Genomic DNA, 57,671 nt, shown 5'->3' on the forward strand with positions numbered 1-57,671 from the left:
ACTCTAAATCACTGACCCAGCGCGATATTGTTTCTTTCTTTACGTTGTATAAATCTGCAAAGTAATCATTACTTGCCCAGCAATAACCTTTTTCATTGCACAAAGCAGTTATCTCACCGTAGAGCAATTTGGCATTAGGCATAAGACGTGTATCATACCTAACAGTTGCGGGTATTATTGCGTAATAACTTCTTTTAATACTGTCCATTTTTATCCTCCAATCCTTAATTTTTTGATTTCTTCTTGACTTAGCTTAATGCCAATTACGTGATGTTTATTTTTAAATGCTGCAATTCCGATTTGATGCTTTTCTTGATGGTGGGTTCTACAAAGTGCTGCAAAATTAAATTCTGTGTGGTCTACCTCACTTCGCTTTCTTCTTCCCAAAGCTTTATCAAAATGGTCAATATCAGCATTCTTTTTACCGCAAATACAACAGGTTCTTGTCGTTACGCATTTATAAAAATAGTATTGTGTGTTTTGTGGTGGTATCTCATACCCTTCACGAAATGGAATATCGTTTTCAAAGATGAAATCTAGTATCAATTCAGATAGTGTAGATACTTCATCAACTGAACTCTCAGACTCATTCGATAAACTAATATTCTTGCCTGTGAAGTAGCGAAATTGCCAATAAAACACGTCTTTAAGGCTCTCTAACGGCTCGCCAGTGTGAATATATATATCTTGCATTAAAGCGAACACAAAGCGTCTCTGTTGCGGTGTAAACCCACGTGGATCTTTGATGAATATTTCAGCCTGACGTTCGCCGTTGAAACCGTTGAAAATCGTCTTCAATCTTTCGATATTCAGTTCTTCTTTGAGTTCTAAAACAATTTTCCTTCCAGAAATTTTTGTTATTTTTGTCAGATAAGAAAGGTTGTTCATGCTGATCACTTCTTCGAATAGGCTTTTTCAAGTTCGTTCATGTATCTGTTCAAAGTTGCCATTTGAGCGGTATCCATTTTCTTCAAATCCAAACTTTTCCCAAATTTATTCGTCGTAATACGATTCCAAAAAGCTTTAGGCTCTTCATTAAGTTTGTTAGCCAGCTTCATGGCATGTTCGCTGACCGCCTTCATTTGAACTTCGCTGGCTTGTTTTGGTTTCGGTAAACCTTCATTGCTGTTATCTAGCGAATCAGGATCTACGTCATCAGAAATCATCAGCAAGTTTTGTAAAGCGTATTTTCTACCATAAGTAGAAGCCGAACCACTTACTTGAGATTCGTCCATTTTAGGCTTGCTTTCAGGCTCTCGTGCGCTAAATGTTGACGTGTATTTATTTATTCCGTCAGTAATAGTTGCGGTCACACGTTTGTAAAACCGTCCTTCTTTAAACTCGACTTCTTCAGTAGTTATGACGACAATATTTTTAAGTTTAAGCTCGATACATACTAATTTAACTGCCTTTAAAATTCCTTCTGCTGTCCGATAATCAAAACCTGCAAAGTTATTCTTAACGTCTTTTGGCGTATTCAGTTTCATTACGAGCTGACAATATTTCTCGTGGAAACTCATTTCTTTTTCTTCACTCACCGTATAGTTCCTCCATTTCTTTTTTGAAGTCCTTACCGTTTTTATATCTCACAAGCTCCGCTCTCTTAATTTCTTCTTCAAAAAGATCAAGTGTCTCTTGCACATTTTCAAAGAGTAGATAGAACTCTTTAGTTTTTATTTCAGTTTCAATTTTCAAGTGCCAGATTGTATCTGTATTAAAAACAGGTGATTCACTATCATCTTGATTACATTCAACATTCTGTTTTAACTCAGTATTTCTGAACCCATTTTTGACTGGCTTCATTTCTTCATCAGGAGCTTTTGTGATGTAGTCGTCTAGCTGTACTTTTTCTTTTGAGCTAAGCATGTTATACTCCTTTCATAATTATCATTTTTGTGCTCACTAATTGCTTGCCGGCGTAGTGAGCTTTTAATTATCTCAAACGATTTTCAAATTTTTTATTACTGTTGTATAATTCAAGTAAGGCTGAAACAGTTGCTTCTTCAAGTGTTTGGTTGTATTGTTTCTTGTTTCGAGTAGCTAAATTTAGCAATACTTGTAATCCGTTGTTTACCAATCTTTTTTCTAGGAAGCGTTGGTCAAATTTCGGATTTTTTTCATATCTAACAAAGAATTCTGTCATTCCGATCATCATTGAACGTTGAAATGCTTTTCTTGGTAGTCCAAATACTTGTTTGATGAAACGTAAAGTTTTTTGTAGTCTGTCCCGACAATATTCTTTATATATTTTTTCTAATGCAATATATGCTGATATATAACCGTCACGACCTGTTTGTTGGTAATCAATTGATAACCCGGTTTCTTCTACTGTTTTATTTAAGGCAATAGCGAATGTATCCCCTCGTTTAATTTCAGCGTTTGCCTGATCCAAACGAGTCGCCCGACTCGACTTAAGGTTAAAATAATCCCACGCTTTCGCTTCATCGAGATATGTCATGCCTTCATAAACAATGCACTCTGCTGTTTTGGCACCTAATGCTTGCAAAGCTCTTAATCTATGTTGACCATCAAAGACCCAATATTTACCATCACGTTTGCTTACTAACAGACTTCCTAATCCACGCGGATCAAAATTATTGATAATTTTTCTTACTGTCGATTCACGTACAACTCGTTGATAATCAGCAACATTAATTTGTGTCAGTGGAATACGTGAAATACTTTTTGGGTAACTATTTGGATTAAATTGTTTTGTCATTGTGTTTTCCTCCTTTGTATGCATCCATTAAATTTAATAATTGATGTAATGCCGTGTGCGCTTTTTCCATAAATTCTGGTCTTTCTTCATATGTTTGACAGATTGCGTCATACAACTTTTCGCCGTTATTATCCACGTAATGAATAATCTGGTTGAAGTTCAAGTCCAAATTTTCAACTGCCATCAACATTTTTGTTTCATCTGGTGTCATTGGTTTAGGAATGTTGATTGGTACCACATTTGATTTCTTCTTTTCTACGATAATTCTTTCTGACTTTTTTGGGCTAACCTCTCCAGATACGACTTTCTTATAAAGTTCTTCATCTTCTTTTTTAGCTCTCATAACTCGTTTCATAGTGGACTCACTTATCCCTGCAATATCAGCTAATTTTTTTCTAGTACTATATTGTTTAACTTTTGGGTCCGAGGACCTAGAAGTTAAATCATTGCGTGCGCCTTGATTTTCTTTCGCTTGATTGCGAATTTTGCCAATCAAATCATCACTTCTTAAAACGATGTCCGCTCTTTGAACTGGCGTCAAATTTCTCCGTTCAATCGCTGTATCCCTTACAAATTCAATTGATTCTGATTTATCGAAGTTATGAACCAAGCATTCAATTTCCATGATTCCAAGTTGTTTGCACGCTCTCACTCGATGCCTACCATCTAAGATTGTCATGTCATTTCTAATATGAATCGGTGTTTGAACACCTGATTTTTTAACGCTGTCTACAAAATGTTCGTACTCATCAGTTGTCATTTCAGGAACTAATTTGGATAATGTTTTGTCTTCTTTCAATTCGTTAATATTTACCGTTGAAAACTCCACACCTTCACCGCCTTTCAATTTGATATAATGGTTTAAAAAATGGTGGTGCTTTTAAATGGATTTTCCTGAATCTCCTTACTCCAAAGAATTAATTGCTACTTCTGAAATGATCAAAAATGCAATTAGCCCTACTTTAGCTATTGTTAACGGAATGAACCCTGTATCTGAAAACATTAGAAGATACATGGAACAAAACTCACTTCTTACTTCTAGACATATTTTTGATTCTCCTTTAATGAAAACTGTTGAAGAAAGAAATAGAACAATTGCTAAAATGGTTCCATCTTCTTTTTTAGCAATTCAAAACGGTCTAAATTTGCCAGGTTCAAATATTGCAAAACAAATTGCTGCTAGCGTTCCTAAATGGGATTTTTCGGGCATTACTAAATCATATAGATTACCAACTATGGATATTCCTAAATACGATTTTAGAATCGATGTTCTTCAACAAGGCGTGTCTAAGAATTTATCTTTCCTGCTTGAAAATTCCTCTCAAACTATCAATGTAGAGGAAGATTATGTGTTCACTGATTTTGATAAACCTAGTCCGAAATCTACCGTTTATGCAAAAGATAATAATCAATATGCTAATGACATTAACGAAATAAAAGGCCTCTTGCGGCAAGTTTACAAACGGCAAGAGGAGCAAATGAACTATTCCTCTGAAAAAAATATTCAAGAAAGTAAACAAAGTGACAATTCGAACGAATCTTCTCAATTTAATACCCTCGCTTTTATTAGTGGTGTAATGACTCTTTTAAGCCTAATGACAGCTCCAAAAGAGATTTACGAATTTCTAGTCTGGGTTGATCAAATAGTTTCTTTCCTAATAAACAAATGATCCATCACCTAGCCTAGTCAGCCCTCTCGGCCGGCTTTTTCTTTTCCCAGCCAATCACTAAAAAGAAAAGTAGAATGTAACCGTAGGCCAGCCAAATATTGACTAACGTAAAAACTGGTATTGTGATTATCGAAAGCAGGATCGTTTGAAGGTTGATTTTTTTCATGTTGTTACCTCCTTCTTTGGTATACTCACTATAGAAAGTGAGGTGATAATTGTATGGACATTACACTTAATATTTGTATTAATGATGGTTCGGAAATTCTTGTTGATGGTTTCGATAAAATATCTTTTTCAAATAACGTCTTGGAAAAAACATGCACTAATACTGGGTATTCTTGGCAAAAGTCTTATCCAGAAATTTTAAATGCAGTGGTTGAAAATAAATTTCTTATTTTTGATCGTCACGATGAAAAAGATAGTCTAGAATATAGAGATCATTCTTTTGCTTTTCGTAACGAGATTACTGAAAAAAACCAACCGTTGATACTAACTACACAATCAATTACTACAATAATTGATATGTATAACTAATCTTTAATGGCATGTTGTTTCTCTGAAGCAATATGCCAGCTTCTTTCTAAAAATACCTTCTTTGTTTCTTCTAACGCTTCTAGAGCTTCTAAAGCAGATAAATTATTTTTGACTAAGATTCCAGTTAATTCAGAAATAATTTTCACTTCATTCATACTGTTGCCTCCTCTATTTAAATTTATTTTTGTCCTTCCAATCCAAAAATTGATCAAACAGATTGATGTTTATCAGCACAATTTTGTATGTCGGTGCTCGATAACCTTTTTTGTAATCAGGATGTACTTTGAATTCTGCTAACAATCTTTGAAATGTAGACTCATGTCCTTCGAATCCGAAATATTTTATCGCTTCATCCTTTGGCATTGATAATTGAGGCAATTTGATGGTTTCTGCTATGGCGATTTTTTCAGTCATTATTTATCCTCCTATCTAATTTTGTAATACGAAATAATATCGGATCTATTCAAAAAGCGTTTCAATTGATGGTAAAACGTCATGTTTCTTCAAAAAGTCATAGATAAACAAATGACCTTTTTGCGTCCACTTCATAATCGGTTTTAGATTGTCTGTTCCTTGCACTGGCACCATTTCGATATGTGTGTATCCTTCGTTTTGATACTTCGCATACAACAGCCACGCTTTGCCTTGTCGGTATTGGATGCCAAAATCATGCAGAATTTTGTTCATTTGCCTTGCACTCATACCATAGTTTTTAGCGATAAAACTGATTGGCGTAACACTTTTATTTGCTAGGATAATGTCGTGATAATTTACCTTTGGCTGCATTTCAGCTACCTTTTGTTCGGCAACCAATCGCAACGTACGTTCTTCTTTGAGTTTGGTTGCTACTTCGATTAGTAAGTCTGGATTGTTTAGTAGTTCATCTGTTGCGTACATGCCGTGCTTTCTGATTTGAGGTAAGACTTCACTCGTTACCCAACGCTTGAATTTTTTTGCGCTTGGGAGGTGACTGCTAAAAATCAAACTATAAAGACCCGATTCATTAATTAATGTCATTCTTTGAACGCCTCCAGGTGTCTGTATTTCACCGACCCCTTTATCTTCGTCATCAACATGTTGTTTAATTGCATCTGCTGTTCTTTTATATCCCAAAATTACCGCTGAATCTTTAGCGACAAAATATGGTTCATCATTTACTAAAACAGTTCGAACTTCGTTTTGTTCAAAGTTAAAAATTTGTGGTGTATTCATTTTGTCTCCTCCTTCTTATGTTGTTTGTTTGTTTTGTAGCGTAAATGCGACTTTTCCACCAAAAAAAATTTCGATTGCCTCTTGATCAGTTAGCGGGATTTCTTGCTTCATTTTTTTTGCTTCTTCAATCGAGAAATCTCCACCTTTTTTCATTTTTCGATAAAAAGTACTTCGATCGATTCCGATTGAATCTGCTACTGCTTGTTGAGTAGTGCCCCGTTCTACGATAAGACCTTTTAACTTGTTTGTGTTGATCATGAACCTCACTCCTTTCTTTTGTCGCATTATCGCGACTTGTTGAACTAAATATACCACCCAGAAATATATTAGTCAACACGAAAGTTGCATTATTGCGATTTTAATTTGTTGCGTTTTTGCAACATATAATTTATAATATATTCAAGAGGTGAAAGAAATGGATATAGGTGAGAGAATAAAACTAAGGCGGAAGGAATTAAAATTAAGCGCTGATGTCGTTGCGGAAAAGCTTGGAGTTTCTAGATCCACTATCTTTAGATATGAAAAAGGCGATATCGAAAAATTGCCTACTAATATTCTTGGTGATATTGCAGAAATTTTGAAAACAACTCCAGCTTTTTTAATGGGTTGGGAAGACGATAATGTTCCTTCCATCGAAACAATCTACAATCAATTAGAAAAACCAAGGCAAGCCAAAGTCTACAACTTCGCCGAACAGCAACTTGAAGAACAAAATAGCAATGTGGTTCAATTCCCTATTCAAAATAACCGTGAAGAGGTGCAGGCGTACTTATCAGCTGGTACTGGGATTTTAAACTACTATGAAGCAGATAAAGATGTAGTAGAAGTTCCAGCAGATGCGCCAGAACATGATTGGATATTTAAAATAGCGGGGATTTCTATGAAGCCGTTGTTCGATGATGGGGATATTGTGTATGTGGACGAATTTAAACAAGGTACAGACACTATACAAAATGGTCGAATTTATGTGGTCGAGGTAGATGGTGAAGCTTATATAAAGAAAGTCTATGTATACGAAGAAACAAAAATACTTAGATTAGTATCTCTGAACAAAGATTATACGGATTTACTATTTAACTTTGAAAATTCGGATATTAATTTTATCGGTCGTGTGATTATTTAAATAATACCCCAGTCGGAGTTGCCGCTCCGGCTAGGGTGAATGAACTATCACGAAATTATTATATCAGAAATGAGGAAAAGAAATGGAAACTTTGTTAGGATTGCTATTTATTCTAGGCTGTGTTGGTATCTGGTATTTTGCTAGAAAAAAACCGAACAAACGAAACAGAAACATTTCAATAGCTATAGTTGTGTTTTCAGTATTGATAATGGGATTTTTGCCAACAGGACAAACTCAAACAAATTCTGATTCTAAAGAAAAAACCGAGTCTAAGAAAACCGAGTCGTCAGAAAAACCATTATCATCTTCCGAAATTCAGCAATCAAAAGAAGCTAGCGAATCAAAAGAAAAAGAAAAGATAGCACAATCAGAATCAAAAGAAAAAGAACGCATTGCTGCGGAAGAAGCAAGAAAAATAAATGAAGAGAAAACTAAGGCTAGCAAAGAGGCAGAAGAACAAAAGAAATCTGATATAACAATTTTATCAGACAAGCCAACTACTGAACAAGCAACAACTTTAGAAGATTTAGCTTCTCAACAATTTAAACAACAATTCCCCTATAAAGGAAGCAAGATGCACTCAGTTCTAGGGGTCATTCAACCTTGGACACAATCAGATGGCAGATGGTATAAAAAAGTTCAAGCAACAATTGTAAATGGATTTGGTGCTGAGCAGGATACTACAATAGAAATTCACATCACGCCTGCTAGTGCTACTAGCGGAACAGTTGAAATTATAAATTATTAATTATTTATCAGCCCCTCACGCAGGGGCTTCTTTAATAACGCCAAAAAAAGAACGCACGTTCCATTTAAGGAGTTGAATAAACATGTGGATTGAAGAATTACCGAACGGTAAATACAAATATTCTGAACGATACATTGATCCATACACAGAAAAAAATAGAAAAGTTTCAATCACACTTAACAGCAAATCTAATCAAGCAAAAAAACAAGCAATCAGTGAACTTCAAGATAAAATCGATAAGAAGATCGAAGAGAAAAATCAAATCAAGATCACGCTTGGAGAATTATTGGATATATGGTGGAATCAGCACAAAGTTTCTATTCGTCAGTCATCGCGAGTTAATTATGAAAAGCTTTTAAAATACATACGAAAGAACATTAACACTGAAGCAGTGGTACGTAATACAGATACAAAGTTTTATCAAGATTTCCTAAACGAGTTACCTCAATCTTACGAATATAAGAAGAAGTTTCGAAGTGTGCTAAAAATGGCGCTTGATTATGCAGTGGATATGGAAATGATCAAAATTAATCCTATTAACAGGGCGAAAGTTCCTAAACCAGCTTTAACAAAAGAAACTTATGAAAGAGTGGAAGATAAGTATTTAGAAGAAGAAGAAATCAACAAGCTATTGAACGTCTATTACAGCACGTTTCAGAGCGTCCATCACGGAAGGTTAGCTGAGTTCATGTATTTAACTGGACTGCGTGCAGGCGAAGCTATAAGCCTCACAATTGATGATTACGATCCGAATAGCCAAACTATAAAGGTGATTGGTACTTTAGATTATTCGGAAGGCTATAAAAATGCAAAAAAAGAGATGCCAAAGACATTAGCATCATATCGTGAAATTGATTTATCGAATCGAGCGATAGAAATAATTGACGAATTGATTTTAGAAAATAAGTTAAAATTTAAGTGTAGAACACCTTACCTCTTTATTGGTAAGACTGGCAAGCCGATTCAAATCAACGCATTCAATAACTCACTAAAGACTATGAATGACAAGCTTGGTAAAGATGCTATCAAAAAGAAAATGTCTAGCCATATTTTTAGACATTCTCACATCTCCCTACTTGCTGAATTGAACATACCTGCAAAAGCAATCATGGAACGTGTAGGACACTCCGACATGGAAACAACAATGAAGATATACACCCACGTAACCAAGAAGACAAAGGCTAGTATTGTTGAAAAGCTCAATGCTAAAGGTAAATAGCTCTTGCCCCTTTTCTGCCCCTTTTGTTTTTTGACAAATAAAAAAGCAAGCTCTCAAGCTTGCTGTTACGCGGTTTATATCAGACACATGCCGGATCCCACTTAGTGCTGCTTCCTTCCAGACCTGACACAATTCACAGGCCCGGCATTGTCCTGCCTTTCGGCAAAAAATAGTATAACAAACTCTAGTCAATTTGGCTAGTCTTTTTTTTACGGGCTCGCAATTGTCGGAAAAAATCGGTTAGCAATTGACCACACTCCGCTTCCAAAATGCCGCCTTCAACATACGCCCGATGATTAAAACGCTCATCTGTCAATAAATTCATCAAGGTTCCAGCAGTTCCGCCTTTAGGATCGTACGCCCCAAAATAAACTTCTTCTATCCGCGACAGAATCATCCCACCACTGCACATGGGACAAGGTTCCAACGTGACAAACAGCTGACATTCCTCGAGGCGCCAATTCTCCAAATATTTACAGGCTTCACGAATCGCAAACATTTCTGCATGGCTAGTAGCATCTTGACTATGCTCCCGCAAATTATGGCCTCGACCGATAATCTCGCCGTGATAGACCACAATTGCACCAATTGGAACTTCCGCGATAGCTTCGGCTTTTCGTGCTTCATTGATCGCTTCTTGCATAAAATAATTTTTTTCTTCTTGCGTTAGCTGACTTGCGCGCTCCATCATCTTCTCCACTCGTTCATTTGATTACTGCATTACTTTAGCACAAATTTTATAGCAAAAAAAGATGCGCCATCACTGGCACACCCTCTACATCATTTTATCTACGAGATCCATCAGTTTGTCTTTTAAATCTTCGGTCGTATCCTTGATGGATTCACCATAGACCGAAACACGTTTTTTTCCACTTTTGATCTTAGTTAAAATATTCATAATATTATCTAAATCATCATCAGAAAGCTTATCAACGATTGCTAATAACGATTCACTGCCATCGAACTTATCATTGACAAAGCGTTTCACCTTACACCGATTTGAGACATGACGGGCCTTTTCAATCAGTTTTCCAGAGGCAATCACTGCTGTCGCGGTACTAGCTGCTACAACGACCCCCACTCCGATTTTGACTTTGGTTGATCTTTTCATGGTATCAGCTCCTTATTCATATAGGGCATAGATTTAGTAAAAAAATCATATTAGACCCTATCCTTTCTTCCATCATACCACATTCTCAATATTATCAATAATAAGAACTACCATAATAGGAAGCGGATTCAAATCGCTTGATTCACTTTTCTCCCTAGTTTAAACAAACAAAAAACCGACATCCGTCGGTTTTTTAGTCGCGACTGCGATTGCCAAACAGCAATACTAATCGCAATAGTTGTAAGAAAGTAGCGAGCGCGGCAGCTACATACGTTAATGCCGCTGCAAGCAGGACTTTCCGAGCCGCGGCTAATTCATCAGCAGCTAATAGATTGCCCTCTTGTAAAATACTCAAGGCCCGCCGTGAAGCATCAAATTCCACCGGTAAAGTAACCAGTTGAAAAACGAGTGCTAACGAAAAAGCGAGAATCCCGATGTTAATCAATGTTTGGTTCCAGCTCATAAACACCCCTAGCATGATTAACGGAAACGACAGTGTCGAACCAATATTTGCAACTGGGACGATAGCCGCCCTCAAGCGCAACGGAATATAATTCTTAGCATCTTGGACTGCATGACCGCATTCATGCGCCGCCACTCCGATTGCCGCTACCGAAGTTGATTGAGCGGTAGCTTCAGATAGACTCAGCATTTTATTTCCACTGTTGTAGTTGTCTGTCAAGTTTCCGGCGATTTGCTGCACGCCGACATCATTGATTCCTTGGCTGCGCAAAATATATTCAGCTGCCTCAGTCCCAGTCACACTCTTACTGCTACGAAATTCATCGTATTTACGAAATGTTGAATTCACGTAAGCCGAAGCTAGCCCAGAAATAACTAGACCGGCAATCACTAATAAGAACGTGGGATCGAAAAAATTGTAATATCCGTACATAGACATCTCTCCTAGCTACTTTAGTCTTTCTTTCTGAGAAAATACGTTACACTATATGATATGAAATCTTAGTTCTAGTGTAGCATGAAAAACATGATTTTTTTATGAAATCTACGCTAAGAATCTCTCTAGCTTACAGTTTCTTAACAAATTCAGATTTTAATTTCATCGGCCCAAATCCATCAACCTTGCAGTCAATATTATGGTCGCCTTCCACCAAACGAATATTTTTGACTTTTGTTCCCTGTTTAATCACTCCTGAGGCCCCTTTGACCTTCAGATCTTTGATCACAGTCACACTGTCCCCATCTTGTAATTGATTTCCATTACTATCTTTGACAACTAATCCTTCTTCTGCTATATCGCTTTCAGACCATTCATGCCCGCATTCGGGACAAACAAACAGACCGCGATCCTCATAAGTATATTCTGACTGACACATAGGACAATTTGGCATAATCTTCCTCCAATAATTTATTTTACTAAACACTTAGTTTAGCCGAAACTTGCGGACTTGAAAAGCTTTTCTCCTAAAAAAGTAACAATTAGTCTTCTATCAGTTGCGAAGATAACTTCCGGTGCTTAACTTTTACCAATTGGATTCTATCTAGCTTTTCGGTACCTCGATTAACAAAAAAGAGCTGCGCTCGCTTGCACAGCTCTTAAATACTTATTTACTTGTTACATCACCAACGATGTCATTTACTTGAACCTCTTTGACTGCGGTTAAGTTAAACGTTTCAACCTTATCCATATTCGTCAAAGCTACGATCATATCGGTTTTCTTCCCTGCTGATAAGATAGCTGTTAGGTCAACTTTCGCAATCATTTGACCACGACCAACCTGTTGTCCTGTAGTCACATAAATAGTAAATGGTTCGCCACCTAAGTCAACCGTATCTAAGCCCATATGCAACAGAACTTCGATACCTGATGGAGTCGTGATGCCTACTGCATGTTTTGTAGGAAAGACATTCGTGATCGTCCCAGCTACTGGTGAGAAGATTTCTCCTGAAGTCGGCAAGACCGCATAACCTTCCCCCATCATTTTCTCTGAGAAAACATCGTCTGAAACTTCAGTGATCGGCACTAAACGCCCAGTTGCCACAGCGAACAACTCTTGAGTCTTAGTCATTTCTTTAATGCTTGGTACTTCAGCAGAACTTGACATACCACCGCCAGTTCCCTGTAAATGATTCATTTCGTCTGCCACAAATTGAACTTCTGTCCCAACAATCACTTGAATGTTCTTATCATCGATTACTTTTAACCCCGGAACACCAGTAGCCTTGATTTTATTTTGATCAACAGCTCCAGTGTCATTGACTTGTAGGCGCAGACGCGTCGTACAATTATCAATCGCAGTGACATTCGCTGCGCCCCCCAAAGCATCGTAAATTTTTTGAGCCATTACGGCATGCTTGCTGTCACCAGTCATATCAACATCCGGTGTTTCTTCGCCATCGCCTTCTTCGCGACCGGGAGTCATCAAATTGAACTTCGTAATCACAAAACGGAAAGTTACATAATAAACGACTGCCATGACTAGACCCAAGACAATCAGCATATACGGCTTATTGGCAATTGGTACGCGCAAACTTAGGAAAAAGTCAATAAAGCCGGCACTGAAATTAAATCCTGCCGTCCATTGAAAAGTCGCCGCAATAAACATTGAGAGCCCTGTTAAAAGCGCATGAACAACATACAACGGCCAAGCCACGAACATGAATGAGAATTCAAGCGGTTCCGTTACGCCCGTAAAGAAAGAAGCGAAAGCAGCAGCTACCATTAAAGAAGCAGTTACTTTTTTCTTTTCAGGACGAGCACATTGATAGATTGCTAACGCTCCGGCTGGCAAACCAAACATCATCACTGGGAAGAAACCGGCTTGATAACGACCAGTGATTCCCTTGATCCCTTCACTCGCCCAGAATTTACCAATGTCATCGATACCTGCTAAATTGAACCAAAATACATTATTTAATGCATGGTGCAATCCAGTTGGAATCAACAAACGATTAAAGAACCCATACAAACCTGCCCCTAGCGGCCCCATTCCAGAAATAATCTCACCAAAACTTACCAACGCATTATAGACCGGCGGCCAAACAAAGATCAATCCTGCAGAAATAGCAGCCATCAACCCCACCGTGACGATCGGAACTAAGCGTTTTCCGCTAAAGAAAGATAATGCCATCGGCAACTTGACTCCACTGAAGCGATTGTACATCGCTGCTGCCACTAACCCTGCTAAAATACCAATAAATACATTTTTAAAATTGATTGCTCCAAAAGCGATATTTACATCTTCAACCGCTACTTTAGTAAACATTGCAACAGCATCGCTGTTTACTAAAGTCATTGGAGTAAGAAAAGCAACCAGACCTGATAAGGCCGCTGCCCCATCTTTATCTTTTGACATTCCTAATGCTAACCCAACAGCAAACAAGACTCCCAGGTTGTCTAAGATCGTTCCTCCTGCTTTAATCAAGAAGGCAGCTAGCAAGTTATTACCACCCCAACCACTTGGGTCAATCCAGTAACCGATCCCCATGAACAAGGCTGCTACTGGTAACGTAGCTACCGGTAACATCAATGAGCGTCCCATTCTTTGCATGTATGCTTTCATCTTTATACTTCTCCTTTTTTATGATGTTCTTTAACTTTGCGCAACCGCTCTACATGAATCGCTATATATCCTAACTCTTCAGTAGTGATTGCCACTTGATGATTTTTCATCAAAAATACTCGAATCTTCTTAGCAACTTGATAACTCTCTGGATATTTGTTCCGAACCATCTCAAAAATTTCCTCATCCAAAACAGCATAGCGCTGCTTCTGATAGCGTTGTAATAATAAGCGCAAATGGTTTGCCAAGCGAGAATAATCTAGCGCCATATCCTGTGAACGAATATCTATCTCAAGCTCTTTCTCAATTAAATGAATGATATCTGAAACGATTGAGACTTCTCTGATACTGTCATGATTGCTATTTTTTCCAGTTCGTGCACTGTGGATATGAATCGCAATATACCCCGCTTCATCATAGCCATACGGAATCTCTAAGGTTTGATTCAAATAGTCTACCGCCCACTGCGCAATACCGAATTCTTCACCATACAAGACTTCAATTTCACTGAGCAATTTATTCCGGATAACAATCCCATTTTCGATATTTTGGGCCGCAAAGGCGATATGATCCGTCAATGATATAAAAATGTGTTCATTCAATTTCTCCATCAAAACCGTCTCAGCACGATCAATAATCGCTTCAGTCGCAAAAAAATAACGTTCATCAATTTGATTTAGAAGTGTTTGTAACTTCCGCTGTCCTTCAGGCTCCATTACAAATAAACGCTCAATGTCACGAGCAAAGAGCAGGTCATTTTTTTGCTTACTAAAACCGATCCCTTTACCGATAGCGATCTTATCTTCTCCTTGATCATCTACTAACACTGCATTTTGATTTAATATCTTTTTGATCTTCATTACTCATCCTCATTCTGCAGAACAAATTCACTGTTGCAACTAGTTTATCGGCCAAATAAAAAGGCACGGAAAGAGGCACAAGGGACTCCCTTGTGTATCTTTCCATGCCTAGTATGATCTAGTCACATGAAACAGTATTGTTAACACTTTTGATTGTATAGACCACTTAAAGCTTTGTCAACTTCTTTTTTTATATTTTTTAAAAAGGCTTACTTCTCTTGGTAGTCGGCACACAGGGCTTGAATCTCATGATAGATTTCTTGGCACATCGCTTGATCTTTTGCATTCGCGCCACTGGCCAATGGATGCCCGCCACCATGGTATCGTTTAGCTAATTCATTGATGACCGGACCTTTGGAACGCAGCCGTACTCGATAGTATCCTTCGGGTTGTTCGACAAAGACAGCCCAAGCTAAGACTGTTTCAATCGTGCCTGGTAGCGGTACGAGTGCCGCTGTATCAGAATCTTTAATCCCATATTTTTTAAGAATTGTTTGATCCAAGATCACATAACCGGCACCATTGCCGTCAATTTGTAGATTTTGATACAGGTAACCGGAAAGTTTGGCTACCTCCAGCGAGATTTGATCGATCTGTCGATTTAGTTTTGCTGCATCAAAACCATATTCCAATAATTTTGCAGCTACTTGTAACGTATGGGACGTCGTGGCTGGATACAAAAAGCGGCCTGTATCACCAACGATCCCGCCATATAGAAGTCGAGCGGCATTTTCAGTCACTGTTAGCTTTTCAGCAAATGCAAAGTCAGCAATAATTTCACTGCAGCTGCTAGCCTTGGGATTGACCCACAACAAATCGCCATAAGGATCATCGTTGGGATGATGGTCGATTTTGATTAATTTAGCTCCCAATTCATAACGTTTATCACTGATTCGCGGAGCATTCGCAGTATCTGTCACGATCACTAAGGCACCCGTATACAGATCGTCAGAAATCTCATCCATCGTAGCTAGATAGTCGAGCCCTTCAACCGGTCCTCCGACTTGGTAGATTTCTTTTTCAGGAAAATTCGCTCGTAAAATCTCTGCTAAACCACATTGCGACCCAATCGCATCGGGATCAGGACGTTGATGACGATGGATAATGATCCGCTCATATTTTTTAATCATTGCTAAAATTTCTGTTGTAATTGTCATACTCTTCCTCTTTCTAAGAACGTTCCATCACTTGGCAGACCACGATTGCCTTTGCCACAATGACGTTATCGATATAGACTTCTAAATCAACTTTTGCCGAGCGCCGGCCTAATTCTAATGTTTTCGAATGAATCTCGATTTCACTTTCTAATTGAATCAAACGTAAATAATGTAGATTCATCTGTTCAATCAACGTATTGCGGCGCTGATCTAGCAAAATACTCCTTTGCGCTACATTTGCGACGATCTCACTAAGCACACCGAAGGAAATAGTCCCCACGCTGTTGACCATTTGCGGAGTAACTTCAAATTTAAAATAAGGATTTTCCAGCTGATTATCCTCACGATCTGTGTCGACAGTCACGATGTCTCCCACAATCTGATCGGAGATAGTATTAGACATCTGCGGCTGGCGCTGAACTAGTTGCATCGCTTTCATAACATCTTGTCGGCTAACCATTCCAACTAAAGAAAGATCATCCTTCACCACCGGCATCATTTCCAAGCCATCCCAAATCATCTGATGACTGACCGAAGCCACACTCATACTTTTTTTAACGACATTAGGATCACGAGTCATCACACGGTCAATCACTTGATTTTCTGCCTTACCTAATACATCTTTGGCTGTCACGACCCCCAAGACTCGCATACTTTTATTGACTACTGGAAAACGTGAATGTCCCGTTTTTTCTGCTAAACGATGGTAGTTAGCGATCGTGTCCCCCGCTTGTAAATAAACCGTCTTTTCCAGCGGCATATAGATATCACTGACTTGCATAATATCTTTTTTGATTAATTGATCGCTCAAGGCCCGATTGATCATTGTAGCGACAGTAAAGGAGTCATACGTCGTGCTTAAGACCGGCAAAGCTAAATCATCAGCCAATTTTGCAATTTCAGGAGTCGTGTCGAAACCACCAGTGATTAAGACCGCTGCGCCATCTTGTAATGCTAACTTTTGTGCCCCTTCACGATTTCCGATGATCAAAAGTGAGCCCGGTGTGATGTAGCGGCGCATCGCCTCTTCCGTCATCGCTCCAATCACAAATTTGTTCAAATCTTTATCTAGTCCATTTGAACCACCTAATACTTCACCCTCAATGATCCGAACAACTTCGCCAAAAGTTAGTCGTTCAATATTCTTTTTCAGTTTACGTTCAATTCGAATCGTCCCTACCCGTTGGATCGTCGAAACTAGGCCGATATTTTCTGCATCTTTGATGGCACGGTAAGCCGTTCCTTCACTGACATTCAAATTTTTAGCAATACTACGGACAGAGATACGTTCTCCTACCGGCAAATTCTCAATATGTTCTAAAATCAGATCATGTTTTGTCGCCATAATTTCCTCCCGCCATAAAATTTATCTATTATAGTAGTACAGCTTAGCAAAACTAGTATAACAGAGTAGCCAAAAAAAAAGAAGTCAACCGCTACCATTCACGTAACAATCAACTTCTTATGAATTAGCATACTCATTTCACCGTTGTTTTTTCGAAGCGGTTCGATAAAACAATTGATCCGCAAGTACAAACCAACAATACAGTAACCAAGGTCCTTTACATATAAAGCTATTCGACTAACGCTAGAAATCAGTGCTCACTGGGCCAAAAACGACACACAGACCACTGTACAGAATCAGCGCTGTCCCAATCCTCTTGAACCCCTGCTAGCCAAGGTAATTTTCCATTCAAAACAGCCCTCTTCAACCAAAATAGATTCGCGCTATTTTAAGTAAGATCTACCTACGAAAAAAGAGTGGACAAAATAAAGTCACACTCTCTTTGCTCAAAACTATGCTTTTCAACAGTCTTTAGGCTGAATATCGCCGTTACTCTTAGTATTTTCCAGCTTCACGATCTTCGAAAGTCACAAAATAGCCATTCGTAATTCTTGTTTCATACACGTGATGACAATTAGGACATTCGACCGGCATCGCTTCTTTCGGATGCTCCTGAACATTTAACACTTCATCTACAAAAAAATGCGTACCACAGTTTGGACATTTCAATGGTTTCTCCAACATTTGACCAACCTTCTCTCCATTTTCTTCTAACTTAATAATACTCCTTTTTTTCGAAAAAGCAGAGTGGTAAGTATAAAAAAACTTCTCTCCAAGTAAAAAAGAGAGAAGTTCTGCTATTAAAGATTATTTACGACGTCCACGACGTTGATTGGCTTCCATAATAACAGGTAAAATCACTGGGCGACGCTTCGTTTGTTCAAATAAATAACGGCTCAAACGATCACGAATGTCTTGTTTCAATTTGCTCCACTCAAAATCATCCGAATGCAAATGTTTTTCAACTATTTCACTCGTCATTTCAGCACTTTCTTTCATCAAATCGCGACTGGCTTTGATGTAAACAAACCCTCTTGATGTAATCTGAGGAGCCGAGACGATTTTCTTCAATTTACGGTCAATCGTCACAACTACCACAAAAATCCCATCATCTGATAATACTTTACGATCACGTAAAACAATATTACCGATATCACCGACTCCGATTCCATCAATCATAATATTGTCCGCTGGTACACTACCCGCTGCGCTCATATGTTTGTTTTTATACTCCAACACATCGCCGCGTCCAGTAATAAAGATATGTTTAAAAGGCATCCCTAGTTCGTGAGCCAAACTAGCATGAGCCGCTAATTGACGGTACTCCCCTTGAACCGGAATAAAATATTTTGGTGACATAAAATCGATCATCAACTGTAAGTCCCGTGGATTGGCGTGGCCTGAAACCCGTAAATTTTCAGAAATGCTCTTAACGACCCCACCGGCACGATAGACCATGTCTTCCGTTTTAGCAACCGTTGTTTCCATCGCAATCGTCGGTGTAGTAGTAATGTAAACTAAGTCACCCTCTTCGATCTTGATGTTACGGTGCGAACGATTGGCCATTTTTTGTAAGGACTTGATTGGTTCACCCATCCGACCGGTTTCTAAAATAATCAATTCTTCTGGTTGATATTTTTTCATCTCTTTAAGAGTGACCAAGATATCTTCTGGGACAGTCAATTTTTTTAAACGCATTGCAGTTTTAATGATTCGGTCCAAATCTTGACCTGTTAAAACCACTTTTCGACCAGCTTTTTCTGCTGCATTTAAAATTTGTTGAATCCGCTGTAAGTTGCTCGCAACACTGGCGACGATAATGCGGCCGTTCCATTCATTAATAGTATCGTAAACTTCACTGGCAATTTCTCGTTCAGAAGCCACTTGAATCGGATTTTCAGCATTAGAAGATGAACTCAATAGAGCCAAGACTCCTTCACCGCCGATTTCTGCTAAACGACCATAGTTTGTAGCATACATAGGAATAGCTGTTGGATCAAATTTGAAATCACCCGTATACACAATGCTGCCTTCGTCAGTTTTCAAGCTAATTCCGACTGAATCTGGAATCGTATGGGTCGTTCGGAAGAAACTGATGACTGCTGTACCAAAATCAATCTCCGTATGCTCATCAATCACATGAAAATCTTTGAAGCCCTTGCTCTCTTCATTTTGATTCACATTTAATTTAGCTAATTCAACGGTCAATTCAGTTCCAAAAACCGGTACGGCCACTTCTGAAACTAAATAAGGCAGCGCCCCAATCGCATCTGCATGGCCATGAGTCAAGAAGACTCCGGCAACACGCTCCGCATTTTCAATTAAATAGGTAAAATCAGGAATCACGACATCGATCCCCAATAATTCGTTTTCTGGATATTTCAGTCCACAATCTAGAACAAAAATATCATTATCCACTTCAACAGCGTACATGTTTTTACCATTTTCACGTACTCCACCGAAAGGAATTATTTTGACTGTACTCAAAAAATTCACCTCTCCAAAAATTTATAATAGATTTATCTATTGTTTCAGCTTCCTCAGACCCCGTAATCAGTACGGTCTGTGCCTATTCTCATTAGCTATTATACATGATTTTCCCTGAAAAACCATCGATTGGAATGAGGAGCCTTTTAGTCTTATTATTTAGTTACCGGGTTTGTCTGCCAAAATTCAACGGCTACAGCGGTTAAGCAGTTCCTTATTTTCGGATCACGTAAAAAAAGACTTGCGATAGCAGATCCATCACAAGCCATTAATAAAATTTTTTTATAGTAACTCCATCTCATACATTGTTTCAGCAATTTGTAAGGAATTCCAAGCAGCACCCTTTAATAAGTTATCAGAAACAACCCAAAGATGAATACCTTTTTCTTCGTCAGGGTCTTTACGAATCCGACCAACAAAGGTTTCTTTTTTTCCGACACTATTTAATGCTTGGGGATAAATCTGTTGACTTGGATCATCTTCTAAAACTGCACCCGGGGCCTCGGCAATCAATGCTTGGATTTCTGGAACAGTCGCTGTTTTCTCTGTCTCGATATAGACTGATTCAGAATGACCACTCATCACAGGAATCCGAACACATGTTGCAGAAACCTTAATGGTATCATCTTCCATGATTTTTTTTGTTTCATTAATCATTTTCCACTCTTCATACGTATAGCCGCCCTCAGCAAAAACATCGATTTGCGGCAGTGCGTTGAACGCCAACGGATAATGTTTTTTATCGCCGCCACAAGGCAGGATATTTGCTTGCCATTGATCGACCGGTTTGTCTTCTAAAAAATCCTGGGTCTGCTGTTTCAGTTCCTCCATTGCTTGATTCCCTGCGCCGGAAACAGCCTGATACGTCGAGACGATGACTCTTTTCAAGCCCAACGCTTGACGAAGTGGCTCTAACGCCACCATCATTTGGATCGTTGAGCAATTCGGATTAGCGATGATTCCTTTATGTTTCCGTAAAGCTTCTGGATTGACTTCAGGTACGACTAAAGGCACCTCTGGATCCATTCGGAAATGGCTCGTATTATCCACTACCACTGCGCCACGTTTTACCGCTTCCGGTGCAAATTTAGCAGAAATCCCTCCACCAGCTGAGAATAAAGCCAGATTAACCCCATCAAACGACTCCGGTACTAACTCTTCAATCGTTTGAGTTTCCCCTCTAAATGAAAGTTGCTTGCCTGCAGAACGCTTTGAAGCCAAAAATTTCACCGAACCCAACGGCAAAGAACTATCTTCTAATAGTTTAATCATTTGTGTTCCTACAGCGCCCGTTGCGCCAACAATTGCAACATTCATTTTTCTCATCGTAATCACTCTTCCGTTTCATAGTTTTTTAACATTCTATCATATTTGTTTTGAAACGCAAGCTAGTTTCTCACATTCATTTTAACTTTAGTTATAGAGCCTTGATTTGTCGTTTATTCTATAGACTATATAACTGATATAACTAAGATAAAATAAACTTTATCGGCAAAAGATTGTAAAAATAAATAAAAAAACATACTTTTTTGAATAAATTCATTGTGATTTTCTAATAAAAGCTTTAGAATTAAGACAGAAGCGTTATTCACAGGAGGTCAATCATGAAGGTTAATGGGAATCTCATTAAACAAGTACGCGAAAGCGCAAACATCTCACCGGAATCCTTAAGTGAAATTTGCTTCCCAGCAGACTTAGAATTGATTGAATCAGAAAATGAAGGTATTTTGGAAGTTATTTTAGATCTTTGTATGAGATTGAAGATTCCTTACCATCAAGTTTTTTCAGACCAAACTCTTTTGACAGAAGTTTCTTTACTGAACATTATTGGCTGTTTACATTTACGACAAGAATTTTCTAGCATTTTATTTTTGTTGGATACTTATGGGAAAAAAATTTCTTATGAAAACACTCGGATCGTGGGCTATTTAATGTATTTTCGTGCTTATGCTAATCTATTCGGCAAACAAGATACTCACAAAGCCGTACATTATTTTCAACGAGCATATACTTTTTTTCACGACGAAAAACGATACGAGCTGCTAGTACTCAAAGGTTTAGCCACTTGTTATCGAGCAAACGAAGAAAATAAGCGCGCTCAGGTTTTTCTTGAACGTGCTGAACAATTGGAGGTAAAAATGGAAATGTAAACACAGTTAGGACCATCCTATTATCAAGCTGCTTGCTTCTACGCAGATCGTGGAAACCAAGTAAAAGCGAATGCTTTATGTGATGAAGGCATTCAAACCTTATTAGAGGTAAATGTAACCGCCGGCTTAGAAGAATTATTTTTTGAAAAAGCCATTATTCAAGAAAACCTTAGTGAACAACTGGAACTTTTGAAACAAGCAGATTACTATGCCAAACTCAACGAAAATTTGAATTTAACAGAAATGATCCAAGAAAGATTGGCTCATATCTAACAAAAAAACCAGAAATAGGCTCATCAGCCATTTCTGGTTTTTCTGTTCATTCACTTAATCAGCAATACTTGTATCTTGTTTTCTATTTTTCAATGCTTGTTCTTTTTCCGGTTTCTCAAGGCGATAGAAGAACAGATAAAGAACTGCAACAACTAGCGGGATAATAGCACAGAAAATATAAATATGCTGATAAGAACCTAAAATTCCTTTTATTGCGCCTAATAAGTACGGTCCCACCCCTAAACCTAGATCAAGCCCGATAAAGTAAGTCGATAGTGCTACACCGATTCGTGTTTTTTCGACTAATTTTAATGTCACCGCTTGACCGTTAGCCATAAAGGTTCCATAGCCTAAACCAACAAACGCGCCAGCAACCAATAATATCGGTGCATTTTTCGTAAAAGCTAACAACATCAAGCCAGCAGTCAAACAAATAAAGCTAGGATACATCACAGAATTTTCGCCATACTTATCAAAAATCTTGCCGGACATCGGTCTAGTGATGGTCACCACTAAGGCGTAGACTACAAAGAAAAAGGCTCCTGCCGTTACTAAATGTAACTGGTCAGCATAAATTGATAAAAAGCCCAATACACTTGAATAGGCAATTCCGATTAGAAACGCTATTCCTGCAATAAATAGAACCTTAAATTCAATAAAACTTTCTAAACTAAAAGTGTTGATTCTTGCACGGTGTTCTTCCGTCAACACAATATTCTCAACTTTAAATTTAAAGCAAGCTAACATTGTAATAAAAGCTAGAATGACCGCTAAAATAATAATGGCTCTAAAACCAACTAATGGCAACAGTAGCAAGCCGATAAACGGACCAATAGCTGCTGCCAAACTAGTACTTAAACCATAATAATTGATTCCTTCCCCATACTTTGCTTCAGGAATATAGGCAGTAACAATCGCATTAGCAGCTGTCGAAACCGCACCGTAGCCAAAACCGTTCAAAAATCGGACACCGTCTAAAATAAAAATATTACTGCTGGTTAAATAGGCCGCTGTCGTAATTAAATAAAAGAGTGCGCCATATCTTAAGACCTCTCGGCGACCAAATAATTCCAATTTCTTTCCAACATATAATCGCGCTAGCAAAGTCCCAATGATATAAATTCCAACGGCAAAACCTGCTTGAGCAGTAGATGCACCTAAACTTTGAGTCGCGTATTTCGCAGTGATTACGACAAAACAATAATAAACTAAAAAAACTACAAAATTGATAATCGTAATAGTGATGAATCCTCGATTGAATAACTTCTCTTTTTTAATCTTTATTCCCTACTTTCATTTAATTATGCAATGCTTTCATTTAATTTTTTTAGCGCTGAGATTTTTTCGGCTACTTTATTGTAATTTGAAGGATAGCGATCGATTGCTTGGCTGATAAATAAATCTCTGGTGTGATCAAACTCTGTCAAAAAATCGGCTAATCCTTCATCTGTTTCCAATGTGAAATCTCTTCTCAGCATCAACGCATTTTGATACGCATCATTTAAGAACACTAAAACAGCCTCCTTTTCAAAGCGCACCCGATAAGCTGACTCCAAACGTTCAATTATTGCATAGGTCCATTTTTTCATAACTAACCACTCCTCATATTTTCCAACTTTCTAACTGCTAGATAGTTGGGCTTTTGTTTACTTGATTGATTATACGGATTACTAAAATAGCCGAAATCAGTTTTGCTAACAAAAAAGGACGAACAAAATCTTAAATCAAAAAAGACATTAACATTTGTTTGTATCTTTTTTATGTGTACTTTTGATCAAAATGAGCCGCTACTTATGTTAAAATAGCAATGAAAATTTCAGCAATTTGCGGAAGGAACAAAGAAAAATTGGACAATGCGGCTTTAACAAACTACTTAGAACAAAAAAAATTTCCTGTAATCACGAAAGAATACAAAAAATATTTGCTCTATGAAGGCATCCAAGATCACCATGTCTATATTTTGAAAAACGGAGTCATTAAGACTAGTGTTATTTCTCGAGATGGTAGAGAATTCAATTTGGAGTACATCAATGAGCTTGAGATCGTATCATTATTAAAGGACGAATACTCTCAATTTATCGATGCACCTTTTAACATTCGCATAGAGTCAGAAAAGGCTGAACTTTATCAAATTGATCGAATCGAATTTTGGAAAGATATCAATCAAAATTTTGAATTACAAATCTACGTTAAAAATTATTACCGGGAACGATTACTAAAGTCGATGAAACGAACACAACAAATGCTGATGAACGGTAAATTTGGGGCTGTCTGCACCCAAATCTATGATCTCTATGATAAATTCGGGATCGAGTTCCAAGACGGGGTCCTGATTGATTTTGTAGTAACCAATGAAGAGATTGCACATTTTTGCGGTATCAATGCAGCTAGCAGTGTCAGTCGAATCATGCAACAGTTAAAAAGCAGTGGAGCCATTAAGATGCACGACCGAAAACTATTTGTTAAAAATATTGAATTAATCAAAGACAATATCATCTTTTAGCTCCGTTACAAAAAAGCCAAAGCATAAAACGAAACTGATGACAGTATAATAAGAAATAAAAAGAGCACCTCAAATTTAGTAAGATAAATTTGAGGTGCTTTTGTCCTGGCAAAAACATAATATTCCTTAGAATAAAAGATTTAAATTACGGTTCCATGTTCTACTGGTTTATCAAATTCACCTGGCGCATCATCATAAATATGCCCATAAATAAAAACCGGCATTCCAATAAAACTATACTCATAAATTTGAGCAATCTGCGCTTTCGGTGTGTTCACACAACCATAACTTCCCAATTCTGTCCGATAGACCTCTGGTTGTCCAAAGTATTGCAGTTTATGATCCGTATCATGCAACCCGATTTCCGTAATCGTTTGTCCATGACTTAATAGCGGCATCCAATAATCCACCGGTACACTATACGTGCCATCTCCAGTCGTCAAAACACCACTTAAATCGACATTTCGTCGCTTGTCCATAATGGTATGGAAACCCGGAACCGTAGCGGTCCCCTTAGTGTATTGTCCGGTGATCACATCCGTCTCAACGACTAATTTCCCTTTATTAAAGCAATACATTTTTTGATTGTCTAAATCAACTTCTATGTAATTTTTAGTTACGTGGAGCGGCTGTTTTTTAGTCTCGCCTTGCAACACAAGTTGGATTACTTTTGTATTTTTTGTGCGCAACTTTTGTGCAATTTTCTCAGCGGATTGTTCAATATCAATAAACCAACCATAATTTCCAACATTTTTGAATCGCAAGTGTTGACCATGAATATTCGTGAAGTCCACCGGTTGATAGATTGTGGAATAATTTCGTTCTAATTCTGCGACCCATTCTGCGATCAGCGCCTGATCAAAGTCCCCTTGCTCATTCACCGAAGTAGCCAGCCTTTTTTCTGATAGAGGTATGGTTTGCTTATTCAGTTTCAATTTGACTCCTCGTTTTCTGACAGCTTCCAACTTCTGTAGAATCTTTTTATTTTCCAAATCTTTTTTAGTAATCTCTGGCTCATGATAAAAATCTGCTAATGGGTATTCCGTCCGTAAATCATTCGCATCAATTGCTTTAAAAATTACTCGGCGAATCTTAGTTGAATCAATCATCGTTCCGGCTTCTTCTGACTCAATGGCAAATTTTTTATTTCTGTAAACAACTTTAGCATTTTGGGCTTCTTTTCCCGCAAGAAAAGAAGCTTGATTAAGTGCTTCAGCAAACTTTTCTTTGGTATTTTTTTTTAAGGGTAAATTGAATTCCCCTCTACGAATATTCTGCTTCAAATAGTCCCGTTGAACCTCATAGGGTGCTGCTACTTGCAGCGTGATAGTCTGCTCTTCTCCTTTCAATTTGACTTCGACTAGCCGGGTTTCCTGGCGAATTTTTTGCTCTGCCGCAGCTAGCGATAGGCCACCAACTTCAATCTTCGCTACCCTCGAGCCAAAGAAAAAATGAGTGCCAAAATAAAGATAGATCAGTACAAATAAAATCATTGCCCCCGCAACAACACCAACAATTCGTAACACTAAATTTCCCTCTTCATTCAACTCCTATCACCCACTTACCTAATTATTAGTGATAGTATAAGGCATATAACTAATATTTTTATCGAAAATCACAATTATTAATATTTTCAATAAAAAAAGATTCTGAAGCTCTCCTTAGAGCCTCAGAATCTTTCCATCATTCCATTTTGTAAAAAATCACTTTGTTTTACATTTTAGTATGGTCAGTCCGTGAAATCACATCACGACGTTGTTCTGGAGTTAAATCACGGAATTTCACAGCATAACCAGATACTCGGATCGTAAAGTTCGCATATTTTGGATTATCAATATCTTTATCCATTTCTTCTAATAATTCACGTCCAAAGACGTTAACGTTCAAATGGTACCCACCTTTATCAAAGTAACCGTCTAAGACTTGACGTAGATTATCGATTTGCATCGCTTCGTCATCCGTCCGGCCTAATGCGCCTGGATTGATCGTTTGGGTATCAGAGATTCCATCTTGCGCACAAGAATAGTTTAATTTCGCCGTTGAGTTCAATGAAGCTAGTAAGCCATTTTTCTCACCTAAAAATTTGCCATCTTGGTAACTTGGGTTTGCTCCTGGCGCTAGTGGTTTCCCTGCACGACGGCCATCTGGGGTATTCCCAGTATTTTTCCCGTAAACGACATTTGAAGTGATTGTCAATAATGACAAGGTTGGCGTTGAATCACGGTAAGTGTGCTGACGTTTGATTTGAGTCATGAAGTATTCAAGAATCCAGTTCGCCATTTCGTCTGCTTCATCGTTGTCGTTTCCGTAAGTCGGAAATTCATTTTGTGGAATATAGTCAATCGCTAAACCATCTTCATCACGAATGACTTTCACATTGCCGTGTTTGATTGCCATCAATGAATCCGTTGCGTGAGAAATCCCAGCGATCCCCGTTGCGAAAGTCCGTTTCAAATCAGTATCCATCAAAGCCAATTGTGGTGCTTCATACGCATATTTATCATGCATGTAATGAATTACGTTCAATGTATTGACATAAAGTTCAGCTAACCAATCTAAAACATCTTTATAGCTGTCCATAAATTGATCGAAGTCAATGCTATCGCCTTCTAGCGGACGGAAACGCGGTGCAACTTGCATCTTAGTCATTTCATCAACCCCACCGTTGATTGCATACAGAACTGCTTTCGCTAAGTTCGCACGAGCACCGAAGAATTGCATATCTTTACCGATAACTGTCGCAGATACACAGCAAGCAATCGCTGCATCATCTGAACCCCAGTATTGACGCAATAAATCATCATTTTCCAATTGAATTGAAGAGCTTTCTTTAGCCACTTTAGCAGCATAAGTCCGGAACCCTTCTGGCAAATGAGAAGAATATAAAACGGTCAAGTTTGGTTCTGGTGAAGGTCCCATGTTGGTCAATGTGTGTAAAATACGGAAATCATTCTTCGTTACTAATGAAGAACCATCCATATTCATCCCAGCTAAAGATAAAGTCGCCCAAATTGGATAACCAGAGAATAATTGATTGTATTCAGGTGTCCGAGCAAATTTCACCATCCGTAATTTCATGATTAGGTGATCGATCATTTCTTGTGCTTCAAACTCAGTGATTAAGCCACGGTCTAAGTCACGTTGAATATAGATATCTAAGAAAGCAGAAATTCGACCGATTGACATCGCTGCCCCATTTTGCGATTTAATCGCTGCTAGGTATCCGAAGTATAACCATTGAATAGCTTCTTGCGCGTTTGCTGCCGGTTTTGAAATATCGTAGCCATAGCTAGCCGCCATTTCTTTCATATCTGCTAATGCTCGGTATTGTTCAGAAACTTCTTCCCGCAATTGGATGACATCATTGGTCATCACTTTGCTACCAACATTTTTCCAGTCTTTTTTCTTTTCTTTCATTAAGAAATCAATTCCGTATAATGCAACGCGGCGATAGTCCCCAATGATTCGTCCGCGGCCGTAAGCATCTGGCAGACCAGTAATAATTTTATTTTTACGGGCTAAACGCATTTCATCAGTATAGGCATCAAATACCCCTTGATTATGCGTCTTACGCCATTTATTAAAGATAAATGACATTTCATCATCGACATCGTAACCATTAGATTCCAACGCCTTGTTTGCCATATTAATTCCGCCAAAAGGCATGAACGCTTGTTTCAATGGTACATCTGTTTGCAAACCAACGATTTTTTCTTCTTCTTTAATCAAATAGCCTGGTTCATGAGAGGTGATCGTTGCCGGAACATCATTATCCATATCATAGACGCCGTTCTTTTTGTGTTGTACTTCAAAAAGTTCTTGCAATTTATCCCATAATTTTTCCGTACTTGGGGCTGCTGCTTCTAAAAAGCTATCGTCTCCAGTATACTCTGTGTAGTTGCGTTTGATAAAATCTAACGTGTTGACTTCATGCTGCCAACGACCTTCGTTAAAACCTTCCCAAGGCTTTTTTGTTTGTTCAACAGTTTTTTCCATTGTAGTAGTTTTCATTTGAGCGCTCCTTTGTTAAATAGTTTCAAACTAATTTGAAATGATTATAACAAAAGAATCCGTTTTAAGAAAGGGCTTTTTTGCCTTCTGTCAATAATAAATCATTTTAAAACAATGATAGTTTCTTTAAAATGAATTCTCATCTGTTGCATTACCGATTATAACAGATGGTGTAATTGATAATGACAGTTTCTAGCTGATAACAGCATTTGCTTGGTATCAGCTGTTTTCTATTCCCTCATGCGTTGAAAAACAGCGGACTGATACAGAATTATGAGCGGAATAATCCTCACTTCAAACTCTCATAGTTTTAAAAAACAAGAAAAAAAATGACTTCAATTTTCAATTAGAAAAATCGAAATCATCTCTTTTTTATTATAAGATTTTTTTGCTGCTTTAAGAGCTATAACAAATAATTTATTCTTTAAAACTTCTTTTGTCCAGACTTGCTCCTAGCTAAAAAAGCTCTGTCATAGTTACTTCATTATTCATTGAATCACGCATTGTATTCTTTTATATGTTCATTCATCAATCCGCTCGGAACATCGTGTAAACGATACCCATTTCCCCAATAGGTAATGATTCGAACATTATCGATATGAGCATGAGCAATTTTCTTACGAATGTTTCCAACCGCAGTAGACATCTGAACTAAACGCGATTTACTGACCTCATTGTTCCAAACCTTGTTACATAGCTCATCACGAGAAATGATTTTCCCGTTGCCTTCAGCCAGGGCACAAATTATTTTTTTCTCAATATTGTTTAATGAACTATAGAAAAGCACCAGATCCTGCTTTTTCATTTCAGACTGTCTCACTAATCCTGTTGAAATCGTTTCATTTTGTCCTTTGCGTTTATCACTCAACAGTAAAAATTCTCTTAATTCTGTCAATGTACAATCAATCGATAAACAATGATTCTCATCAATATTCGGGACCGGTTCATCCGTCCGGCGCAAATAATGCAGATCTTTTTCCAAAACAATCGGTAAAATTTCATTGAATTCTTGATTTGTTAATGTCTCGCTAAAAATAATTACATCGAATAGAGACAAAATATCCTCAAAATAATTCGGTTTATCTTCATCAAAAAACTCTTTTAAAACAAATACTTCATAATCTAATCGCTGTAGTTCATTTTGAAACTCTTGCTCGATAATAATATTTCTCGTCAAAATAAGTACTTTTTTCATCTTCCCTCACTCCACTTCTCTACTTTTCCATTCACCCTTTAACTCTGTCTATCCTTACTAACTTTTCCACTTTTTTTATTATAGAAAGCCTGTTTTCTCTGCTTTCGAAAAACAGCTGCCTCTTCCTGTAACCTTCCGTTTATGCTGATTCATCGAATTACTTCCAATTGATACAAACACTATTTTCCAAACTTTTCTCAGCTCTTTTCTTTATAATTAAATCCAAAAGTTATTTACTTATCTATGTATGATTTTTGCGTATTATGTAATTCATTCATCCAAATTTCAGTCATATTACCGTCTCTGAAGAAAGCCTGAATAGCTTATCTTCTATTTACTATCTGCCGATTTTTCTGCTATTTTCTTTTAAAATCGCTTTCCTTTAATGCATTGATAAATTAGCTAAAAAAACGATTATCCCTGTCCTATTTCAAATTCAAAATCTTTTATTTGCATTTTGAATTTTATCGTACTTGAGAAAAACAAAAAATCAACAGGAACCGACTAGCGATAACCTCAGTTATAAAATCAGCAAAAAAATAAAAGTACGCCCTAATTCAAAAAATATAAAAATTATTTTTATTGTAAATAAATAATTTTTATGTTTTATTATGCATCGGTTTTAAAAAATTATAAAATATTTTTTGTAACAAATCAACTGTATGTTAATAAAGAAATAAACCTTTTTTTAAAAATGTTTATTTGCATCGATTTTTTCATCATTTGCACATTTAACAAAAACATTCCAGGACTTAGATTATATTTTATAAAAAAATCCAATAAAAAAGATTACATAATAATTATTATCTAAAAACAATAATAGATTTGAAGCTATAAACAGAAATTTTACAGCACTATTTTTTTCCATCAAAAAACGGGGCAGCCGTTTCTCTCCACTTACCTTTAGATCCAATAACCAGGTTAAAATCATAGGCGAACATAAAATATGAATGTAGTCAGAATGAATATTTATGCTTGAATAGTTTATGTTTATTAATTTAGCTCATTTTATTTCTTCCCTACCGTGAGTTATTTTTTTATTCAACAAATTGTTTTACCTTTCTTTAGTTATTCTAATCTACCCACTCTATTCTTACTTAAGAAATACATAATTAATATTTCCAAACAAATAGATAGCTATAACACAGACTTTTTTCAGTACATCGTTTTGAAATTACTTTATAACAATCATTCTTATATTATTATAGGAAGTAATAGATTAACTATTTTTTTATTAAACAGTAAAAACAAAGTCATTTTATGACTCAAAACAATCTTTTTTTTCTTACCAAATCTTTTATTATTGCATTAATATAATAGCTACTTTTACTATCCTTGCTTTGAGAAGACTTCAGACAGAAGTCCCCTCTAGAATTTCTCCAAATCCTTTTGAGCAAACTAAATTTAGCTAACTGTTTTTCGCATTCTCCTGTTCGTTTACTTTTGATAGCAAAGCTTCGTCCTTTTTATCACAAAAAAACCATCCCCATTTCTAACACTAGAAACAAGAATAGTTTTAAAATTATCTTTTGTTGGGATTTTATCGATTTAGCCTGATTTGACTCCTCAAAAAGCGAGTTGCCTATGAATTTACCAATTGTTGATTTTCCACAAAATCATTTTCTAAATACTCGAAAATCTTTTTATTCAAACGGTAACCTTGTCCCCAAACGGTCTGAATCACTTCATCACCAAATTCGTAGGCTAATTTTTCATTCACTTTAGATACAACTTTTGATAAGCTAGCTAAAACTGATTTTGTAGGATCTTTCCCCCAAATTTTCCGACTAATTTCTTCTCTAGAAACTGTTCGATCGCCAGACTGAATCAAATAATAAACAATTTCTTTTTGCTTCAATTTCAAATTTAAGTCAGATAGTTTTTGCTTAACTGAAATTTGCTGAACACGATCCGCGTTCTTCGCTGAAAGATGCGCTAATTCTGCAATAAGCAATAGTTCTCTTAGCCTCTCCAAGGTAGCATCCAAAGGCAGCCAGGCATCAAAAACGGGCAGTTCTTCATCGCAGCGAGTTTCAGTTGTCCGCCGAAAACTTTTTAGTTGCTCCTGTGGCAACAATTGCATTAATTCAGTGGCCTCTTTATCGTAGAGTGTTTCACTAAAGATGACTCCTTCAAATTGGGAAAGAAATTGTCGGTTCATAGTTTTTTTCTTTATTGATTGAATCAAACTATTAGAACAATAAACCTCGTTCCCTAATTGTTTTAATTGACGCTCAAAATTATCTTCATATAATGGAACCTTGGTCAACAATAATAATCGCATCTTACTCTCACCTTCCCTATAAACATCCAACGTTCTTTTTTCATTATTTTATCGACACGTTTAAATAATATGAATAATTAATAAATAATTATATTTATATATAAACACATTATATTATACAGTTAACATAAGGTCAATTTATATTTCAATTAATAAAAATACTTACTTTACATACGAGACTGCTTATATCAGCTGGAATATAACAATTATAAAAGGATTATTTAATCAGTAATAAAAAACTGTCCATCTTCTGCATTACGCAAAAAATGAACAGTTTTCAATTTAAAATTTATTTTACATTTAAAATCCACATAAAACCGATAAAGACAAAGAATAATCCATACATAATTGGTGATACTTCTTTACCACGTTTCGCAGCAATCATCGTGATTGGATAAAAGATAAAACCTAAGGCAATACCATCTGAGATACTATAGGTCAATGGCATTCCAATCAAAATCAAAAAGGAAGGGATTGCCATTTCCAATTGATCCCAATTTATTTGACGTAAAGATTGTGCCATCAGTACGCCGACAATAATCAACGCTGGCGCCGTAACTTGTGAGGTCACCACTGATAGTAACGGCGAAAAGAATAGACCAAAGATAAAGAAAATTCCGGTCGTAATTGCAGTTAGACCCGAACGACCACCAACCGCGATTCCAGCAGATGATTCTACATAAGCCCCCACCGGTGACGTTCCTAATAATGATCCAGCTAACATTGCGGTAGAGTCAGAAGCTAGTGCTTTCCCGACTCGCGGCATTTTGTTGTCTTTCATAAAACCAGCTTGATTGGCTAAACCGACTAAAGTCCCGGCAGTGTCAAAGAAGGTCACTAATAGGAAAGTTAACACAACGACCCATAGTTGCAAGGTATTAATATCTTTAACATGTTTCAAGGCCACTAAAAAAGTCGGTTTTAAACTAGGCGCCGTTGAAATAATTTGACTTGGTGCTTGGATCAAGCCAGTCGCTAAACCTAGTAACGTGGTTGCCATCATTCCGATAAAAATTCCACCAGGAACACGTTTAACCATTAAAATTGAGGTCACCACCAGACCAAAAATAGTTAGCCAAGTTGTCCCCACGCTCATAGAGCCTAACCCAACCAATGTCGATTTATTCGCAACAATAATGCCACCTTCACTCAATCCTAAAAAGGCAATAAATAAACCAATTCCGCCAGAAATCGCATATTTTAAATCAGCTGGAATAGCGTCGATAATCATTTCCCGCAATTTGAAAATCGTAATTAAAATAAAAATCAATGAAGCCACAAATACTCCCGCTAAAGCCGTTTCCCAACGAATCCCCATTCCGACACAGACCGAATAAGCAAAAAAGGCATTGATTCCAAGTGCAGGTGCTGTTGCAATTGGATAGCGCGCAAGTACTCCCATCAAAATACAACCCAAAGCACTGGCTAATGCAGTCGCAGTAAAGACGGCTCCTTCATCCATGCCCGAAGCGCCTAAAACACTCGGATTAACAAAAAGAATATAAGCCATCGAAATAAAGGTGGTAAAGCCCGCCAAAATTTCTCTTCTTACTGTTGTATTTAATGTTTCAAGTTCAAAATAAGAACTTAACTTTGTTTTCATGATACTCCTCCTATATTCTTAATAATGTTCGTAAAATAATAGCTTTGTTTTTCAAACAACGAGGACAATCATATAATAAACAAGATAATAAGTAAATAGCTTCGTACATTTTCAACAAAATCCGAACATTATTAAAAATCAAAATGGAAACCCTTTACTAACTTAAAAATAAACCCACCTCAAAACACGAGAGCCACAGTTAAAAAGCCAATTTAACTTCCCAATGGAAATTAAATCGGCCTACTTACTAAAACTGCCTAAAAATCATCGAGTCAATCTTCCTGGCCAAGTTGCTGTTCCCCCTAAAACGTTAGTAACTTTATAGCCTTGACTGGCTAAAAAAGCACAGGCGTTTTCTGAGCGAGCCCCTGATTGACAAATCAAATAATATTCTTCATTCGGGTTCAAAACTTCCTTTGCAGTCCCTAAACTGCTTAAGGGTAGATTTTGAGCCTTTGGAACATGTCCTCTTTCATATTCATAGGCTTCGCGAACGTCGACTATTTGCAAATCCTTTTTCGTTGCTAAATGATAAAAATCGACCATCGCAATTGCATCACTCATAGATTAAATCCTCCGGTCTAACTGTTTTATACAAGGCAAAGGCGCCATCTAAATTTTGCACATTGAAGCCTTTTTGTTTCAATAATCGTTCAGCCACGTAACTTCGTAATCCACTATGACAGCTGACAATATAATTTTTAGTTGGATCCAGTTCGGCAACTCTAGCCCGTAATTGATTTAATGGAATATTAATCGCATTAGGAAAACGCCCATTTGCTAACTCTTCAGGATTACGCACGTCCAATAATTGAGCACCGGCTTGCTGCGCTTGCTTCAACTGGTACCATTGAAGCGAATTACTGATTCCTTCTGACAGATTGATTGCAGCGTATCCCAGCATATTAACAGGATCTTTGGCTGATCCAAAAGGCGGTGCATAAGTGAATTCTAATTCTGGTAAATCAAAAATCGTCAACTCACCTTTAATCGCAGTGGCTAAAATATCGATCCGCTTGTCCACGCCATTACCGCCAACGCCTTGCGCTCCGTAAATTTTACCGGTCTTTGGATCAAATATTAATTTCAAGGTTAAGTCACTCGCACCAGGATAATAACTTGCATGATCTTTACCAGAAACATGCACGACTTGATAGGCTACACCTAATTCTTTTACCGCTCGTTCACTCAAGCCGGTCGCTGCTGCTGCAAGATCAAAAACTCGCACGATCGCCGTTCCAATACTCCCCCGGTTTGTTCGTTTTAATCCCGCAATAATATCTGCCACTTGTCGGCCTTGGCGATTGGCAGGAGAGGCTAAGGAAATCAAGGCTTCTTCACCACTAATTTGTTGCTTTACTACAATCGCATCACCGACAGCGAATATATCAGGCACACTGGTCTGATAATCTTCATCAACCAAAATACCACCACCTAATCCAGTCGCTAATCCAGCTTGTTTAGCCAAGCTGCTCGCTGGCCGAACTCCTACTGATAAAATCGTTAGGTCAGAAATAATTTCTTCGCCATTTGTTAACTTGATTTTTTGACCGCCTGCGCTGAAGCTCTCTGCCGATTCGCCAGTAATTACGTGAACACCCTTGCTGACTAATTCATTTTGAACGAAGGCCGCCATTTCTTCATCTAATGGCGGTAAAACATGCGGAGCCTTTTCAACTACGGTCACTTCTAATCCGCGCGCTTTTAGATTTTCGGCCATTTCAAGTCCAATAAATCCGGCTCCAATCACCGTTGCTCGGGTCGGCTTCGTTTCCAACGCTTGCATGATACGGTCTAAATCAGGAACATTCCGTAAGCTATATACATTGCTGGCTTCAGATAACCCAGCCATTTCAGGAACCAATGGTTTTGCCCCTGGCGATAAAATCAGTTTATCGTAACTTTCTTCAAAAATTCCGGCTTTATTTTCAACGGTTATAGTTTTTTTATCCGGCGCAATTTTTAGTACTTGATGAAAAGGACGTACATCTAAATTGAAACGACCTTTTAATGATTCTGGTGTCTGAACCAACAAAGAATCACGTTCTGCGATTTCTCCTGAAATATAATAAGGCAATCCGCAATTCGCAAAGGAAACAAACGGCCCTTGCTCCATAATAATAATTTCTGCGTCTTCCATTAGGCGACGTAAACGAGTAGCGGCTGACATTCCACCGGCAACGCCACCAACAATAATAATTTTCATTTTATTTCCCTCCTTTTATCGGACCTTGCCAGCGATTCATTCCGCCTTCAACATTTATAACACTATACCCTTTTTGTTTTAAAATTCGGGCGGCGCGTTTACTGCGAACTCCCGCTTGGCAAATCAAATATACTTCCTCATGGCCTTGATAGTTCTTAATTTCTCCAAATGGATAATTGATTGCTTGACTAATATGCCCCATCCGGTATTCATCCGGATTACGAACATCGAGTAATACAATGGATTGATTAAGTTTATTCGCTAATTCAGCCGTTGTAATAGATGGAATTTTTTGAAATAGATTAAACATCATTTAGTTTCCTCATACCTTCTTTAAAATACCTTGCAGGGTATTTTTACCATATCTTTTTAAGCTTTGTCAATCATTCTGATTACTCGGAAAAAACATCGGTTGCATGCGACTTGACTAAATATACCCTATCCCGGTATATTGTTTGTAAGCAGCTTTACTAAAGGAGAGAATTACAGATGGACATTGAAGAAAAGAAGATTCTTAACCGCTTGAAACGAACAGAAGGTCAAATTCGCGGTATTCAGAAAATGATTGAAGATGACAAGGAATGTATCGATGTTATCACCCAATTAAGCGCCGTGCGCTCTAGTATCGATCGAGTAATGGGCATGATTATGGCTGAAAATCTAAAACATTGTTTTGAACACCCTGATCAGAATCCCGAAGAACAGGCTCAAAAACTAGAACAGGCAATTAACATGATTATTAAAAAATAAGAGGAACTTGGATATTGGCATCCATCATTAACTTGATCACTGGGAGCTTCTTCCCTGATAACTAGTGCAAAAATTTTTCACGAAAATCAAGAGCTACGTTTAACTTCCATAGTAATTAGCCTTTGCTTTAACCGATTTAATCTAAATTAAAAAAATGTCCTTCCCTGATTTAAGGAGAATCAGGGAAGGACATTTCTTATGCACTTATTTTACGATATACATCGATAAGCTCTTTCGCTAAATCAGTGAAAGCAATCGATGTCATCAAATGATCTTGGCTATGAACGGTTAGTAGTGTTAGCTCAAGCTGTTCACCCTGAGCTTCTTTTGTTAAAAGTCCCGTTTGGGAATGATGGGCTTCAACTAACGATTCTTCTGCTGCTTTGATTTTTTCATCGGCTGATTCAAACTCGCCATTTTTGGCCGCTTGGATGGCTTCCATCGCATCGCTCTTGGCATTTCCACTATGGATGATCAACCCCATCACTGCTGCTAAATTTTCTTCTTCCATCGCGCCACTCCTTATTTATCTACTTAGTTTTGGATCATCGTGATTGCTTGACCAAGGACCTTTTCTCCGTTCATCATGCCATAATCTGTCATATTGATAACATCGACTGGGATACCTAAAGGCGTTAATTTTTCTTCGAATTGTTTCTGCATGAAACGAACTTGGGGTCCTAATAAGACCGTATCAATTTGACGTTCTTGCAATTTATTGGTGGCATCGGCGGCCGCAGTAGCAAAAATATCGATATCTAACCCTTCTGCTTCAGCTGCTTTTTGCATTTTGGTCACTAACATGCTAGTACTCATCCCAGCATTGCAAATTAACATGATTGTTTTTTTACTCATAATAATATCCTTTCTCAATTTAGAAGCTCAATTGAAATTATTCAGCCGTACTTATAGTTGCTCCCCATTGGTTTCAATGACTTTTTGGAACCAATCGAAAGAATCCTTTTTACTGCGATCCAAACTCCCAACACCATCATTGTCCTTATCGACATAAATAAAGCCGTAGCGTTTTTTCATTTCACCTGTTCCGGCCGAAACTAAGTCAATAAAGCCCCATGGTGTATAACCCATCAGATCGATTCCATCATAGATTACCGCTTCTTGCATCGCTTCAATATGTTTCCGTAAATAGTCGATCCGATATTCATCGTGAATTTTGCCATCTTCAGCGATTTCGTCAAAAGCGCCGAAACCATTTTCTACGATAAACAACGGCAGTTCATAGCGTTCATTGAACCAATTCATGGCGTAACGTAAGCCTGTTGGATCAATTTGCCAGCCCCAATCTGAAGCTTCAACATAAGGATTTTTTACTAAGTCATGTGCTTCATCATAATCATAAGCAGGTGCTTTGTCATGATCTTTAATAGCAAATGACATATAGTAACTAAAGCCAATATAATCAACGGTTCCTTTAGTTAATTGAACTTCATCTTCAGGCGTAATATCTAGATGAAAAGCTTTCCGTTCAAAATAGGTTTTCATATAACTTGGGTAACGACCTTTACAATGGACATCGGTAAACCAATAACGACGTTGCATCGCGACTGTCGCCGCCATCATATCTGCTGGTTTACATGAATAAGGATAAATCGGACACATGGCAATCATACAACCAATCTCAAAATCGGGATTGATGGAACGGCCAATCTCCACGGCTTTCGCACTAGCAACTAATTCATAGTGAGCCGCTTGGTACATGATTTTTTCGCGATCTTCACCTACTTCAAATTTCAATCCCGAATTGGTAAATGGTGCCCAATCCTCTTGATAGTTGGCTTGATTGTTGATTTCGTTAAACGTCATCCAATATTTCACTTTGTCTTTGTAGCGCTTGAAACAAACTTCGGCAAAATGAGCAAAGAAATCAATCATTTTACGATTACGCCAACCACCATATTCTGTCACTAAATTGTATGGCATTTCAAAATGGGATAAGGTAATCACTGGTTCAATTCCATATTTCAAACATTCATCAAACAAGTCATCATAAAATTGCAGGCCTGCCTCGTTCGGTTCGGCTTCATCCCCATTCGGAAAAATCCGTGTCCAAGCGATTGATGTGCGGAAACATTTCAACCCAAGTTCTGCGAATAATTTTACATCCTCTTTGTAGCGTCCATAAAAATCGATTGCTTCGTGGTTCGGATAATTTTCTCCTTCGACTACACCATCAGTGATGCGCCGCTGAACACCATTGGCTCCAACGGTCATGACATCAGCTACACTGACTCCCTTGCCGCCAGCTTGCCAGCCACCTTCTAATTGATGGGCGGCAACTGCGCCGCCCCATAAAAAGTTCTCTTTAAATATGCTCATACTAATCCCTCTTTACCTTTCCACCTAAACAGTCGCTTGTTTTTCAGCTTTTTTATTTTCATCTGCTAAATCTTTTTCGATCTGTTCCATGCTTTCACCTTGTTCTTGTTGGTAGTTCAATGAATCCACTTTACGAACGAATGGTAGATAGATAAAGAATCCGATCGTTAATACGACTGCTTGTAAAACAGCCGTTCTCCAGCCGCCAATTAAGAAACCAGAAATAATTGGTGGTGTGGTCCATGGTACTTGAACGGCGGTAAACAACGGTACTAAACCTGAATATAGCGAGAAGTAAGTGATGACCCCAGAAACCATCGGCGTTAAAATGAATGGTACTACCATGATTGGATTCATTACAACCGGTGTTGCAAATAGAATCGGTTCATTGATATTGAAGAAAGCTGGTAGCAATGCTAAGCGTCCTAATTGTTTAAATTGAGCGGAACGAGCGAACATTACCATGAACATTACGATACCGATCGTCATCCCGGCACCAGTTACTGTCATAAATTGATCTAAAAACTGTTGTGTGACGATGTGTCCACCGTTAGCAACCGTTAATTCTTTACCTGAGTTTAAAATAGCTGTATTTTCCAAAGAGTTTGCTTGTAAGATTGGTCCCATAATTCCACCAACCAAAGTTGAACCGTGAACCCCAAAGAACCATAAGAACGGTACTAAGAAACCTAACATCATGGCACCACCAAAAGTATCTGTAACCCCTTGCATTGGTGTTTGAATGACTTTATAGATTGCTTCAACCACCGTTGTATTGAAGACTTTATCAAAGATCACATAGACGATTAACGAAACAGTCGTAATTGCAGCGGCTGGAATCAATGCAGTAAATGAATTCGCAACGTTTGCTGGTACTTGTTCTGGTAATTTGATGCGGATATCACGTTTTAAGAACCATGAGTACGCCCAACCAACGAAGAGCCCTACTAAGATAGCACTGATCATTCCTTGACCACCGGTCCAAGTTTTATCAATGACATTTGTTACAACTGTATTGGTTTCAGCATTTGTTGCACTGGAATGTTGTGTTAATAAGAAAACAACCAATGAAATCATTCCAGCTGGCAACCCTTCGAAACCTTCTTCTTTAACATAAGAATTAGCAATACCCATTACAGCAAAAATTGACATAATAGCAAATGATGCGCCGAACGCTTCGTTAAAATAAACATCTAAGCCGCTACTTGCGACCCATTCAGAAATAGCTGGAACTGGAAAGTTTGCTAATAGCAAGAACACAGAACCGACAATCGTAAAGGGCATCGTATAAAGCATCCCATTACGTAACGCAGTAATGGCTTTTGTATTTACAAATTTTAAAATAGGCGGCAATAATTTCTCATTAATAAAGTTATTCATAAATAATTCTCCTTAAATTTATTTTGTGCTGCGATGGCCATTCGCACTGCTGTATCCGTTTACAATTTCATCATAAGGGATGGACCATTCGAATGGAATACTTCTGGAACAGCTAGAAACATGTTCCAAACAAAAAAACAATTTCAATGGATTTTGACCAAATTTGTGCGACCGTCCAGCCAGAAGCAGCTCTAATCAGTTAATGCCGGAATAAAATTCCAAGAAAAAAAGCTAAAGGCCAAAAATCAGTCTTTAGCGTTGTTCTCTCGTTGGTAGGCTTGCTGAGCAAGGATTTCTAAAAGTGCGACCACTGGGACTTGGGTCGTCAAATTGATCGCTTCATCTGTCGGATCAGGCCCCGAAACCTCCGGCATATAATAAGAGATATTAAAATCGGCTAAGCGCGCGATAGTCGAATGCTGATCGTTGGTGATGCTCAAAATCTGTGCCCCAAAACGTTTAAAATCTTCTATTTGTTTAATGATCTCGACTGTTTCACCAGAGACGGACAAAGCGATCACTAACGTTGTATCTAATCCTCTTTTGGGGACTGGGATAAAGGGATCCGTGATCGAATAGGAATTGAATTGCAAATTCGAAAAATAACGTGCTCCATAGGTTCCCAACGTTCCACTAGTGCCAATTCCAGTAAAAACCAAATGCTTATTGGAAAGAATCAAGTCAATCGCGGGATCTAAAACAATATGGTAGCTCTCATTATTGACCTTTTTCAAAAAAGCATCCACGTGAACATTCGCATCGTAAAAAGCTTCAAAAGACTGACCTTTTTGCGTAAGATACTCTTTTAGGGCATATTTAAACTCTGAGTATCCCGAGTAGCCTAATTTGTTTAAACACCGTAAGATCGTAGAGGTCGACACATGGCAACTCTCGGAAAGATCACGAATAGTCAGTCCGCTAATCTGTTCCATATTTTCAATAATAAATGTATAGACAATCATTTCCAATTCGTTTAACTCTTTGACTTTTTGCGAATCAAACATTGAATTTCAGCTCCTAAAATAAAATAATCCTTACACTATTATCCCATAATTATAATAAATCACCTAGCCTATTTGTTGTATTTTGCGTTAGCTAAATAAATCACGTAAACTAACCTTAATTGTAAAATCAGGGTATTTATGAAAACAAATCAGGAGGACGAGACGATGAAATATGAATGGCGCAAAGCCGAAAAAGAAATCTATTTACCAAAAAAAATCGAGCTGCAAACAATTCCTAGGTACAAATTCATTGCATTAACAGGAAAAGGCAATCCCAACAGTGAAAATTTTAGCAATCAAGTCGCCGCCCTTTATGCTCTTTCCTATACTCTGCGGATGCTTCTAAAAAAAGGGGCATTAGGCGAGCCCTTCGAGTACACCGTTTACCCGTTGGAAGGTGTCTGGACTTCTGAAAAAGATCCAGGCGCAGGCCCCATTAACAAGGAGCAACTGATTTATCAAATTATGATTCGCCAGCCCAATCAGATCACCAAAGAAGATTTCTTAGCAATCGTCGAACCGACGTTCAAGAAAAAGCAAAATGAGGCTATTCGTGAGGCAGAATTTATTGAATACGAAGAAGGACGTGTTGTCCAAACCCTTCATCTCGGCTCTTATGACGAGGAACCGGCGACATTTGCTAAAATGCAGCAATTCATGGCTGAAGAAAATTTACAAAGAGCGAACACTATGGAACATTACATCCATCGAGAAATCTATCTTTCTGATCCACGTAAAGTTGATCCAGCTAAACAAAAAACGGTTTTACGTTATAAACTAAAATAAAAGACAATTTGAACGGTCCCAGTTAATGCTTTTGGGACCGTTCAAGCTGCCTTTTTATTTGTTTTGTTTTCGCTGAATCGCTTTTTTGAGCCCAACACGATAAACTTTAGGAATCGCCAAGAAAAAATTCTGATTAAATTGGTAAGCTTGATATTTTTTAATCAAAAAAGCGATCAATTCCTCATCCCCATATTTTTTTAGATGGAAACGTTCAAAACTGCGAATTTTACGCTCGGTTTGTTTTGAATCTTTCAATACCAATAAAAAAGACAGTAGGTCATCAAAATATCTTTCCTTAGCCGCTTGATAAGTCTCTGTTCCGTATCGTTCTAGCTGGATGAAATCCTTCAGTTTGTGTCGCCAAAATTTCCGATCCAAGTAGACCGGTGTTTGAAGATCTTGCTGAAAATCTGCCAAATAAGTCTCAAAAACCGTTTTATTAGCCAAAAAATTCTTTTCTTGTCCTTCAAATGTGGCACGATCGACTTGGTTAATTTCCGTTATGACACTGAGATAATCTCCGATGAAGACCGGCATCTGTGCTGCTCGAAACAAAATGACTCGTTCAGCAAGTTTCTGATTCAACGACAACGGCCGCCGTAAAGTATTGTTACGGTAATAGGCAAAGACATACCGCTGCCATAAATCTTCTGGAAAAGAAAAGCCCTGTTCCGTCAACCACAACAATTCATCTAGCGCTAAGTCGACATGGGCAACCCCTTTTTTGATCTCTTCCGCGACTTGTTGCGAGATGCCCAAATGATCTTTAAAATGCTGGATACCCAAAAAAATCTCTTGCTGCTTACTTTTGGATTCAATCACAAATTGATATTTCACCGGGCGCCCACAGGCACATTTTAACTGACTGTGAACACCGCGTTCAAATTCAGCATCGATATTCAATGCAACGAATTCCCAATCGGAAGTCTCTAAATACTGTTTCTGTAAAAACAGCGAGCGGATTTCATATTTCCTTTGCTGATTAATTAGCTCTTGTTGTGGGACGGTCAGTTTAGCAAAAAGCTCTTTACGTTCAGCTATTGAATAGGTCACATGACACTCGGTCGGATAATCATTCAAACCATAACTTCGTGGATACCACTGCTCATAAATCTCTAAATAATTATCCATTACGCAACTCTCTCGTTATTTCTTCGGATCGATCTTTTCTTCGATCTCTGCGATTACTTTTTTCGCTTCTTCTTTCAATGAAGGATGCGTCTCTTCCTCTTCCACTGCATTCGAACCGGAGCGCGCAACTTCTTTTGCTTCCCCTGAATTACTGCCGGCTAGCGCCTCCGATTTATTCTCGGTTTCGCTAGAATTAGTTCCTGCTAGCGCCACATCTTTCTCCGTTTTCGGCGCCATTGATCCCCGCAAACGCGGTTCTTTTTCATCATGATAGTTCGTCATTTTTTGCACTTCCAATCATTATTCTAGTTTGTATTTTACCCGATGGCTTCAAATAAAGCCAAAATTTTAAAATTGTTGAGTAATTAACTTAATGAAAACTAGCTGATTTACTAATTCCACAAAAAAGGGCTTCTATCGGAAAATAGTCTTTTTAAGTTAAATTACTCCACCGACAGCCAAACAATCAACGTTCCGATAACTGAAATCAACGTACCAATCAAAAGCATCGCTGAAACCGACAGAAAGCTCAACATTTGTCCGCCCAAAAAGGAACCGATAATCCCACCAAGCGTATTAGCCATCGCCATCAGAGTTTGCCCTTTAACGAGATCTTTTTGTGGAATAATTTGATTCGTATAATAGACCGAAGCCATGGTATGCATTGCAAACCCCACCATCTGTAAACTTTGAGCGATATTAATTAGCAAGAGATCCCCAGCAAATAGAATCAAGACAGCTTTCACTGAAAAAAAGCAGGCTGCTAACCGCATTAAAGACTTGATTTTAAATTTTTTTAACAGCCAAGAAAAGAAAAACATCGTCGGCAATTCACTCAATGCCGCTACCGACAAAGAAGAACCCGCATTAGCAGCAGACCCACCCAATGGCTGGATGATTTGAAACATATAGCTATTAATAATCACATGAAAAACAAAAAGCAATGAAACGCCCACCAATAAAAGCATAAAACGTCGATACTCTTTGGCAAAGGCCATTAATCCGATCGGTTCTTCCGCCTGATTTTCAGGTTGTTGCGCGGTTATCTGCGACTCAGAATATTTCCCGCCTTGTTTTCTTGTATCGATCAGTACCGCCATCAAAGCAAAAAATAAAAAAATACCAATCAATAAATACAAAATAATGGTTGGCGAAAACCGTTCAATCAATCGACCGGTCACCGCCGCTGCCCCAGCAAAAGCCAATGACCCTAACCCTCGCGCTACGCCAAAATTCAAACTGTATCCGCGACTAATAAAAAAAGTACCGATTGCAATCGTCAGCGGCTGCAAAAGGACCAAACAAGTATAGAGTAGAACATACATAAATGCTACGATTAAGAAGGCTTTCGGTAGTAGCAATAGAATCCCTGAGAATCCTACTAACAACAAGGCCATTACTGCTGCCAATTGTGACAATCGAATGTGGGTCATCCGATCTGCGAAGGAGGCCAAAAAAGGTTGTACCACTGCCGCAAGTAAATTAGCTAATGCCAAAACTAAGCCAATCTGACTGTTCGAAAAATCACGAGATAATAAGAAAACAGAAGTAAAGGTTCCCAACACTGAATAACCCATCCAATAAGGAATCTGCATACTGATATATTGGAGATTCAACTTGATCTGATTTGTCTTTTCCATACGCCCTCCCAAAAAATAATGTTTCTTCATTATACCCGATAGCCTAGCTAAAAACAGAGTAAACTCGTAAAAACAGCTACTTTCAGCTGCTCTAAATAAAAAAAAGAAACCCTCTTTAATAAAGAGCGTTTCTCAAAATGATTAATCTGTTACCCACAATTTACTATCATCTTTGTATGGCCATTTTTTAGCACCATTTTCAATAATGAACAAACGCGATTTGTCGATGCCTTCATCGATCAATAGTGAAACGGTCCGTTTAGCTCCGCTGCCGCCGCCAGGGCAAACTACGTAAATTGGTTTGTCACCAGCTTTAAATTCATCTGCATGATCAACCACTAACTTTTCTAATTCTTCCGTATCCACTGGATAAGCTGGTACACTGATAGAATTTGGCAGGTGACCTGCTTTAAAATCTTTTTCTGGTTGAATATCAATAATTTGATAATCAGCTGCATCGTCGTTCTCCAAAACAGCTTTCATTTTCTCTGGTGAGATCATTTGCCAATCGATATCTGCTTCTGCCCGATCTTCTTTAGCGTCCGTTTTTGAACATCCTGTTAATACTACTGCAAATAATGCGAAAGCAATGATTAATAAACCACTCATTCTTTTTTTCATTTTTAAAATCCTTCTTTCATATTTTTTTAGCTAGGGCTTGGTGAGTTTTAACAGTCTTTCTTTACAAAAATTATCGTAAATAATCACCCATCTTTTATACAAATTAATTCGTTCACAAAAATAGTTTGAGAGAAAGAATGTTAAATGAACTCGCTTAGAGACTCTAAGTGATGTTTCACTTCATAGTCATAGTCTGTTTAGCACTACTCTCACCTCCTGCGCCACAATGTAAGGGCTCTCTAAATCCAAAGTATATAGAAACAAAGAAAGATTTTCAATAACGATTATAAAATTCTTTTTTCATCATAAAATGGTCTAAATCAACTATTTTTTTTAAATAAAATTACTATTTTATCCACATAAAGAATTCGTTCAATTTTTCATTCGACTGCTTTATCCCTCCACTCAATGAGCACGCAACTAGATTAAACTGAGAATTTGCTTAATTGTTTTGAAACCGCTTATCTAATCACTTATAATTTACGGTATGAAGAAAATTTGTAAAGGAGGATTCTATGCTACTGCTATCTCGCGACAATATTAAACAAGTCTTCACGATGAACGATGCTATCGCAGCCGACAAACTGGCCTTTCAGCTATTTAGCGAAAACAAAACAGAAGTACCACTACGCACCCAAATCGTAGACGAAAAACAAAATGGAACATTCTTATTCATGCCTTCCTACTCCCCTGATTTGGCTGCCGCTGCACTGAAAATCATCAATATTTTCCCCGATAATATTGATAAAGGACTGTCTTCTGCACCGGCTCAAGTGTTATTAGTTGATGGGGCAACTGGTTATGTCAACGCATTATTAGATGGGACTACTGTTACCCAATTACGAACAGGTGCGGCCTCAGGAGTAGCTTTTGATGTCTTAGGACGGAAAGATGCTAAAAAAGGTGCCTTGATTGGAACTGGCGGACAAGCGGCTACTCAATTAGAAGCGATGCTTTGTGTCCGCAACTTGGATGTGGTTTATGTTTTTGATCAAAATTCTGAGCGTACACAAGCCTTCGTTGAGGAAATGAAACGAACATTGAAAAAATACCCTACAGAGATTTTACCAGCCACGTCTTCCGATGAAGCGATTCATGATGCCGATCTGATTATTACCGTGACTCCTGCTACCTCACCTGTTTTTGACGGCAACAAAGTAAAACGCGGGGCAACCGTCAGCTGTGTCGGCTCTTATCAACCCCAAATGCAAGAAATGGACCCAGTAATTTTAAAACGAGCTAGCAAGATCTATTTTGATTCTGAAGAAGCAGTGCTTTCGGAAGCTGGTGATATTTTAATTCCATTAGCAGAAGGTCTCATTACAAAAGAGGACTTTACTGGTGATATCGGTGAGGTATTACTAGAAAAAGTTGTCGGTCGGGAAAGTGAAGATGAGATCATCGTCTTCAAAACAGTCGGAATCGGTGCGCAGGATCTAGTCACTGCCAAAAAAATTTACGAATGTGCCCTTGAAAAAGAAATCGGTACAGAATGGTCTTAACCCAGCTTTTTCCACTCAAACCAATATAATAGGAGGAATAAACGATGCCCCATCTATCTGTTAGATTGTATCCAGGACGTTCAGAAGAAGTAAAAAAGGAGTTCGCCGATAAATTACAACAATTTGTAGTACAAGAACTAGGTTGCGAGCCAAAGGTTGTCTCCGTTTCTTTTAAAGAAATCGAACCAGAAAAATGGAAAAATGTAATCAACGATGAAATCGCCGGTGAAGATATTTATATCGAAGCTGATTTTTAGTAGACTATCCAAGAAGAATAGCTGAGGGTGTGACAAGATTTTTGTTGCACCTCCTTTTTATTCCAATATCTTTAGCCGCGAACTATTCGGATGGTTTAAAACACTACAAGGTAAAAAAATTGATCCAAGTCCAGTACTTCTCCAAATAGTTCGAAAAATCACAAAAAATTCAGTTTTTCTGGTTTTTCTTTTTCTTTTATTGTTATAATTATAAGAAAAAAGGTTTATAGGAGGATTTATGGCACAGATTATTTTTTATATTTTGATTGGTCTAATGGTCTTTCAAGCAATTATGCTTGTTCGCGATGTTCTAACCCATCGTGACGATTTAGGACCAGGAAGTTGGTTGGTTAGTGGAATTATTGGATTTATCGCCGATTTTGCAGATACGATCGGGATTGGGAGTTTCGCTCTCACCACCATGATGTTAAACATCACTAAACAAAATGAGGATGATCGAAAACTACCAGGGATATTAAATGTCGGTCATGCGATTCCGGTCTTGACTGAAGCAGTCATCTTTGTCACCGTCATCAAGGTCGATCCGGTGACTTTGGTCTCATTGATTTTAGCAGCCATCGTGGGCTCTTGGTTTGGTTCTAAATACGTGACTAAACTTTCTGAGACAGCCGTCCAAAAATGGATCGGTTGGGCCCTCTTGATTACCGCAATTTTAATGTTGCTGCGACAAACAGAAGTCATCGCCTTATTAGGTAAAGGAAATACTGCGATGGGTCTGACTGGAGCAAAATTAATTATCGGGATCATCGGGAATTTCTTCTTTGGCGCCTTAATGACTGTCGGTGTCGGCTTGTACGCGCCATGTATGGCAATGGTTTACATGTTAGGCATGACACCACTGGCCGCTTTTCCCATCATGATGTGTTCATGTGCCGGACTTCAGCCAGTAGCAAGTATTAACTTTATTCGTGAACAAGCCTATTCAAGAAAAATTGCTTTAGCGATCACCATCGGGGGGATCCCTGGTGTCATCATCGCTTCACAGTTTTTGATGAATTTAGACATTTCAATGGTCACTTATTTAGTGATTGTGATTATTTTCTATACCGGCATCCAATACATCCTTAAGTCACGTAAAACTGCAACAGCATAAAAAAAGGCTCCGTACCGTTCGATGGATACGGAGCCTTTTTTATTATGCGGCTAATTCATTGGTTTGGCTCAGCACTTCTTCCAACTGCTTATACTGTTCATCAGTCAGATACGGCTGATACGTTTGCTTGATTTCCTCAATTTGTGTTTGGGTCAAGTGTGCCCGTTCACTTTGAATCGTCGCAAGTAAATCATTAAAATCTGCCTCTGAAATTAATGAATTTTTTTCTTCAACTGAAGCAAATATTTCTTCTAATTGTTCCATTGACACCGTCTCGGCTGTTTTAGGCAATTTTACTTTTTGCTTAGTTTCTTTGGCCTGATTGTTTATCGTCAAATTCAGTGCTACAGCAATCCCCTCACTTTTTGCAGTGAGCTTCACTTTTGTTTTTTGAGAATGTTTTTTCATATTCACAGTCGTTGTCTGTTCATACTTTGTCAACTGCTTGAGATTGCCGGCTAGTTCTTTAGCCGCTTGTTTTTCATCCTTATCGCCCTTTTCTTCGGCGTATTTAATAAAAGCTTGGAGATCTTTTTTAGTAAATGTTCCTTTGATTATATCTCCCTTTTCCTCAAAAAAATCCGGTTCTAAAGTCTCAAGATACTCTCGGAAAAGTTTTGAGTCGTTGATTCCACTCAAAGAAACCGCCTTTTTCTGATTGTTGGCTTGCTTTTCCAAGTCCTCCTCAGTTATATGAAGATATTTTCCTGTTAATTGTTCAAAGTCCTTTGTTTCAATTGGAAGCTCTGTATTAAACTCTTTTGCGATAGCTATTACTTCTGGTAGAAAATCCGTACTCATATAAAAGGCCGGCTGCTTTTGATCCACAAAAAATTCTAATGGTATTTTTTGTCCTAAAAGATCAAATGCCAGCGTCATATTGAGTAAGTTTTTTTCAGTATCCTTTAAATAATCACCTGAAACTTTTGTTCCTGTAATCATTTTAGCTGCCATTTCTAGCGAAGCGCGCGTCGGTGCTGCATTTTCTTCTGTTTCAAGCGACAGCTTATCCACTACTAAAGAATAGTCCCCAGCATTCATCTCACTTTGTTTGCTTAGCTCTTCCGAAAAATCCTTCTGTAATTGTTTCTTGCAACCAGCAAAAAGGACTAATGCTAATACCGTAACTAAAATTACACTAATTTTTTTCATTCATATCCTCCACCCTCAAATAAAATAGCTTCAGGCTATTTCTTTACTTCAGCATATCGGTCTTAAACCTTTAATTCAAGCGTTTCCTCGAAGTATTTATAAGCTGCTGGCAAAAATACTAATCAGCGAATAACTGAAGAAAAAAACATTGCAAAAAACCTAATTGTCTGAAACAGCTATTTTGGGCCAGCTACGAAATCACGATACCTACTGTTAGTCTTAAAAGAAAGACCTAAAAATAGAACTGACTTGCTAGATACTGCTTTTATCTCTTACAAATCAAAAATGGAATAATGTGAATAGTAAAAATCCCGCATAATCATAAAAGGCTTCCAAACAGGAATCTCTATATTACCAAATAAACCAATCTTACCAGTCATTCGGTTTAATCTGGGTTAAAAACGATTCAAAGAAAAACTATAATCAAATCAACAGGTTAGCTATTCTTTAGTTTCTCTAAAAAGAACACGTATTTTTCCCTTTAGATGCTGGTAGTCCAAAAAAATTTGCCGTTCACGCTTAATAGCTTTATAACGTTTCGGTTGTTTCTGATAAAATGATTGATGGTAATTTTCAGCCGGCCAAAAAGTATCAGCTTCCCTGATCTCCGTAATGATCGGCTTCTTATACCTAGCTGAACCGATCACTGCCTGCTTGGCTTTTTCAGCCATTATTTTTTGCTCCGCAGTTGTTACAAGAATAATCGGACGATATTGTGATCCTCGATCTTGAAATTGGCCGAATGCATCGGTTGGATCGGTTATTCTCCAATAAAGTGTCAGTAATTCCTGATAACTCACTATACGTGTATCAAAAATAATTTCGACTGCTTCTACATGTCCGGTCCCTCCGCTACTTATTTGATCATAGCTGGGATTTTTCAATTCTCCACCCGTGTAACCTGATAAGACCGAAATAATCCCCGGATGCGTTTCAAAGGGTTCCACCATACACCAGAAACAGCCCCCAGCAAAAATGGCCCGCTCCTGATAAAGGGGTTCACTGATCAGTTGTTTTTCTTTTACTATCTGATTGATAATACGTTCGTTTCCCGTAATTTTTTGATAAAAATCCGCTACATCAGGTGTTAGGTTATTCCGCAGCGCAAGCGGACGTAAATCGGCTTCTAGTTTAGCTAATTGCCCATTAAAGCCGGTATTATTGGCCAAACTATTTTTGGCATCGGTCAATAAATAGCGTTCCCATTCGCGGGTGCTGGGATTCAGGATCAAATTGTAAAGCTGACCTAAAACTTCTTCTTGGGTTAATTGCATATGCTTCATCCCCTTGTTCAATAGCATTTCTATTGAATTTCAACTGCAATTTACCATAATTAGCTTGAAGAAGCGACTAACTGGATTACTACGAATAATTATGGATGAGGAAAGAATACTGAGACAATCTTTGCTGATTTTTCTCAGGATGATTATTCTTACTGCTATAGTAATTCTTTTCTCAGTGTTGCATCAGCAATGGGTGACAAATATTTCGGGGCAATATCTAATACCGTAAACGCGCCAAATTGTTTCTCGTCTGCTAAGCGTGCGCAGGCTCTAGCGTAAGCCACTAACACACTAGCGGTAAATTCTGGATTGCTTTCTAGTTCTAACTTGTATTCAATTACTTGCTTGGTATTTTCATGAGTTGTTCCTGTCCGTAAAACAGTCCCGCCATGCGGCATCGCAGAATGATCACGTTCCAATTCTTCTGCTGAAATGAAATGAACAATTGTATCGTATTCAGCAAAATAATTCGGCATTGTCACGATCTCTTCTTTGATCGCTTGCTCATCCGCGCCTTCAGCTAAAACAACAAAACATTCTCGTAAATGTTTATCACGCGTCGTTAAATTCATTTTTTTACCGGCTTTTAGTTTCTCGATCACTTCATTTTTGGGAATTGTATATTGAATCGCAGCGGCAACCCCGTCGATTCTTCGCAAGGCATCTGAGTGCCCTTGGCTAACGCCTTTGCCCCAAAAAGTATAGGTGTCGCCTTCTGGTAAAATACTTTGTGCGTAAAGACGGTTCAAACTGAACAAACCTGGGTCCCAGCCAGTTGAAATGATCGAAACAGTTTGACTTTCTTTCGCCGCCTGATCGACAGTAGCGAAATGCTCAGGAATCTTTGCGTGGGTGTCAAAGCTATCAATCGTATTGAACAGTTTCGTAATTGCCGGCGTTTGAACAGGCAGATCTGTTGCTGATCCTCCGCATAAAATACAGACATCGATTTTTCCTTTTTGCTCTGCTAAATCATCTAGTCCGAAAACTGTAGCACCATCTGTTTGAACAGTTTCCGGCTTTCTTCGCGTATAAACCCCAACTAATTCCATATCCGGATTTTGTTTCAATGCTCGTTCAACACCACGTCCTAAATTTCCATATCCAACAATTGCAATTTTGATCATCCACAATTCCTCCTAAGCCTATTTTATTAAAATTATACTATAAAAATTTAGCGAATATTAAAAAAAACACATTTTAACTTTGGCCACCCCTATCCAGCGGACAAAATAAACTAAATAGGCTAGGAAACATTTTACTCACAAAAAAAGTGAGAGAAAAATTCTCTCACTTAAACTTATAATAGATGGTTGTCTTTCAACACATCGCCAATATAGGTATGCTCGACTTTCTTAACAAAGTGTTCCAGTACTTTTTTCTCAACAAAAGGCAAATCCATTTCGGAAAGTTTCTTACGATCGCTCAAATAATAAACAGAATTAGCAAGTGTCCGCAGATCATAAGCTGACGCAAAGACTTCTGGTACACCTCGTTCGATATCTAAGAAGGAGTAGACGGCTTCCATCGCTGTTCGAACAGAATATTCAGTCGTAAAGACGGTATCACGTTGTGTTTCAGCAAAATTTCCAATAAAGGCTAGATTTTCTGACCCATTTGGAATAACTAACGGACGATCGCCAGGCTCCCGTAACATAAAGTATGACGTGATGAATGGCATGTAGACAGGAATCACTGTACAAGATTCTTCGGAGAATTTTTTGATATCTTCCTCTGGTACACCTAAGTGATACATCAATTCCTGCACGATTTCTTGTCCGCTACATTGTTCGATTGGCTTTTTAATGTAATTTCCCGGCGTATTTGACAGCAATCCGTAGACCCAAGTGACCGTTTGTTGATCGTTCTGTTCTTTGAAATGTGGTTGGCGATGGGTCGCAAAGCTCATTAACCAATTTGAATCTTTAATGGTAATGATTCCCCCCGTCACAACTCTACCAGTCCGTAATTTCCGCTGAGTCAAACGTGAGATATACGGTTCAATATCAAAGTTTTCCCAGGTTACTGTTGCAGAAACAAACCAGCTTTTGTCTGGTAAGTTATCGCAAAAGACTTCGGGATGACCAAATTCTGGTGACTGTTTAGCTAAGTTTTTCCAAAGATTCCAGCTACCGCCTAATTCATGAGTGATCGGTGCTGGTGTGTGGTGATCGCCCTCGGTCGAGCTCTCAGTAATCGAGCCATTCGTCACAAAGACTAGATCATTGGCTGTCAAACCGATTTCTTCAGCTTTGCCTGCGCGAGTCAATGAAATCTTTTTCGCTATCTTTTGGTCAGGTGTTGCATCGACTTGAATATTGTCGATTTTAGTTTCATATTGGAAATCGACCCCCTGATCATGCAAGAAAGCTATTAACGGTTTAACCAATGATTCATATTGATTGTAGCGGGTAAATTTCAACGCTGTAAAATCTGGCAATCCTTTGATATGGTGAATAAAACGCATAACATAGCGACGCATTTCAATCGCTGAATGCCATTTTTCAAAGGCAAACATCGAACACCAATATAACCAAAAGTTAGATTCAAAGAACTCGTCGCCAAAAACATCCTCAATTCTTTTACCAATCAATTGATCCTCTGATGTCATAAATAAATCAACCAATTCTTTTTGCGCTTTCTTCGACAACGTAAAGTCGCCATCATCTTCCGCGCGTTCCCCACGATTATGGATGATTCGACAATTTGATGAGTTTGGATCATCATGGTCTAACCAATAAAATTCGTCTAAAACTGAAGCATCTTCTACCTCCAACGATGGAACCGAGCGGAATAAATCCCATAAGCATTCAAAATGGTTTTCCATTTCACGTCCGCCTCGCGTCACAAAGCCATCGTGAGGAATAAATTTCCCATCTAAAGAACCGCCAGACAAGGAAAGCTCTTCAAAAATATGGATTCGTTCACCTTTCATTTGACCATCTCTAATCAGAAAGACTGCTGCGGCTAATCCCGCTAACCCGGCACCCACAATATAGGCACTTTTCTCGTCCACACCTGCTGGTTTTCTCGGTCTAGCAAAAGCTTCATAATTTCCATTCGTATATCTCATGCTGTTCCCTCCTCTAATAATCTAATTTCAGCATACCAGTAATGAAAAATTATTGAAAAGAAGAGGGTTTCACTTGAGTAAAAAGTTAGACTATTTTGCTGATCTGTATAAAAAAAGTCTGGACTCGCTATTGTTGAGTCCAGACTTTTTTTTATTCGCTTTGTTGGGTCATGATGATGGGACCCTCTTTTGTAATAGCGATTGAATGCTCATATTGCGCACAAAAACTACCGTCCAACGTTCGAGCAGTCCAACCATTACCATCGATCCCTGCTTCCCACGTTCCAGTAGTGATCATCGGTTCAACTGTGATGGTCATTCCTTCCCTTAAACGCGTTCCTTTTCCCGCCGCACCAAAATGCGGAAAAAAAGGTTCTTCATGAATCGTTGGCCCGATACCATGAGCTAGAAAATCTTGGACTACCCCATAACCTTCACCTTCTGCATAAGTTTGGATCGCATGACTGATATCACCCACCCGATTTCCGACTTGTGCCTGTTCGATTCCTTTCATTAGGGCTTCTTTAGTAACAACCATCAAAGCTTGATGTTCAGCCGTGATTTCTCCAACCGCATAGGTCCAACAGCTATCTGAAATCGCTCCTTGATAATCGACGCAAAAGTCGACCTTTAGAATATCTCCAGATTTTAAGCGATAATTCGAAGGAAAGCCATGACAAATTTCATCATTCACACTTGTACAAGTAGCAAATTCATAACCCTCAAAACCAATTTGAACAGCCGTAGCTCCAGCTGCTTCAATCTTTTCTTGTACAAATTGATTGATTTCTTTCGTTGTGATCCCTGGCACGATGATTTCCCGTAATTGTTTATGTATGTTGGCTAAAATTTCACCAGATTGCTTCATTTGTTCGATTTCTCTGTTTGATTTCAACGTGATCATGTCGTTACTCCTTCATTGATTCTTCGCTAGTTATAACACAAATCATTTTTTAAAGAAAGTTCCGTTACTTTTTTATCGATGCGTTCCCCTGAAAATCCAACTTCAGTTTAAAGTTATTCAGTGGCCCGCTCTGCCAAACATGATCATTTTTCAAATAGGTTTGACCATATTCGATAATCCAACCATGAAGATTCTGCGCTTGACGTGTCCCTATCGATGCGGGCCAGACAATCTTATTTTTTAATTGACGATAACTTGCTGCTTTAAAAGCAAATTTTTCAAATAATCGTCGGGCATATTTATCCGCGATAAAGGTGGAGTGGTCAAACACATACACCAATAATACATCTGCAGTTTCTTCACCAATTCCTTTAATTGCCAACAATTCTGTTCGCAGTATATCAAAATCCTTTTGGGCAACGCGCGCCAAGTCAAATTGATGGCCTTCCAACCAGGTCATTAACGCCACTATCGTACGGGATTTACCTTTATAAAACCCACTTGGACGAATGATTTTTTGCAGTCTTTCAGGCTCTAATGCCAGAATCTTTTCCGGTAAAAACTGTGTTTCTTCAGCTAGATTGGTTAAGGAGTAATCAACATTGCGCCAATTTGTATTTTGGACTAGCACCGCCCCTAATAAAATTTCCCACTTATTATCAGTATCCCACCAACGTTTATGTTCCATAACCTGATCAAAGGCTTCGTACAATTCTTCAATATTCGTAATCACTTTTGTCTCCTTAATAACTCATTCCCGTTAAAAAAACTCAATCACTAAGCCAGCACTACTTATAATCAGATTTGATTTTCTGACCCTTTCACTTCTCAGTACTGCCAGCATCAATAAAAGATATTTAAACGATCCCAGTTCGTCCAAATTTTTCAGCCTACTATTTTTTGAATGATTCTTCTATTATATTATCTTGAATAATTCCTGCTGCTTTAAGGAACATGCAAGTGACAACCGGACCAACAAAAGTAAAGCCGCGTTTCTTCATATCTTTCGCAATCACCGTCGCTTCTGGTAAAGTATTAGGTACATCATCGATCCCTTCATACTCATGTCTGATCGGAACCCCACCGACAAAATCCCATAAATAATCAGCAAAGCTATCATAATCGGTTAATAGAGTAACGATGGCGCGAGCATTTTGGATTACTGCCTTAATTTTTCGCGGATTACGGATCATTTCGGGATCTTTTGCAATTCGCTCAATATCGTCTGGAAAAAAGCCTGCCACTTTCCGAAAATCCATCCCACAAAAATTCCTTTCAAAAGCTGCTCGTTTACTAGCGACCACTTGCCAGCTTAACCCGGCTTGAAACACCCCAACGGTCAATAGCAAAAACAATAGTTGATCATCGTATGTCGGTTTCTCCCACTGATCGCTGTACCATTGTGATTTTCTCATTCTCACCATGCCTCCTAGTTCCCATCATACAAAAAAACTGGTCCTTCAGCCAACCGTTTAACCTACTTTTATCATGTTAAATTACTATTTCTGCTTATTGGCTGATTCCCAGTATTAAATGAGAAACACGCCGCTTCCCTTTGCAATTATGTAAAAAAAGTCTGACTCAATTGAATGAGTCAGACTTTTTTAGATATTTTATATCGCTGTAAAAACGTCAGATTGGCTAATTTAGGCCATTAAAAATTTTCAAAGCTTCAATAACGTTCTCTTTAATAGCTGACGTAACGTCTAGTGATAACTCATCAAAGAAAAGTTCATCTTGCTGAGAATTAATTAATACTTTTTTCGCTGATTCTCCAGCAGCAAGATTCATATACGTATAATAGTTGATTTTCCGAATTCCCGCTGCAATAGCTTTTCGATAGTCTGCTGCTGAAACACCTGATCCTCCATGCATCACTAGTGGCGTTTTACTGGTTGTTTTCCGAATAGATTCAATTCGTTCAAAGTCTAAATTGGGTTCTGCTAAATATTTTCCATGAACTGTTCCAAAAGAAATGGCTAAGCTATCCACTCCGGTATTTTGAATAAACTCATTAGCTTGTTGTGGATTCGTAAACAGATCAACATTGCCAAAATCACTTGCGTCAGATGCTCGGCCTTCTCCACCACCGACCGTAGAATTCGTCATCTCACCTAGTTCTGCTTCCACAGAAACCCCGACACTATGGGCAATCTTAACCAGTTCAGTCGTTTCCTTAACATTCGTTTCATACGATTTCAATGAAGCATCATACATGATTGAGGTAAAACCTAAACGAACCGCCTTCACACATTCTTCTAAGGTCGCTCCATGATCTAAATGGACGGCAACGGGAATATTAGCTCTTTTAGCAAACTCAACCATTACTGGACCAATTTCTTCTATTGAAATAAGATTTTCATGCACTTCTGCGTGTTGAATAATCACGGGAACCCCCAGTTCTTCTGCAGCCTGAATAACCCCACGCAACGATTCTAGATTGGGGACATTAAAGGCTCCCACCGCCTGTTGTTTCTTTTCCGCTTCAACTAATAATTCTTTTACTGTTACTAACATGACTCTGCCCTTCTTTCTGTTTCAAAATCAACTATAATTCGAAAAGCTTCCGTATTCACCGCTTCTTCAAAAGCTGCTTCAACTTGGCTTAGTGGATAAATCTTTGTAATAAATGGTTTCACATCGACAACACCTTGACTAATCAAGCGAGAAGCCCGAATAAAATCTCGTTTATTCGAATTAGCCGTTCCCATAATCTTTTGGCCCGTCTTATGAATATGATCAAATTTGATACCTACTGGTTCATCGGGGTAATAAGAAGAATATAAGATCATTGTTCCCGTAT

At 38.2% G+C, this 57,671-nt stretch carries 62 protein-coding genes and 1 other RNA gene (1 of these 63 running past the window's edge); 12 read left to right on the forward strand and 51 right to left on the reverse strand.

Annotation, left to right across the window (positions count from 1 at the left end; all coding sequences use genetic code 11):
• The 6 genes from EP1_RS07485 to EP1_RS07510 form a co-directional block, all read right to left on the reverse strand.
• Positions 1–208, reverse strand: a 208-nt coding sequence (locus EP1_RS07485; protein WP_167540748.1) for a helix-turn-helix domain-containing protein, incomplete at its 3' end; no start/stop codon positions are given.
• A 2-nt stretch (positions 209–210) separates the two neighbouring features.
• A complete protein-coding gene (locus tag EP1_RS07490) occupies positions 211–888 on the reverse strand; it encodes a putative HNHc nuclease (RefSeq protein ID WP_067625963.1) in 678 nt (225 codons plus the stop codon).
• Positions 889–893: 5 nt separating this feature from the next.
• The gene (locus EP1_RS07495) at positions 894–1,538 is read right to left on the reverse strand and encodes an ERF family protein (protein WP_067625965.1); all 645 of its coding nucleotides are present in this window, start codon (positions 1,536–1,538) and stop codon (positions 894–896) included.
• Positions 1,531–1,866 (reverse strand): hypothetical protein, encoded by a 336-nt coding sequence (locus tag EP1_RS07500; RefSeq protein ID WP_067625968.1) that lies wholly within the window; start codon positions 1,864–1,866, stop codon positions 1,531–1,533. Before EP1_RS07500 ends, EP1_RS07495 begins: the two co-directional genes overlap by 8 nt.
• Positions 1,867–1,933: 67 nt before the next feature.
• Entirely contained in the window at positions 1,934–2,719 is a 786-nt protein-coding gene (locus EP1_RS07505; RefSeq protein ID WP_067625971.1) for a DUF6551 family protein, read from the reverse strand.
• Complete coding sequence (locus EP1_RS07510) at positions 2,703–3,548, reverse strand: ParB/RepB/Spo0J family partition protein (RefSeq protein ID WP_067625973.1); 846 nt, start codon at positions 3,546–3,548, stop codon at positions 2,703–2,705. Before EP1_RS07510 ends, EP1_RS07505 begins: the two co-directional genes overlap by 17 nt.
• Before the next feature lie 55 nt (positions 3,549–3,603).
• Between EP1_RS07510 and EP1_RS07515 the strand changes: the two genes are divergently transcribed.
• Positions 3,604–4,389, forward strand: coding sequence for a hypothetical protein (locus EP1_RS07515; RefSeq protein WP_067625975.1), 786 nt, complete (start codon positions 3,604–3,606; stop codon positions 4,387–4,389).
• Between the two features lie 13 nt (positions 4,390–4,402).
• On the opposite strand, the gene EP1_RS13530 is transcribed toward EP1_RS07515, so the two are convergent.
• Positions 4,403–4,555: a hypothetical protein gene (locus EP1_RS13530; protein WP_167540749.1), complete on the reverse strand. Its 153-nt coding sequence runs from the start codon at positions 4,553–4,555 to the stop codon at positions 4,403–4,405.
• Positions 4,556–4,608: 53 nt separating this feature from the next.
• Here EP1_RS13530 and EP1_RS07520 point away from each other — a divergent pair, with 53 nt between their 5' ends.
• Positions 4,609–4,923 (forward strand): hypothetical protein, encoded by a 315-nt coding sequence (locus EP1_RS07520; RefSeq protein ID WP_067625977.1) that lies wholly within the window; start codon positions 4,609–4,611, stop codon positions 4,921–4,923.
• Here the strand turns inward: EP1_RS07520 and EP1_RS13535 are convergent.
• Genes EP1_RS13535 through EP1_RS07535 form a run of 4 tightly spaced genes read right to left on the reverse strand, consistent with a single transcriptional unit; the run spans position 4,920 to position 6,393 of the window.
• The gene (locus EP1_RS13535; protein WP_016177528.1) at positions 4,920–5,078 is read right to left on the reverse strand and encodes a hypothetical protein; all 159 of its coding nucleotides are present in this window, start codon (positions 5,076–5,078) and stop codon (positions 4,920–4,922) included. The genes EP1_RS07520 and EP1_RS13535 overlap by 4 nt on opposite strands.
• 13 nt (positions 5,079–5,091) lie before the next feature.
• Positions 5,092–5,337, reverse strand: a complete 246-nt coding sequence (locus tag EP1_RS07525; protein WP_067625980.1) for a hypothetical protein — start codon at positions 5,335–5,337, stop codon at positions 5,092–5,094.
• Between the two features lie 45 nt (positions 5,338–5,382).
• Complete coding sequence (locus EP1_RS07530; RefSeq protein ID WP_067625983.1) at positions 5,383–6,135, reverse strand: BRO family protein; 753 nt, start codon at positions 6,133–6,135, stop codon at positions 5,383–5,385.
• 15 nt (positions 6,136–6,150) lie between these two features.
• Positions 6,151–6,393 carry a phage repressor protein gene (locus tag EP1_RS07535; protein WP_067625986.1) on the reverse strand — a complete coding sequence of 81 codons (243 nt, stop codon included), beginning with the start codon at positions 6,391–6,393 and terminating at the stop codon, positions 6,151–6,153.
• Positions 6,394–6,550: 157 nt separating this feature from the next.
• Between EP1_RS07535 and EP1_RS07540 the strand changes: the two genes are divergently transcribed.
• From EP1_RS07540 to EP1_RS07550, 3 genes are all read left to right on the forward strand, one after another.
• A complete protein-coding gene (locus tag EP1_RS07540; RefSeq protein ID WP_067625988.1) occupies positions 6,551–7,258 on the forward strand; it encodes an XRE family transcriptional regulator in 708 nt (235 codons plus the stop codon).
• 82 nt (positions 7,259–7,340) lie between these two features.
• Positions 7,341–8,006: a YPYG domain-containing protein gene (locus tag EP1_RS07545; protein WP_067625991.1), complete on the forward strand. Its 666-nt coding sequence runs from the start codon at positions 7,341–7,343 to the stop codon at positions 8,004–8,006.
• A gap of 82 nt (positions 8,007–8,088) precedes the next feature.
• Positions 8,089–9,225 carry a tyrosine-type recombinase/integrase gene (locus EP1_RS07550; protein WP_067625994.1) on the forward strand — a complete coding sequence of 379 codons (1,137 nt, stop codon included), beginning with the start codon at positions 8,089–8,091 and terminating at the stop codon, positions 9,223–9,225.
• A 74-nt stretch (positions 9,226–9,299) separates the two neighbouring features.
• On the opposite strand, the gene ffs is transcribed toward EP1_RS07550, so the two are convergent.
• From ffs to EP1_RS07610, 12 genes are all read right to left on the reverse strand, one after another.
• Positions 9,300–9,383, reverse strand: an RNA gene (gene ffs, locus EP1_RS07555) — signal recognition particle sRNA small type.
• Positions 9,384–9,409: 26 nt separating this feature from the next.
• A complete protein-coding gene (tadA, locus tag EP1_RS07560; RefSeq protein ID WP_067625998.1) occupies positions 9,410–9,913 on the reverse strand; it encodes a tRNA adenosine(34) deaminase TadA in 504 nt (167 codons plus the stop codon).
• 87 nt (positions 9,914–10,000) lie between these two features.
• On the reverse strand, positions 10,001–10,336 hold the full coding sequence (locus EP1_RS07565) for a hypothetical protein (protein WP_067626002.1): 336 nt from the start codon (positions 10,334–10,336) through the stop codon (positions 10,001–10,003).
• A gap of 193 nt (positions 10,337–10,529) precedes the next feature.
• Positions 10,530–11,231 (reverse strand): zinc metallopeptidase, encoded by a 702-nt coding sequence (locus EP1_RS07570; RefSeq protein ID WP_067626006.1) that lies wholly within the window; start codon positions 11,229–11,231, stop codon positions 10,530–10,532.
• A gap of 133 nt (positions 11,232–11,364) precedes the next feature.
• A complete protein-coding gene (locus tag EP1_RS07575) occupies positions 11,365–11,688 on the reverse strand; it encodes a zinc ribbon domain-containing protein YjdM (protein ID WP_067626009.1) in 324 nt (107 codons plus the stop codon).
• A gap of 213 nt (positions 11,689–11,901) precedes the next feature.
• Entirely contained in the window at positions 11,902–13,860 is a 1,959-nt protein-coding gene (gene nagE / locus EP1_RS07580) for an N-acetylglucosamine-specific PTS transporter subunit IIBC (protein ID WP_067626012.1), read from the reverse strand.
• 2 nt (positions 13,861–13,862) lie between these two features.
• Complete coding sequence (locus tag EP1_RS07585) at positions 13,863–14,720, reverse strand: PRD domain-containing protein (protein WP_067626015.1); 858 nt, start codon at positions 14,718–14,720, stop codon at positions 13,863–13,865.
• A gap of 209 nt (positions 14,721–14,929) precedes the next feature.
• Positions 14,930–15,877 (reverse strand): DHH family phosphoesterase, encoded by a 948-nt coding sequence (locus EP1_RS07590; protein WP_067626018.1) that lies wholly within the window; start codon positions 15,875–15,877, stop codon positions 14,930–14,932.
• A 13-nt stretch (positions 15,878–15,890) separates the two neighbouring features.
• Positions 15,891–17,222 carry a DRTGG domain-containing protein gene (locus EP1_RS07595; protein ID WP_067626020.1) on the reverse strand — a complete coding sequence of 444 codons (1,332 nt, stop codon included), beginning with the start codon at positions 17,220–17,222 and terminating at the stop codon, positions 15,891–15,893.
• Between the two features lie 495 nt (positions 17,223–17,717).
• Entirely contained in the window at positions 17,718–17,906 is a 189-nt protein-coding gene (locus tag EP1_RS07600; RefSeq protein ID WP_067626022.1) for an MJ0042-type zinc finger domain-containing protein, read from the reverse strand.
• A 123-nt stretch (positions 17,907–18,029) separates the two neighbouring features.
• Positions 18,030–19,709: a ribonuclease J gene (locus EP1_RS07605; protein ID WP_067626025.1), complete on the reverse strand. Its 1,680-nt coding sequence runs from the start codon at positions 19,707–19,709 to the stop codon at positions 18,030–18,032.
• Between the two features lie 282 nt (positions 19,710–19,991).
• Entirely contained in the window at positions 19,992–21,035 is a 1,044-nt protein-coding gene (locus EP1_RS07610) for an aspartate-semialdehyde dehydrogenase (protein ID WP_067626027.1), read from the reverse strand.
• Between the two features lie 278 nt (positions 21,036–21,313).
• On the opposite strand from EP1_RS07610, the gene EP1_RS07615 reads away from it, so the two are divergent.
• Positions 21,314–21,859: a hypothetical protein gene (locus tag EP1_RS07615; RefSeq protein WP_245630594.1), complete on the forward strand. Its 546-nt coding sequence runs from the start codon at positions 21,314–21,316 to the stop codon at positions 21,857–21,859.
• A gap of 327 nt (positions 21,860–22,186) precedes the next feature.
• Here the strand turns inward: EP1_RS07615 and EP1_RS07620 are convergent, their stop codons facing one another.
• Positions 22,187–23,416 (reverse strand): MFS transporter, encoded by a 1,230-nt coding sequence (locus tag EP1_RS07620; protein ID WP_067626030.1) that lies wholly within the window; start codon positions 23,414–23,416, stop codon positions 22,187–22,189.
• A 17-nt stretch (positions 23,417–23,433) separates the two neighbouring features.
• Entirely contained in the window at positions 23,434–23,721 is a 288-nt protein-coding gene (locus tag EP1_RS07625; protein WP_067626034.1) for a hypothetical protein, read from the reverse strand.
• A 257-nt stretch (positions 23,722–23,978) separates the two neighbouring features.
• Here EP1_RS07625 and EP1_RS07630 point away from each other — a divergent pair, with 257 nt between their 5' ends.
• A complete protein-coding gene (locus tag EP1_RS07630; protein ID WP_067626155.1) occupies positions 23,979–24,635 on the forward strand; it encodes a Crp/Fnr family transcriptional regulator in 657 nt (218 codons plus the stop codon).
• Positions 24,636–24,775: 140 nt separating this feature from the next.
• Here EP1_RS07630 and EP1_RS07635 read toward each other — a convergent pair whose 3' ends face one another.
• The 8 genes from EP1_RS07635 to EP1_RS07670 form a co-directional block, all read right to left on the reverse strand.
• Positions 24,776–26,161, reverse strand: a complete 1,386-nt coding sequence (locus tag EP1_RS07635) for a L,D-transpeptidase family protein (RefSeq protein ID WP_067626035.1) — start codon at positions 26,159–26,161, stop codon at positions 24,776–24,778.
• 187 nt (positions 26,162–26,348) lie between these two features.
• A complete protein-coding gene (pflB, locus tag EP1_RS07640) occupies positions 26,349–28,646 on the reverse strand; it encodes a formate C-acetyltransferase (RefSeq protein ID WP_067626037.1) in 2,298 nt (765 codons plus the stop codon).
• Between the two features lie 496 nt (positions 28,647–29,142).
• A complete protein-coding gene (locus EP1_RS07645) occupies positions 29,143–29,841 on the reverse strand; it encodes a helix-turn-helix domain-containing protein (protein WP_067626040.1) in 699 nt (232 codons plus the stop codon).
• Between the two features lie 1,582 nt (positions 29,842–31,423).
• Positions 31,424–32,125 carry a helix-turn-helix domain-containing protein gene (locus tag EP1_RS07650; RefSeq protein WP_067626043.1) on the reverse strand — a complete coding sequence of 234 codons (702 nt, stop codon included), beginning with the start codon at positions 32,123–32,125 and terminating at the stop codon, positions 31,424–31,426.
• Between the two features lie 289 nt (positions 32,126–32,414).
• Positions 32,415–33,728, reverse strand: a complete 1,314-nt coding sequence (locus EP1_RS07655; RefSeq protein ID WP_067626045.1) for an NCS2 family permease — start codon at positions 33,726–33,728, stop codon at positions 32,415–32,417.
• Positions 33,729–33,992: 264 nt separating this feature from the next.
• Positions 33,993–34,292 (reverse strand): rhodanese-like domain-containing protein, encoded by a 300-nt coding sequence (locus EP1_RS07660; RefSeq protein ID WP_067626047.1) that lies wholly within the window; start codon positions 34,290–34,292, stop codon positions 33,993–33,995.
• Positions 34,285–35,934: an FAD-dependent oxidoreductase gene (locus EP1_RS07665; RefSeq protein ID WP_067626050.1), complete on the reverse strand. Its 1,650-nt coding sequence runs from the start codon at positions 35,932–35,934 to the stop codon at positions 34,285–34,287. Before EP1_RS07665 ends, EP1_RS07660 begins: the two co-directional genes overlap by 8 nt.
• 1 nt (position 35,935) lies before the next feature.
• Positions 35,936–36,244 (reverse strand): rhodanese-like domain-containing protein, encoded by a 309-nt coding sequence (locus EP1_RS07670; protein ID WP_067626157.1) that lies wholly within the window; start codon positions 36,242–36,244, stop codon positions 35,936–35,938.
• A gap of 179 nt (positions 36,245–36,423) precedes the next feature.
• Between EP1_RS07670 and EP1_RS07675 the strand changes: the two genes are divergently transcribed.
• Complete coding sequence (locus EP1_RS07675) at positions 36,424–36,684, forward strand: metal-sensitive transcriptional regulator (RefSeq protein ID WP_067626053.1); 261 nt, start codon at positions 36,424–36,426, stop codon at positions 36,682–36,684.
• A 196-nt stretch (positions 36,685–36,880) separates the two neighbouring features.
• Here the strand turns inward: EP1_RS07675 and EP1_RS07680 are convergent, their stop codons facing one another.
• From EP1_RS07680 to EP1_RS07700, 5 genes are all read right to left on the reverse strand, one after another.
• Positions 36,881–37,195, reverse strand: a complete 315-nt coding sequence (locus tag EP1_RS07680) for a PTS lactose/cellobiose transporter subunit IIA (protein WP_067626055.1) — start codon at positions 37,193–37,195, stop codon at positions 36,881–36,883.
• A 23-nt stretch (positions 37,196–37,218) separates the two neighbouring features.
• Positions 37,219–37,539, reverse strand: a complete 321-nt coding sequence (locus EP1_RS07685; RefSeq protein ID WP_067626057.1) for a PTS sugar transporter subunit IIB — start codon at positions 37,537–37,539, stop codon at positions 37,219–37,221.
• 51 nt (positions 37,540–37,590) lie between these two features.
• Entirely contained in the window at positions 37,591–39,021 is a 1,431-nt protein-coding gene (locus EP1_RS07690; RefSeq protein WP_067626058.1) for a 6-phospho-beta-glucosidase, read from the reverse strand.
• A gap of 24 nt (positions 39,022–39,045) precedes the next feature.
• Complete coding sequence (locus EP1_RS07695) at positions 39,046–40,401, reverse strand: PTS sugar transporter subunit IIC (RefSeq protein WP_067626060.1); 1,356 nt, start codon at positions 40,399–40,401, stop codon at positions 39,046–39,048.
• 245 nt (positions 40,402–40,646) lie between these two features.
• The gene (locus EP1_RS07700; protein WP_067626062.1) at positions 40,647–41,405 is read right to left on the reverse strand and encodes a MurR/RpiR family transcriptional regulator; all 759 of its coding nucleotides are present in this window, start codon (positions 41,403–41,405) and stop codon (positions 40,647–40,649) included.
• Positions 41,406–41,570: 165 nt separating this feature from the next.
• Here EP1_RS07700 and EP1_RS07705 point away from each other — a divergent pair, with 165 nt between their 5' ends.
• Positions 41,571–42,191, forward strand: a complete 621-nt coding sequence (locus tag EP1_RS07705) for a GyrI-like domain-containing protein (RefSeq protein ID WP_067626065.1) — start codon at positions 41,571–41,573, stop codon at positions 42,189–42,191.
• A 54-nt stretch (positions 42,192–42,245) separates the two neighbouring features.
• Here EP1_RS07705 and EP1_RS07710 read toward each other — a convergent pair whose 3' ends face one another.
• The 4 genes from EP1_RS07710 to EP1_RS07725 form a co-directional block, all read right to left on the reverse strand.
• On the reverse strand, positions 42,246–43,322 hold the full coding sequence (locus EP1_RS07710; RefSeq protein WP_067626067.1) for a hypothetical protein: 1,077 nt from the start codon (positions 43,320–43,322) through the stop codon (positions 42,246–42,248).
• Positions 43,323–43,337: 15 nt separating this feature from the next.
• Positions 43,338–43,604 carry an rRNA processing protein gene (locus EP1_RS07715; RefSeq protein WP_067626069.1) on the reverse strand — a complete coding sequence of 89 codons (267 nt, stop codon included), beginning with the start codon at positions 43,602–43,604 and terminating at the stop codon, positions 43,338–43,340.
• A gap of 161 nt (positions 43,605–43,765) precedes the next feature.
• Positions 43,766–44,962: an MFS transporter gene (locus EP1_RS07720; protein WP_067626071.1), complete on the reverse strand. Its 1,197-nt coding sequence runs from the start codon at positions 44,960–44,962 to the stop codon at positions 43,766–43,768.
• 141 nt (positions 44,963–45,103) lie between these two features.
• Positions 45,104–45,583: a rhodanese-like domain-containing protein gene (locus EP1_RS07725; protein ID WP_067626073.1), complete on the reverse strand. Its 480-nt coding sequence runs from the start codon at positions 45,581–45,583 to the stop codon at positions 45,104–45,106.
• A gap of 515 nt (positions 45,584–46,098) precedes the next feature.
• On the opposite strand from EP1_RS07725, the gene EP1_RS07730 reads away from it, so the two are divergent.
• The 3 genes from EP1_RS07730 to EP1_RS07740 all read left to right on the forward strand — a co-directional run bounded on the left by EP1_RS07730 (position 46,099) and on the right by EP1_RS07740 (position 48,456).
• Positions 46,099–47,085, forward strand: a complete 987-nt coding sequence (locus EP1_RS07730; protein ID WP_067626076.1) for an ornithine cyclodeaminase family protein — start codon at positions 46,099–46,101, stop codon at positions 47,083–47,085.
• A gap of 44 nt (positions 47,086–47,129) precedes the next feature.
• A complete protein-coding gene (locus EP1_RS07735; protein WP_067626078.1) occupies positions 47,130–47,342 on the forward strand; it encodes a tautomerase family protein in 213 nt (70 codons plus the stop codon).
• 238 nt (positions 47,343–47,580) lie between these two features.
• Entirely contained in the window at positions 47,581–48,456 is an 876-nt protein-coding gene (locus tag EP1_RS07740; RefSeq protein WP_067626081.1) for a TSUP family transporter, read from the forward strand.
• 42 nt (positions 48,457–48,498) lie between these two features.
• Here the strand turns inward: EP1_RS07740 and EP1_RS07745 are convergent, their stop codons facing one another.
• From EP1_RS07745 to EP1_RS07785, 9 genes are all read right to left on the reverse strand, one after another.
• Positions 48,499–49,608, reverse strand: a complete 1,110-nt coding sequence (locus tag EP1_RS07745; protein WP_067626083.1) for a hypothetical protein — start codon at positions 49,606–49,608, stop codon at positions 48,499–48,501.
• A gap of 440 nt (positions 49,609–50,048) precedes the next feature.
• Positions 50,049–50,882, reverse strand: a complete 834-nt coding sequence (gene msrA, locus EP1_RS07750; RefSeq protein WP_067626086.1) for a peptide-methionine (S)-S-oxide reductase MsrA — start codon at positions 50,880–50,882, stop codon at positions 50,049–50,051.
• A 164-nt stretch (positions 50,883–51,046) separates the two neighbouring features.
• On the reverse strand, positions 51,047–52,018 hold the full coding sequence (locus EP1_RS07755) for a diaminopimelate dehydrogenase (protein ID WP_067626088.1): 972 nt from the start codon (positions 52,016–52,018) through the stop codon (positions 51,047–51,049).
• Positions 52,019–52,191: 173 nt separating this feature from the next.
• Entirely contained in the window at positions 52,192–53,964 is a 1,773-nt protein-coding gene (locus EP1_RS07760; RefSeq protein ID WP_067626090.1) for an oleate hydratase, read from the reverse strand.
• Between the two features lie 151 nt (positions 53,965–54,115).
• The gene (map, locus tag EP1_RS07765) at positions 54,116–54,868 is read right to left on the reverse strand and encodes a type I methionyl aminopeptidase (RefSeq protein WP_067626092.1); all 753 of its coding nucleotides are present in this window, start codon (positions 54,866–54,868) and stop codon (positions 54,116–54,118) included.
• 64 nt (positions 54,869–54,932) lie between these two features.
• Positions 54,933–55,601 carry an endonuclease III domain-containing protein gene (locus EP1_RS07770; RefSeq protein WP_067626094.1) on the reverse strand — a complete coding sequence of 223 codons (669 nt, stop codon included), beginning with the start codon at positions 55,599–55,601 and terminating at the stop codon, positions 54,933–54,935.
• Between the two features lie 160 nt (positions 55,602–55,761).
• Positions 55,762–56,283, reverse strand: coding sequence for a DNA-3-methyladenine glycosylase I (locus EP1_RS07775; protein WP_067626097.1), 522 nt, complete (start codon positions 56,281–56,283; stop codon positions 55,762–55,764).
• Positions 56,284–56,509: 226 nt separating this feature from the next.
• Entirely contained in the window at positions 56,510–57,385 is an 876-nt protein-coding gene (locus EP1_RS07780; protein ID WP_067626100.1) for a class II fructose-bisphosphate aldolase, read from the reverse strand.
• On the reverse strand, positions 57,379–57,671 hold the 3' portion of the coding sequence (locus EP1_RS07785) for a zinc-dependent alcohol dehydrogenase (RefSeq protein WP_067626103.1). 766 nt of this gene lie beyond the right edge of the window; only the last 293 of its 1,059 coding nucleotides appear in the window; its start codon lies off the right edge, out of view; the stop codon is at positions 57,379–57,381. Before EP1_RS07785 ends, EP1_RS07780 begins: the two co-directional genes overlap by 7 nt.

The organism is Enterococcus pseudoavium NBRC 100491 (assembly GCF_001544295.1).
Taxonomy (GTDB): Bacteria; Bacillota; Bacilli; order Lactobacillales; family Enterococcaceae; genus Enterococcus_A; species Enterococcus_A pseudoavium.

Bases quoted from the DNA above. Each gene is read 5' to 3' on its own strand.
- EP1_RS07760 (WP_067626090.1), bottom strand. From the start codon at position 53,964: ATGAGATATACGAATGGAAATTATGAAGCTTTTGCTAGACCGAGAAAA.
- EP1_RS07575 (WP_067626009.1), bottom strand. From the start codon at position 11,688: ATGCCAAATTGTCCTATGTGTCAGTCAGAATATACTTATGAGGATCGC.
- EP1_RS07740 (WP_067626081.1), top strand. From the start codon at position 47,581: ATGGCACAGATTATTTTTTATATTTTGATTGGTCTAATGGTCTTTCAA.
- EP1_RS07680 (WP_067626055.1), bottom strand. From the start codon at position 37,195: ATGGAAGAAGAAAATTTAGCAGCAGTGATGGGGTTGATCATCCATAGT.
- EP1_RS07545 (WP_067625991.1), top strand. From the start codon at position 7,341: ATGGAAACTTTGTTAGGATTGCTATTTATTCTAGGCTGTGTTGGTATC.
- EP1_RS07530 (WP_067625983.1), bottom strand. From the start codon at position 6,135: ATGAATACACCACAAATTTTTAACTTTGAACAAAACGAAGTTCGAACT.
- EP1_RS07700 (WP_067626062.1), bottom strand. From the start codon at position 41,405: ATGTTTGATTCGCAAAAAGTCAAAGAGTTAAACGAATTGGAAATGATT.
- EP1_RS07725 (WP_067626073.1), bottom strand. From the start codon at position 45,583: ATGAAAAAAAGAATGAGTGGTTTATTAATCATTGCTTTCGCATTATTT.
- EP1_RS07735 (WP_067626078.1), top strand. From the start codon at position 47,130: ATGCCCCATCTATCTGTTAGATTGTATCCAGGACGTTCAGAAGAAGTA.
- EP1_RS07490 (WP_067625963.1), bottom strand. From the start codon at position 888: ATGAACAACCTTTCTTATCTGACAAAAATAACAAAAATTTCTGGAAGG.
- EP1_RS07515 (WP_067625975.1), top strand. From the start codon at position 3,604: ATGGATTTTCCTGAATCTCCTTACTCCAAAGAATTAATTGCTACTTCT.
- EP1_RS07780 (WP_067626100.1), bottom strand. From the start codon at position 57,385: ATGTTAGTAACAGTAAAAGAATTATTAGTTGAAGCGGAAAAGAAACAA.
- msrA (WP_067626086.1), bottom strand. From the start codon at position 50,882: ATGCAATTAACCCAAGAAGAAGTTTTAGGTCAGCTTTACAATTTGATC.
- EP1_RS07585 (WP_067626015.1), bottom strand. From the start codon at position 14,720: ATGAAGATCAAAAAGATATTAAATCAAAATGCAGTGTTAGTAGATGAT.
- EP1_RS07720 (WP_067626071.1), bottom strand. From the start codon at position 44,962: ATGGAAAAGACAAATCAGATCAAGTTGAATCTCCAATATATCAGTATG.
- EP1_RS07715 (WP_067626069.1), bottom strand. From the start codon at position 43,604: ATGACGAACTATCATGATGAAAAAGAACCGCGTTTGCGGGGATCAATG.
- EP1_RS07565 (WP_067626002.1), bottom strand. From the start codon at position 10,336: ATGAAAAGATCAACCAAAGTCAAAATCGGAGTGGGGGTCGTTGTAGCA.
- nagE (WP_067626012.1), bottom strand. From the start codon at position 13,860: ATGAAAGCATACATGCAAAGAATGGGACGCTCATTGATGTTACCGGTA.
- EP1_RS07730 (WP_067626076.1), top strand. From the start codon at position 46,099: ATGCTACTGCTATCTCGCGACAATATTAAACAAGTCTTCACGATGAAC.
- EP1_RS07505 (WP_067625971.1), bottom strand. From the start codon at position 2,719: ATGACAAAACAATTTAATCCAAATAGTTACCCAAAAAGTATTTCACGT.
- EP1_RS07690 (WP_067626058.1), bottom strand. From the start codon at position 39,021: ATGAGCATATTTAAAGAGAACTTTTTATGGGGCGGCGCAGTTGCCGCC.
- pflB (WP_067626037.1), bottom strand. From the start codon at position 28,646: ATGAAAACTACTACAATGGAAAAAACTGTTGAACAAACAAAAAAGCCT.
- EP1_RS07665 (WP_067626050.1), bottom strand. From the start codon at position 35,934: ATGAAAATTATTATTGTTGGTGGCGTTGCCGGTGGAATGTCAGCCGCT.
- EP1_RS07520 (WP_067625977.1), top strand. From the start codon at position 4,609: ATGGACATTACACTTAATATTTGTATTAATGATGGTTCGGAAATTCTT.
- EP1_RS07675 (WP_067626053.1), top strand. From the start codon at position 36,424: ATGGACATTGAAGAAAAGAAGATTCTTAACCGCTTGAAACGAACAGAA.
- EP1_RS07600 (WP_067626022.1), bottom strand. From the start codon at position 17,906: ATGTTGGAGAAACCATTGAAATGTCCAAACTGTGGTACGCATTTTTTT.
- EP1_RS07670 (WP_067626157.1), bottom strand. From the start codon at position 36,244: ATGTTTAATCTATTTCAAAAAATTCCATCTATTACAACGGCTGAATTA.
- EP1_RS13535 (WP_016177528.1), bottom strand. From the start codon at position 5,078: ATGAATGAAGTGAAAATTATTTCTGAATTAACTGGAATCTTAGTCAAA.
- tadA (WP_067625998.1), bottom strand. From the start codon at position 9,913: ATGGAGCGCGCAAGTCAGCTAACGCAAGAAGAAAAAAATTATTTTATG.
- EP1_RS07540 (WP_067625988.1), top strand. From the start codon at position 6,551: ATGGATATAGGTGAGAGAATAAAACTAAGGCGGAAGGAATTAAAATTA.
- EP1_RS13530 (WP_167540749.1), bottom strand. From the start codon at position 4,555: ATGAAAAAAATCAACCTTCAAACGATCCTGCTTTCGATAATCACAATA.
- EP1_RS07610 (WP_067626027.1), bottom strand. From the start codon at position 21,035: ATGAGAAAAATGAATGTTGCAATTGTTGGCGCAACGGGCGCTGTAGGA.
- EP1_RS07525 (WP_067625980.1), bottom strand. From the start codon at position 5,337: ATGACTGAAAAAATCGCCATAGCAGAAACCATCAAATTGCCTCAATTA.
- EP1_RS07685 (WP_067626057.1), bottom strand. From the start codon at position 37,539: ATGAGTAAAAAAACAATCATGTTAATTTGCAATGCTGGGATGAGTACT.
- EP1_RS07755 (WP_067626088.1), bottom strand. From the start codon at position 52,018: ATGATCAAAATTGCAATTGTTGGATATGGAAATTTAGGACGTGGTGTT.
- EP1_RS07590 (WP_067626018.1), bottom strand. From the start codon at position 15,877: ATGACAATTACAACAGAAATTTTAGCAATGATTAAAAAATATGAGCGG.
- EP1_RS07625 (WP_067626034.1), bottom strand. From the start codon at position 23,721: ATGAAAAAATGGACCTATGCAATAATTGAACGTTTGGAGTCAGCTTAT.
- EP1_RS07615 (WP_245630594.1), top strand. From the start codon at position 21,314: ATGAAGGTTAATGGGAATCTCATTAAACAAGTACGCGAAAGCGCAAAC.
- EP1_RS07645 (WP_067626040.1), bottom strand. From the start codon at position 29,841: ATGAAAAAAGTACTTATTTTGACGAGAAATATTATTATCGAGCAAGAG.
- EP1_RS07745 (WP_067626083.1), bottom strand. From the start codon at position 49,608: ATGAAAAAAATTAGTGTAATTTTAGTTACGGTATTAGCATTAGTCCTT.
- EP1_RS07695 (WP_067626060.1), bottom strand. From the start codon at position 40,401: ATGAATAACTTTATTAATGAGAAATTATTGCCGCCTATTTTAAAATTT.
- EP1_RS07710 (WP_067626067.1), bottom strand. From the start codon at position 43,322: ATGGATAATTATTTAGAGATTTATGAGCAGTGGTATCCACGAAGTTAT.
- EP1_RS07500 (WP_067625968.1), bottom strand. From the start codon at position 1,866: ATGCTTAGCTCAAAAGAAAAAGTACAGCTAGACGACTACATCACAAAA.
- EP1_RS07650 (WP_067626043.1), bottom strand. From the start codon at position 32,125: ATGCGATTATTATTGTTGACCAAGGTTCCATTATATGAAGATAATTTT.
- EP1_RS07655 (WP_067626045.1), bottom strand. From the start codon at position 33,728: ATGAAAACAAAGTTAAGTTCTTATTTTGAACTTGAAACATTAAATACA.
- EP1_RS07595 (WP_067626020.1), bottom strand. From the start codon at position 17,222: ATGGCGACAAAACATGATCTGATTTTAGAACATATTGAGAATTTGCCG.
- EP1_RS07550 (WP_067625994.1), top strand. From the start codon at position 8,089: ATGTGGATTGAAGAATTACCGAACGGTAAATACAAATATTCTGAACGA.
- EP1_RS07775 (WP_067626097.1), bottom strand. From the start codon at position 56,283: ATGAGAAAATCACAATGGTACAGCGATCAGTGGGAGAAACCGACATAC.
- EP1_RS07660 (WP_067626047.1), bottom strand. From the start codon at position 34,292: ATGAGTGATGCAATTGCGATGGTCGATTTTTATCATTTAGCAACGAAA.
- EP1_RS07535 (WP_067625986.1), bottom strand. From the start codon at position 6,393: ATGATCAACACAAACAAGTTAAAAGGTCTTATCGTAGAACGGGGCACT.
- map (WP_067626092.1), bottom strand. From the start codon at position 54,868: ATGATCACGTTGAAATCAAACAGAGAAATCGAACAAATGAAGCAATCT.
- EP1_RS07570 (WP_067626006.1), bottom strand. From the start codon at position 11,231: ATGTACGGATATTACAATTTTTTCGATCCCACGTTCTTATTAGTGATT.
- EP1_RS07705 (WP_067626065.1), top strand. From the start codon at position 41,571: ATGAAATATGAATGGCGCAAAGCCGAAAAAGAAATCTATTTACCAAAA.